Here is a 54,900-nt window from a genome sequence, read left to right as displayed (position 1 = left end):
AGGTTCTAGGTTCTAGGTTCTAGGTTCTAGGTTCTAGGTTCTAGGTTCTAGGTTCTAGGTTCTAGGTTCTAGGTTCTGCATACCAAACAACACCAAGCTGGCTCTTTATAATCTTTCGTTTTCCGCTGCCGTTGATTCTCTGTCTATTCAGCTTTTGTTTTACCATCTTGCCTTTGCGGCCTTTGCCGTCTCAGCTTGTATCGTCTCAGCTATTCTCGACTTATCACCTGCTCTTTCGGCTTTATCTTCTTTAGAATCTAGAGCACTCGTAAACTCGCTGCGAGGACGCTTCGCGGCTAGAGCGGGCTTCGCCCTGCTATACAATCAAAAGACGGCATTGTGTTTTTTATGTAGGTTGGGCTTTAGCCCATCAAAGGTGACGGCATAAATGCCGACCTACTTTAGAACAAGGACCTAGATCCTAGGACGCTTCGCTGCGAGGACGGGCTACGCCCTACTAGGAACAGCAAAGTCCCATCTTTGCCGTTTCTTAGCTTTTCCGTCTCTGCTCGCACCGTCTCAGCCTTTCCGGCCTTTCCCGTCTTCGCTTTTCCTAGGACCTAGAACCTTCTCAGCCTTTAACCTGCTTTTACCGTCTTTGACTTTCCTAGGACCTAGATCCTAGGACCTTCTTGCCTTAATCATCTCTAAACTGGTATCGAGCATACGGTTAGCAAAACCCCACTCGTTATCACACCAGAGTAATAGCTTCACCAAATGACCATCGCTGACTCGGGTCTGCGTGCCATCGACAATGCTTGAACGTGGGTCGTGGTTAAAGTCACACGATACTAACGGCTCATTGGTAAATCCGACCACGCCAGAATATGAACCTTCAGTTGCTTGTTTAAGCACTCGGTTCACGGTTTCGATATCGACGCGCTTATTGAGCGTAACGGAAAGGTCGATTGCGGTGACGTTAATGGTCGGCACGCGTACAGAGATAGCTTCAAACTTATATTTCATGTGCGGCAAAATACGCTCAATACCCCGAGCAAGTTTAGTATCGACAGGGATGATTGATTGACCAGCGGCGCGGGTTCTACGTAAATCGTCATGATAGGCATCGATCACTTGCTGATCATTCATTGCCGAATGGATAGTGGTAATCGCACCACTTTTAACTTCAAAATGCTTATCGAGCACGTCGATCACCGGTACGATACAGTTAGTCGTGCATGATGCATTCGACACTATGGTATGTTCGGCTTTGAGTAAATCTTGGTTAACACCATAAACAATGGTGGCGTCGACATCGCTAGATGACGGGTTACTGATTAGAACTTGCTTAGCACCCGCTTTTATATGCGCTTCACATTGCACTCTGTCATTAAGCACGCCCGTCGCTTCATAAACAATATCAATATCCAGTTCTTTCCAGGGCAGATTTTCAGGATTAGGTTCATGCAGCAATTTAATGGCGTCGTCACCAATAATCATATGCTGATTATCAAGTGACACTTGGGTGTGGAAGCGCCCGTGGGTGGTGTCGTACTGAGTTAAATGAAGCATCGCTTCAGGTTTGGCCAACTCATTAATCGCCACTATCTGAATGCGGTCACGTTTGGCAGATTCATACACTGCACGAAGAATTGAACGACCGATACGGCCATAACCATTGATAGCGACTCTGATCATGTAAGCTTTCTATTTCCTTTAACAGCTTAATTATTGATACGACAACGGCCTACCTCAATAGGTAAGCCGTTGTATCATAAATGCTTAAAGTAAAAAATACGTAAACAATTATTCTGTATCATAGAGCAAATTATTGATGCAATACACTGATTAATCTTTCGACTCGCGCCTAGGTTAACCGCCCATTGCATCATTAGCTCTGACACGTTAGCTGATTATAGTCCGTTAACGGTTGCTACAACGTTTTCAACAGTAAAGCCAAAGTACTTCAACAAGTCGCCACCAGGAGCAGACTCACCGAAGGTGCTCATGCCCACAACTGCGCCGCCAAAGCCAACATACTTGTGCCAGAAATCAACGTGAGCCGCTTCAATCGCAACACGCTTAGTCACAGAGGCTGGTAGTACAGACTCTTTATAAGCCGCATCTTGCTTATCGAACTCGTTAGTTGACGGCATAGACACAACGCGAACCTTTTGGCCTTGCTCAGTCAGTACTTTTGCAGAATCTAGTGCTAGCTGAACTTCAGAGCCAGTAGCAATAAGGATTAGGTCTGGCGTACCAGCGCAATCACTTAGTACATAACCACCTTTAACAACGTTTGCTAACTGCTCAGCGCTACGTGCTTGAGCTGGTAGGTTTTGACGGCTGAAGATTAGCGATGTTGGCGCGTTACGGCGCTCGATTGCATTCTTCCAAGAAACCGCAGTTTCAGCCGCATCACATGGACGCCATACCGTCATGTTTGGTGTCATACGTAGGTTTGCAAGCTGTTCAACTGGCTGGTGAGTTGGACCATCTTCACCTTGACCGATAGAGTCATGGGTATAAACGAAGATGTTCTGAATGCCCATCAATGCAGACATACGTACAGCGTTACGTGCGTATTCCATAAACATCATGAACGTTGCGCCGTAGTTGATGAAACCACCGTGTAGAGAAGCACCGTTCATGATACCGCTCATGCCGAATTCACGTACACCGTAATAGATGTAGTTACCGGCTGGATCGTCTTGAATACCTTTAGAGCCTGACCAAAGCGTTAGGTTAGAACCGGCTAGATCTGCAGAGCCACCTAGCATTTCAGGTAGGATAGCGCCAAATGCACCAATAGCATTTTGTGATGCTTTACGGCTAGCAATGCCTTCTGCTTTATCTTGACACTCTTGAACGAAAGCTTGTGCTTTTTCTTCAAAGTCAGCAGGTAGGTCGCCAGAAATAACACGACGCTTGTATTCAGCCGCCAATTCTGGGAATGCTGCTTCATATGCTGCGAACTTATCGTTCCAGTTAGCTTCGTTAGCTTGACCCGCTTCTTTAGCATCCCAACCCGCGTAAACGTTTTCTGGGATTTCAAATGCACCGTGGTTCCAGCCAAGGAATTCACGAGCCGCTGCGATTTCAGCATCACCTAGTGGTGCGCCGTGACAGTCGTGGCTGCCAGACTTGTTTGGTGAACCAAAACCGATAGTCGTTTTACAGCAGATCATGGTTGGCTTGTCTGTAACAGACTTAGCTTCTTCGATAGCTGCGCGGATTGCGTCGCTGTCGTGTCCGTCTACGTTTGCAATAACATGCCAGCCGTAAGACTCAAAACGCTTAGGCGTATCGTCAGTGAACCAGCCTTCTACGTGACCATCGATAGAGATACCGTTGTCATCCCAGAACGCGACTAGCTTGCCCAAACCTAATGTGCCGGCTAGTGAACATGCTTCATGAGAGATACCTTCCATCAAACAGCCATCACCTAGGAAGCAGTATGTGAAGTGATCAACGATGTCATGACCTGGCTGGTTGAACTGTGCAGCCAGTGTCTTTTCAGCAATCGCCATACCCACAGCGTTGCTGATACCAGCGCCTAGTGGGCCCGTTGTCGTTTCAACACCGGGTGTGTAACCGTATTCTGGGTGACCTGGTGTTTTAGAGTGAAGCTGACGGAAGTTTTTCAACTCTTCGATAGGTAATGCATAACCTGTAAGGTGCAGCAAAGAGTAAATAAGCATAGAGCCGTGGCCGTTAGAAAGGATAAAGCGGTCACGATCAACCCAGTCTGGGTTGTTTGGGTTGTGCTTTAGGAAATCGTTCCATAGCACTTCAGCAATATCAGCCATCCCCATTGGTGCACCTGGGTGACCAGAATTGGCTTTTTGAACAGCATCCATGGTCAATGCGCGGATTGCGTTTGCGAGTTCTTTACGAGATGACATGCTCTCTCCTGCTTCGTTTTGAGGTATTGAGGCTTAGATTGAGAAAAGGGCCACAAATTTGTATTTGCTTTTCCCTTCCCTACAGCAAATTTTGGAGCCATATTTTCGCCTACTCGCCAGTAGGACGCAAATTTAATTCACCCAGAATGAAAAATATTGGCACTTTTAAGTGAGATGAATGAAGCTTGAGCAAATTAATGCCATCAAATAATAGCTTTTTTCTATTTCAGCGGTGAGTTTTTGGCAAAAATGGGCAAATTATTGATCATTCCTAAATCAGAACGCTGCGCATAAAACAGTAAAAATCACCTTTACTTACATAGATCTAATGTAAATCAAAAACCCTATTAAATATCCATCTAGCAAATAAAATGCGCGCGTGACTGCACAAAATTTAGTGAAAGGGGTGTCATCAACTCTGTTTTACACTAGAATAGCCGTCTAGATGTAGATACTTCTACACATTCAAATTGTTTAAAGACGAGATTTTCCATCATGGCAAAGCACTTGTTTACCTCTGAGTCGGTCTCAGAAGGTCATCCAGATAAAATCGCCGATCAGATTTCTGATGCGGTACTAGACGCAATTTTGGCGCAAGATCCAAAAGCTCGTGTAGCATGCGAAACTTATGTCAAAACTGGCATGGTTATGGTTGGCGGCGAAGTTACCACTTCAGCTTGGGTTGATATCGAAGAGATCACCCGTAAGACTGTACGTGACATTGGCTACACTCACTCAGATATGGGTTTTGATGCCGACTCTTGCGCTATCCTAAACGTAATTGGTAAGCAGTCTCCAGACATCAACCAAGGTGTTGACCGTGCTGACCCTAAAGAGCAAGGTGCTGGTGACCAAGGTTTAATGTTTGGCTATGCCAACAACGAAACCGACGTACTCATGCCTGCGCCTATTACTTATTCGCACAAGCTAGTTAAGCGTCAGTCTGAAGTACGTAAAGACAAGACACTTCCATGGTTACGTCCTGATGCGAAAAGTCAGGTTACTTTTGCTTATAACTCAGATGGCAGCATTGCTGGTATCGATGCAGTTGTTCTATCTACGCAGCACAGCGAAGATGTGACTCAAGCAGACCTCATTGAAGGTGTAATGGAAACCATCATCAAGCCAGTATTACCGGCTAAGTGGTTATCTAAAGACACTAAATACTTCATCAACCCAACTGGCCGTTTCGTTATCGGTGGTCCAGTAGGTGATTGTGGTCTAACGGGTCGTAAGATCATCGTTGACACATACGGTGGTATGGCTCGTCACGGTGGTGGTGCTTTCTCTGGTAAAGACCCATCAAAAGTTGACCGTAGTGCAGCATACGCAGCACGTTACGTTGCTAAGAACATCGTTGCAGCAGGTCTTGCAGACCGTTGTGAGCTTCAAGTGTCTTACGCTATTGGTGTTGCAGAGCCAACGTCAATCAGCATCGAAACATTTGGCACTGCTAAAGTTGGCGAAGAGCTATTGATTGACCTAGTACGTCGTCACTTCGACCTACGCCCATACGGTCTAACAGAGATGTTAAACCTAGCTCGCCCAATCTACCAAGCGACGGCTGCATATGGTCACTTTGGTCGTAACGAGTTCCCATGGGAAGCTACTGACAAAGTTGACGCACTACGCGCTGACGCAGGTCTTTAATCGTTATCGATTAAATCGGCGTTGCTGGTTCAACGCCAATGAAAAACCGCCACTTGGCGGTTTTTTTATGTCTGGAACATTTATGCCGATTTACCATGGATGACTTTTTCAAAATAGTAAATCGTCGTTGTGTCTGGAACATTTATGACGATTTGCCAAGGATGATTTCTAGCTTGGTTAGATATATGGAACCAAGTAAATAACTTTATCTATTGTGGTTCCAACTGCCTGCGGCAAGCTTATGTGCAGATACTGCTTAGGCTCGCTACAAGCACGTCCCTGTGAGCTCAACGAAAACATCCCTGTTTTCGATGGCCTAATCCGCATCTACACTAGGTTTCAGACGCAACCATTTCGCTCCTTAGTACTGATTAAGAATAATTCGATTATTCCAGTCATCTACAACTAGCTGTAACTCCACTTTGGTGCGACAATTTAACTTTCAGAAATAGACTCAAAACCATTTTGTTTATGACAACGGCAATGAATACAAAGCTGCAATTAACTTGGTTAGCGCCTGATGAGCGTATCGAGGTGAAGAAGTTCTACCGCCAGCATATGCCTTACGCACGCTTGTTGCAGAAAGAGTCTATCTGCGTGTTAACGCAAACTAACTCTAGCCTTGATAATTATGGGGGAATCACTTCCTCCAAGATAGTCGCTAGTGCGCGTATTCGGCCTATTGGTCAGTTAGCAATTTTAACCGGCATGTTGGTGCACCCAGATTTTCGCGGCCAAGGTGTGGGTCATCAATTGATGGATGAACTTGCATCCGTTATCAATAACGACAAGACCTATATTTTTGCCTTAGCGCATTTAGAAGGGTTTTACGCGAAACATGGGTTTAGCGCTGTGTCATCAGCGCCGAATGATATTCAGCAGTTGTTTCTCAAATATCAGAGTTCTGATAAGGAACTTGTTTTAATGGGTATTGTTCCCACAGACTAGTGGGGATGAGGCCTTACGGCCTTTGACGCAATCAAGCTACGCTTGATAAACATCGTGGCGCTTCGCCCACACCAGATTTTTAAGGCATCAGGCTGCGCCTGACCAAAGTCGTGAGCTTCCAGCTCACACACGGCCAAGAAGGGATCTACAGCAATCCGCTCAAAAAAAATTTGACATTATTGCCCACCACCATGTTTAACACATTGTTATTATTCGAGTTGCAATCAATAATACCGTCACCCTTTTACCTCTACCATACGTAAAAGGTACTTAGCTATATTAAACTTTAAGCTCAAATGGTACATAGATGAACACTGTTGATAAAGGCGATAAGCTAGAAAAAACTATCTTCGATATCTTCTCCGATGATATTGAAAATGATCGATTTTGGGCGCGTAAAGAGTGCTGCAAAATATTCACTAAAAAAGGTTATTACTCTAAAGATCGAGAAAAAAACATTACCTTCGACGTGTCTATTGAAATCTACCAGCCTGGGCAGAAAGAATACTCCGTATTAGTGTTGATTGAATGCAAGAATTACAATCACCGAGTGCCTGTTGATGATGTAGAAGAGTTTTATGCCAAAGCCCAACAGATTTCAGGAGCAAATATTAAAGGCATCATAGCCTCAACTAACTCATACCAAGACGGAGCTTTCAAATTTGCGAGGTCTAAAGGTATAGGCTTGTTGCGGTACTTCAATCCAGATAAACGTGAATGGATATTAAATCGTTCACCATCTCTCATAAAGGGCAGAAGCGAAAGCGTTACAGAGCGATTAACTGTATCAGAAGGCTTACTTGAACAAGAATATAAAAGCAAAGGCTTCGATTTCTACTGCTACTCGAGCGGGACTTATACAACTTCAACTCATCAATTAATATCTAACCTCATTTTGCAAAATGAACCTAAAGAGCATCAAAATATTGATACTCGCATTAAAACCATTCCCCCAAAAAAACACTCACTCGTAAAATACCTTGAAGTTGAAGTCATAGAGGATCTGTGCGCAGATGTACTAAAAGGTATTAAGTATTTTTCCGGACCAGTATCCGTAGAAGATCTACAACGATATGCTTTCGAACAGCATACTGTGAAAGTTAAGTTGGGTGTAAGCTTAGAGCTTGGTGTCCTAGGATGTGTAAACTTTGAAGATGGTGTTATAAATATTGACAACAAGCAATGTGAAACTGAATCAAGGACTAGATTTACAGTCGCCCATGAACTAGGGCACCTATTCCTCAAACACTCTGAGTTTATGGTTGGTGAAAACTGCTTAGACTCCCACCTTGTCAGTGTGGATCGTACCGATATTATATTAAAGGATGTCATTCGGATGGAGTGGCAAGCTAACCAATTTGCAGCATGTCTTCTATTGCCAAGGCGAGCATTTATTAAAGCTTTTCTAGCAGAAACTGAAAAGCGAGGAATTGTAGATCGTGGGTTTGGTTTACTATTTGTTGACGGACAAAGTTGCAATGTATCTGCTATGAACTCTATTTCAGTGTCATTAATGAAACGATTTAACGTATCAAAAACTGTTGTCATTATTCGCATGAAGCAATTACGTATTTTGCGTGAATCTGCAGCATGATTTTCAAATAAAAGAAATATGAGTATTCTCTACTAGCTTCTACGCTGAATAGCCATTTCTTGAAGAAACCAAATGAATCTTCAAGCTCACAGAAAACGCCAATTCCCCATCGGAGTTGCCGAAGTGCGTTGGAATAAATCGCGTGATACCGACATGGATGTCGGCGTAGCTTTCGCGGGGCAGGATGCCCCATCGGAAGCGTTAGCGATTTATCCATAAGCATGAGGATCAACAACTTCGTAGGGGCGGCTCGGGTGATGCAAGAGGGGGAAGCTGTTGTCCCCCTTTTGCCCGAGTGTGAGCTGGAAGCTCACGACCTTTATCAAGCGAAGCTTGATTGCTCTACTCTGCTGCGGTCGAAGCGCCGCGACGTTAATTGTTAGATGAAGTCTAACTTAGAAGTCAGGCGCAGCCTGATAGATTTATCAAACTAAGTTTGATTGCTTCAAGCTATAAAGCGTAAAGTCAGCCGCAACCTGACACAACCATTATTGGTTTGCCAAAACCTCTTCCAGCTTAAGCCCTGTTAAATCTCGAATCGTGCGCCATAAATAATAAAAGGTGCCCATCATCATCAACATCGATGGCACGGCAATCATTGGGTAACTGTATAAGCTCAATTGCCCCAGCTGTTCATTGAACTCAGGGGTCCCAGTAGGGCTGGTGACTATCCATTTGGCCAATATGTAATTCATGGTGGCCGAGAACGCAAACGAGCCGGCAACAAAATAGGTGGCTGTCATGAGTCGCTTTTCAAACGCCGCCATACAATTGTTCTGTTGTAAGCGCTTCATGATCTTATCTACGTCCATCACCGCTGGATTAAAGACCAGGACTTTAATTAGTGGCTTAGAAGTAAAAGTCGAAATAAGCACTGCAATGCCGATAGCGGCTGGAATCGCGGCTTCTTTAATTGCCAACCATTTAAGGTCAAGCTCCAGTAAACCAATGCCGCCGGTTAACATCACATTGGCTAAGCCAAGCAGAGCAATAAAATTAAACTTTTTATACTTTATTCGCTCAAATATGCCCCACCCTAGCGGAAAGCTTAACGCCAACATTAATCCACCACTCGCCCCGAGCTGATCATCACCACTTAGCTTCATTAGAATAAAAGCGGGGATGACGATACTCACTAACAGGTCAACCATAGGCCGAGGTTTATGTGTCGATGTACTACTCATATGTTGTTTTCCAGCCGAAGCATGAAGCTTCGAAAAAATTTAAAGATAAACCAGCGCTGCTTCTATGATCTTAGACTAGCCACTTTATGATGCCAGCATTGATACTAAACCGCGTACAGGGGCGTAAAAATACCTTTTTCTACCTCAGGTGTCACTCTTGTTCAAACATAACTGAGACTCAGCATGTTAGCCGCTACAATGTCTGAAACTGTACAAAAGAAAGTTGGCGACTCTTCTATGCCGAATAACCATTCCGTTGAGCAAACTCCAATCGCCATAAAAAACAGCTGTTATCTATGGCGATTATCGACATGGATTGGAAACTATTTATAAAAAGAGCGTAAACAGAGGAAGCCGTTGCCCCGCTTTATAGAGTGTGAACAAGAGGCTGACACTCTCTATCAACAATGATCAAAATGTGCGTTTTCCATGCACATAAACTCAACTTGTTGCATCGACAAGACTGGCGGTTGTAGAACCTGTATCGACTCTGGATTAATGTCATCTAAACTCGCGACTTCATCAATCGCATTGCCGTAAGAGTTAGTTCGACCACAATAGATAAAATGCTTGTGCCAACGCACTAAGTACGCAGTTTGTGTTTTACCTTCAAAGGTTAATTCTGCTTCTAGCGCATGACACTCTTGGCCTTGGGCCGTTAATACCGCAACCACCAACTTAAGGTTATCAAACCCAGATAAGTTTAATGTTAGATACGGAGAGAAAATGGCTGCTACTGATTCAGATAACATAAAAATCCTTAAAAAAAGCTTTCGCTGGTTGGCAATACAAGCAAGTAATAATCACGGCCATCATAACTAATATAATCGACAACTTGCATACCGCCTTTACGAGTATGTGCGGCAAACGAGCCTGCGTTGTCTTCTGCGATAAAGGTCAACATATAAGGCAGTTCATTAGCGACCAGTTTTTTAATATAGCTCACAAGTGCTTCAAATATGCCCTGACCGCGATGACGACTATCAATCCATATTGGCCCATATTGACAGCAGTTCTTCTCGGTGAGTTTTGCGCGCTCATAATCAAGACGAGGTAAACGATTTAGCAAGTTACGATAGATAGGCCATTGCTTGAAGAAAGACCATCGCCCCGCAATAACATAACCGACTATAGCACCTTCAACTTCAGCCACAACCACCCAATGCTGATCCACCAATGTCGTTAAATCGGCCTGCGTGAACGATTGCCCCTCAAGTGAATTGTCGCGCTTATCGGCAACAAGCTCATCTTGTAAGTGTTCTTGCTCCAGTGCAACTAAGGTTGCGATATCGGCGGTTTTTGCACGTCTTATATTCATCTCTGTCTTCTACACTCAATCTTGGTTTTGTTGGAGTAAAAACACTAATTAACTAGCAATTATAACTGAATAATCGTGAGGGTCGTTAGGCTTCAAACTATCGTTATTTTTTAAGGAAGTGCATAAAACTGTAAATCCTTAACCAAAGTGACCAGGTGAGCATTACTTAGCCAGATACAGATCAGGTTTTTACATATTTAACATTCAAATAACCCAGCAAAGCCCGTATAGTTATTTGGCGATATAAGCTTGATAAAAGCCTGTCTAGGCCTCCATAACAATAAGCGAGCTCACTCATGTTAGCGCAAAAAATCAATCATAACATTTGGATTAGGGAACAGGATCATCCTGCTATTAGCTTGCCGAGATGGCAACAACAAGTAGACTTAATTAACGACCTTTATCAATCTGAAGCCACTGTTATTCTTCAGTCTAATGGTGATAGAGGCCAAATAACATGTAGCAGTCCCCAGCAGACAGGTAACGCCTTTGCCGCTGGCGATATGCTCCAAAGAGAAGGGCTTATTGATGCCATTTGCGAAACAGTCAGCTACGGGTTAGTGCCATTTGAACCCGCTAAGCTCGGTGGCAGCTTTGCTGTTTTTAACACATTACTCGCTATCAAGCTCACTTGGCCTGATGGCAGACTATTTGGTTGCCTTGTGATCTGTAACCCCGCCAGTGATAAAATCAGTGCGACCTCTGCAGCGGTCTGCGAAACGGTAAAAGCACTTATTCAAGGTGAATTGAAGCAGATGTATATGATGGAGCAGCTGCAGAGAATGTCGGTTCAGGACGAATTTACCTGTATGCTCAATCCTTACGGTTTTAATTTAATGGCTCCTAGGCAGTTAAGCTTGAGTCGCCGCTTTGGCTCTCATGCCGGGATTATTATTCTAGAAGATGTCCCCTCTTCCCAACATCAGAAATACACCGAGACACAACGTATTCGAATTATGGCTAGGGTTATTTCAGAAAGCATGCGTGAAGCTGATATATCGGCGCGAATTCAAAACCAGCAATTTATTATTCTCGCCTTTGTTGATAACGAGTCTAACTTAGACAGTTTAATCGCCCGTTTGCGCAAACGACTCAGCAAGGAAGCACCGGAAATTAATCTTGTCACAGGCAAATGCTTTTTTACCCCAGACACTCAATTAACGTTAATTCCGATGCAGGAGCAAGCGACTGCAGATCTTGAAAGAAATCGGGGTTAATAGAAGATCCTAGGTCCTAGGTCCTAGGTCCTAGAAAATGCTAAGACGGTAAAAGCTGAAAGGCAAAGACAAAAAAGAGCCGGAAAGACCACATAGACGCTTGTGTAGGTCGGCATTTATGCCGTCATCTGTGATGGGCTAAAGCCCAACCTACATAAAAAACACAATGCCCTCTTTTGATTGTATAGCAGGACGAAGTCCGCTCTAGCCGCGACTTTACGAGTGTTCTTGGCTCCTGGCTCTTTAAAGCATTTTTGTAGGTCGGCATTTATGCCGTCATCTGTGATGGGCTAAAGCCCAACCTACATAAAAAACACAATGCCCTCTTCTGATTGTATAGCAGGACGAAGTCCGCTCTAGCCGCGAAGCGTCCTCGCAGCGAGTTTCGAGCGCTCTAGGTTCTAGGTTCTAGGTTCTAGGTTCAAAGTTAAACCGCTATTGTTGATTTTGCTTTTGTGCCCACTCTAAAAATAGTGCGATAGGAAACGGCGACATCATCACCATTCCTAACCCTGACAAACTCGCAATAATAACCATGCCTTCAACTTGTTGTGACATATTGGACATAAAATAGATACCAAGTGCACACAACAGCATGCTTAACCCTATCCAATGGAATATTTTTAGGGTTTTAATTACACTTTTTTGCACTGCCAACCGCCTTTTATTATCGATTTTAGACTAATATATTCACAAGATATTGATATTAACCACTTTGGATCAAGAACATGATAAAACAATCCTTAATCGTAGCAAGTTTGCTATTGGGTTTAGCAGCTTGTCAATCAACGCCTCAAACTCAAGTAGAGGATTTAGCCATTGAAGGTACATGGCACATTGAGTCAGCACAAGGTCAGCCTGTCATCGATTATAGCCCTGCAGAACTGATTTTTGATGCCGAAGGTAATCTAACCGGTAACAACAGTTGTAATAACTTTTTCGGTGGTTATGTACTATCTGGTCAATCACTGCAATTACAACCCGCTGGTAGCACAATGAAAGCCTGTGTCGATGCTTTGATGGCGCAAGAGCAACGTGTAATGCAAGCGATGCCTAAAGTCACTCAAGCTGAAATGGCAAAAGGTAAGTTAGTGTTAAAAGATGCTGATGACAATACAGTTATGGTACTCAGTAAAAAGTAAGACTCATTTTAAATCATTGCTGGGCGAGCTTTTGTTCGCAAGACGTTTCATGGCATGTTTCATGGGAGCCAGTTTGTTAGCAGTGAGATAAGACATTTATGACATAAAGACGATTTTTTACCGTCCTTGGTAAATCGTCATAAGTGTTCCAGACACAAAAAAACCGCCTGTTGGCGGTTTTTTTATACGTTAAAACTCATCTTGGCAAAGGCTACTTAAGACTTTAGCTTTTCTGCCATTTCAGCGCTGTCTTCAGCATTGGCGTTGTAATGTTCAACATCAATTTCACCTTCTGATTTTGCAATCACGGTCGTTGCCACTAGATCGCCAGACACGTTCACTACGGTACGTGCCATATCCAAGATACGGTCGATACCGGCAATTAGGGCGACACCTTCAAGTGGTAAACCAACGGTGGTCAATACTAACGTTAGCATTACAAGGCCCGCACCTGGCACACCTGCGGTGCCGATTGAGGCTAACGTTGCCGTTAAAATAATAGTGAGATAATCAACCCAGGTTAAATCGATACCAAAAGCTTGTGCAACAAACAGTGCCGTTACGCCTTGATAAAGCGCTGTGCCGTCCATGTTAATCGTGGTGCCAAGTGGCAATACAAAGCTTGAGATTTTCTTGTTAACACCTAGGTATTCGCTAGCACACTTCATACTCGCAGGTAAGGTGCCCGCAGAGCTTGATGTTGTGAATGCCACCGCAAGTGCATTGCTAATACCTTTAAAAAATTGAATAGGATTGAGCTTAGCAAACACCACTAAAACAAAACTGTAGAAGCCCACAACATGCAAGAAGCAGCCAATGTAAACGGCAATAATTACCTTGATTAACGGCATCAACATATCAACGCCATATTCACCAGCTACCCAAGCCATCAAACCAAATACACCGTATGGTGCTAACTTCATCACCATATCAGTCAGCTTATACATAGCCTCGGCTAAGCTCTCAAACACCTTGATGGCAGGTTTGCCATGCTCACCAATCAACACCAAAGCAACGCCTAGCGCGACGGCAAACACAATCACTTGTAGAATTTGCCCATTTGCTAGCGCTGCAATCGGGTTAGTCGGTACGATATCAATCAAGGTTTGCATGATTGATGGTGCTTGCTTAACCACTTCCGTTGTTTCGTGAGCCACCATATCTAAGCCAACACCGGGCTGCATAAAGTGACCAACGGCTAAGCCTACTGTGATTGCAATAGAGGTTGTGCCTAAGTAGAAAGCGAACGACTTGAAACCAATGCGGCCCATCTTTGCAGTATCTTGCATTGAGGTCACGCCGACAATTAAAGAACAGAACACTAATGGCACAATCAACATCTTGATTGTATTTACAAATAGCGTTCCAATTGGTTTCAAGTAGGTCGCCTGCTCACCTAAGCCGATACCCGTTAAAATACCTAACAGCATACCTATCATTATCTGTAACCATAGCGGCACAGACATCCAGCTCGACCACACTTTTTTCACCAGTGAAGGTTGTTGACTTGACATATTTAAACCTTGAAACATTTAAAGGGAGGACTACCAGCACATGACTAGTTCAAAATAACGCGGCAGTTTAGCATAAGCTTTAGAAGTGAGAGATGATCTGTATCACGCCGATAAATTCCATGGATTAGCTACAACAATAACCGCTAACGCACTGAGGAATTCATAATTTTATGCATCAAATTTTGAGGTTTTCACATTTTTAGAGAAATGCATTTGATGAAGTGCTGCGGGAGGCTGATCTCGCTCAATAAGATAGCTCCAATAAGCATCATCGAAACCTGAAAATATCGCTTTACCTTCGGCACGTAAAATCAGCCACCACCAAACGATACCCCAAAGCCCTAGAGTGAGTAACGTCAGTACAAAATGCCACACATGTTTAATCTCTTGTTCCTTTTTCATCGCGACTCCACTTAGATGAGGGCCATAGAAAAAGTCTAGCAGAGTTCGACTTTAGTCGAATAACCATGGTTAGACTTTAGTCGAATAAGAATAGTTAAAAAAATATCTGAGAGGCTTAAACTTCATGTTAAAGTGAGCGAAAAAAGGAACCCGATAGATGATAATTCGTAAAGGTCAGATGGCAGATCTGCAAGCACTGGTTAACTTTAATCAAGCAATGGCAGAGGAAACAGAAAACTTAGTCTTAGATGCAACAACTCTGACAAAAGGGGTCAATACCCTGCTGACATCAGCCGAAAAAGGTTTCTACCTTGTTGCTGAAGTTGACGGTGAAATTGCAGGCTCACTCATGGTGACATTTGAATGGAGTGATTGGCGCGCTAAAGACTATTACTGGATCCAGAGTGTGTATATTCGCCCTGAAAATCGCCGCCAGGGGATCTATGGCAAACTCTATCAAGCCGTTAAAGATATCGCTGCAGAAAACGATGGCGCGGCCAGTTTTAGACTCTATGTTGAAAAAGAAAATACCAATGCTCAGCGCACCTATAGCGCCTTAGGTATGGAGCAAAGCTACTACTTGATGTACGAAGAGAAGTAAGCTTTTATCTAGAAAAATACATATGAAAAAGGCCATCATTTGATGGCCTTTTTGCTTTTTTGACAGCGATACTACATGTAAACGCCTAGCTCACTTCAAAAATTAACCGCAGATGCTGGTTACTTTGATTGCTAAACCGCCCTGGCTCGTTTCACGGTACTTAACGTGCATATCTTTGCCCGTCTCATACATAGTCGCGATAACTTTATCCAAGCTCACCTTTGGTGCGCAGTTACGGCGCATTGCCATACGTGATGAGTTAATGGCTTTAACAGCAGCAATCGCATTACGCTCAATACATGGTACTTGAACTTGGCCAGCAACTGGGTCACAAGTTAGACCTAAGTTATGCTCCATGCCAATTTCAGCAGCCATACAGACTTGCTCAGGGTTAGCCCCCATTATTTCAGCAAGACCCGCTGCAGCCATAGAACATGCCACGCCAACTTCACCCTGACAGCCAACTTCAGCGCCAGAGATTGAAGCGTTACGCTTATATAGCGAACCTACTGCTGCCGCAGCTAGGAAGAAGCGAGTGTACTCTTGCTTGCCAACAGGCTTAATGAACTTGTCATAGTAAGCAAGAACAGCTGGGATAATACCCGCTGCGCCGTTAGTTGGTGAAGTCACTACGCGGCCACCGGCAGCGTTTTCTTCACTCACTGCCATTGCAAATACGTTGATCCAATCAACGATTTCCATTGGGTCGCTAGATAGACGCTCACCCGTTTGTAACTGGCGGTAAAGTGCTGGAGCGCGACGAGCCACTCGTAGCGGACCGGCTAGTACGCCTTCAGTTTGACAGCCTTTTTCAATTGCTTGATGCATGGTTGCCCATACTGCACCAAAGCCATCGTAAATCGCTTCTTCACTGTTAAAACACAATTCATTCTTGAACATGATAGTGCTGATGCTTAGGCCAGTCTCTTTACAGGTCGCTAGTAGCTCATCGGCAAAGTTAAACGGGTATGGCACTTCAACTGGGTTTTCAACTTCTTTGCCAAATTGTGATTCTTCAACAATAAAGCCACCGCCAACTGAATAGTATGTCTTGCTTAATACTACGTCGTCGCCACTGTATGCGTGCAACATCATGCCGTTTTCATGCAATGGTAATGCGTGGCTATGGAAGATAACCGCATCGTGACCAAAGTCGACTAACTGCTTTTCGATGCCCATTGGCAGTTTGTGCGTTTTTTCGACGTCAGCAATAAAGCTTGGGATCCCGTCAATATCTACATCGTGCGGTGAGTTACCACCTAGACCCACAATAATTGCGATATCGGTATGGTGCCCTTTACCGGTTAACGACAAAGAACCAAAAATCTCTACGCTCAAACGTGTCACTTGTTCAAACTGACCCGTTTGACGAACATCATCGATAAACTCTTTGGCGGCCTTCATCGGCCCGACAGTATGAGAGCTCGATGGACCCACACCTATCTTAAAAATATCAAATGCGCTAAACATAAAAACACCTCGGGAAAAAGAGGAAAAACCGGGAGAACTCCTGGCTTAGTCAAACAAATGGAATCATAAAACTTAATGGATAACGCCTAAGCAAGTGCTTAAACATTAAAAAGCCAGGCTATCTCAAAATGCTATCGCATAAAGAAACAACCCAGCTTTTAGCGTTATCTTTTTACATCATACCAAACAGAATCGCAGTCATAGCAAGTAGACCTGCAACCACAACAAAGATGTTGCTGAAACGACCACGGTATGCAGCTAGAGCTGGCACTTTGTGAATCGCATACATTGGCATTAGGTAAAGAATCGCAGCGATGATTGGACCACCTAGCGCTTCAATCATACCCAAAATGCTTGGATTGATAATGGCCACGCCCCAGATAGTGAAGAACATGAAACCTAAAATAAACTTGTTCAGTTTAGAATCAGAAACTTCTTTTCCACTCGAACGTAGTTGCTTAGTGATTAACCCTTTCATGCCTTCAGTCGCACCCATGTAGTGACCGAAGAATGAAGAGATAATCGCAACGAAAGCAATGAATGGACCGAAGTAGCTTACAAAGCCACTTTCATGCACGTTTGCCAAGTAAGAAAGAATTGGCAAGTTCATCGATTTCGCTTCAGCAAGTTGCGCTGGCGATAGTGCTAATACGCATGAAATTACAAACATCATCACGAAACCAACCAACATAAATGTAGTGTTACGTAAGATCACGTCTGCTTTGCGTGCTGCATTTTTACCATGTTCACGCTTCAATGACACAGAGAACTGTGAGATCGCTGGCGAATGGTTAAAGGCAAAAATTAGTACTGGGATAGTCAACCAAACCGTACCTAAGAAGTCTACAGTGTCTGGCACAACTTGTAGCGCATCTGTTTTCCAATCAGGGATCAGATATACAGACATGAATGCTAAAATCGCAACTAATGGGTATACCAATAGCTGAGTCACTTTAAGCATCATTTTTTCACCCGCTACCATCACTGACATCATGCCAAGAATTAATACTCCTGATAAAATGAAGCGTGGTGGCGATGCCATGCCTAGCTGGTTTACAATAAAGCTATCAACAGTGTTGGTAATACCCACACCGTAGATTAAAACGATTGGGTAGATAGCAAAGAAGTAAAGCAAAGTAATTGCCTTGCCCGCACCCACACCAAAGTGCTCTTCCACTACGTGGGTGATGTCACTGCCTGGCTTGCTTGATGAGCAAACAAAACGCGACAAACCACGGTGAGCGAGGTAAGTCATTGGACCGATGATAGCAACCATCATCATTAGTGGCCAAAAACCGCCCATACCTGCGTTAATTGGTAGGAATAAAATTCCGGCACCGACAGCAGTACCGAACAAACTCAACATCCAAGTCGTATCTTGACGTGTCCAAGGCATTGACTTAGTCGTTGCCGTATCATTTTGTACCACTTCTTGTGTACAGATCGCGTCTTTTTGCATTCTTGTTACCTTAAAGGTGCTGACAGGCACCGTTTAATTTTGATCTCAGGAGTAATTTCGCGGTTAAGAGTATCCTAATGCATCCGCTAAATATTGATCTGGGTTCACATTCTGTAATTGATTTTCAAATCGTAATCAAATTGAGAGCTAGATCGCTTATTTGATGTAATAAGTTTTCATTTGTTCATCACAAACGCAACCGAATCGAACCTTAAACTAACATTAAGTTTACGTAAATCATGAAATACTCATGTACAGCCTCTAATCTTGAAAACTTCTGAACGGACATAGATCGCAAAAATACCAATTTACCGACACTGACCATCAACTCAATGTCGGTTTTTGAAGCGTGTCACAGCTTTAAAAGGCAAAATTCACCCTCTTATTAGGTAATCTAATGATAAATTTTGTTAATTTATATTGAACATTAGTTAACCAGCGTTAAATCCATACAATTAATCCTTTTTCAGGCCAATTATTTAATGGTGAAGATAAAGATAAATTACAATAAACTGGTGGGACAAAAGAGTTCCCTACTCGAGAAAAGATAACCAAAATGAAAGACACAATAACCATCATCGTGGGCTCAAAGAATCCCGTTAAAGTGGGTGCGGCTCAAAGCGCCTTAACCCGCCTTTTTCCCGATTGCCATATCGAGTGTCAAGGAGTGCATGCGCCGTCATTAGTGGCTGACCAACCGATGAGTGAAGCAGAAACAAAACTAGGCGCAATCAATCGAGCCAAATATTGCCAGGACAATTATCAAGCCGATTACTATATTGCGATGGAAGGCGGCGTTGACTTGTTTGATCATGGTCCTGCGACATTTGCCTATATCGCAATTGCACATAAAGCACAGGTGAGCGTGGGGCGCGGCGCACAACTACCCTTACCCATGCAGGTTTATCAAGCGTTAACCCAAGGCCAAGAGCTAGGCCATGTGATGGATGACATGTTCAATACGGTCAATATTAAACAGAAAGGTGGCGCGATAGCCTTGCTCACTGAAGGTCATGCAACGCGTCAGGGGAACTATACCCAGGCGATCATTCTTGCCATGGCGCCTATGCTACACCCGCATCTGTACATTAATTAGTCATCGCTTTATTATTTTTATCTTAAGATACTTGATTTTGAAAAGTAGCCCTCGTAAGTTAGGTGTTAATCGCAACTAAACAAGAACTGTTCGATGAATCAAGCTCAAGATAATAGCCCTTGTGTCGCTTCTCAATTACGCCGTCTCTCTAGGCAGCTTATCCGTCAACTAGGCATGTTAAATGCTGCCTGCGGTAATCAGCCTCTCTCCCCAGTTCAAGCTCATACGCTAATTGAGTTAGGCGAGAACACCTACTCTATTAAGCAATTGGCCGATATTCTCAATATCGACAAATCCAACGCGAGTCGAGCCGTCAGCCATCTGGTCGATAAAGGCTTTGCCAAGTCACAATCTAACCCAAGAGACAACCGCAGTTTAGTGGTGCAAATTAGCCCCAAAGGCAAAAAGCAGCTGGCCCTGCTAAATGAGCAGCAAAACTTACAGTTTAATGAAATTATGGCCCAGCTCCCCGCAGAACATATTGCCGAGCTAGAGCTATCACTTAGGCGTTATAACAAAGCTGTGATGCAATCTAAGTCGCAGCAAGGCTATTGCATTAGAAGCATTACAGCCCAGGACAATGAGCAGATCGCCCAGGTGATCCGCCAAGTCTCCGCCGAATATGGCCTAACAGCAGATAAAGGCTATGGCGTAGCTGATAAGACCCTAGATAGCTTGAGTGAGGTTTATCAGGCTCAAAACGCCCATTACTGGGTCATAGAGTTAGAGGGCAAGATCCTAGGCGGGGCAGGCATCGCCCCATTGGCAGGACACGCTGACACCTGTGAACTACAGAAGATGTATTTCTCCACCGAGCTGCGCGGCAAAGGGTTTGCTAAGCGCCTGGCCTTGCAGGCCATCCGTTTTGCTAGTGAGCAAGGTTATACCTCCTGTTATCTAGAAACCACTGCTAATCTTATTGAAGCGATTAAGCTCTATGAGTCGCTAGGCTTTAAGCATCTCGATAGGCCAATGGGTAATACTGGCCATGACGCCTGTGAGATAGCCATGCTGCGTTCGCTGTCAGTAGACGAATCGTTTTATATAAAAGAAACATTAAACTGACGATAAGCTCATGGTTTTTATCGCTAAAGCTTGCTAGCCTCAAGTTAAAGTAGCCTTCGGGTATAAGAGAGTTTTTATGGAATATAGACGTCTTTCGCATTCAAGTTTACATGTTAGTCAAATCTGTTTAGGTACCATGACTTGGGGTGCACAAAACACCCAGGCACAAGCATTCGAACAACTCGATTATGCTATTGGTAAAGGCATTAACTTTATCGACACCGCTGAAATGTACCCAGTACCGCCCGAGGCTGAAACTCAAGGTGAAACTGAGCGCATTTTAGGTCAATACCTTAAACAAAGAGGTAATCGAGAGAACTTAGTGATTGCGACTAAGGTGGCCGCACCGGGTGGTAAGAGTGATTATATTCGCCCAGATATGGCGCTAGATTGGCGTAATATTCATGCCGCCGTTGACGCCTCTCTAGAGCGTCTGCAAATCGATACCATTGATTTATACCAAATCCACTGGCCAGACAGAAACACGAACTTTTTCGGTGAGCTGAGCTATAACCAGCAAGATGAGCACGAGCAACTTACACCGATTATCGATACCTTAGAGGCACTATCGGATCTCATCAATGCAGGCAAAATTCGCTACATAGGGATCTCTAATGAAACGCCTTGGGGCTTTATGGAGTATCTGCGCTTAGCCGAGAAGCATGACTTACCTAAAATAGTCTCAGTGCAAAACCCCTATAATCTGCTCAATCGCAGCTATGAAGTGGGGATGGCTGAAATTAGCCACCGCGAAGAAGTACCGCTACTGGCTTATTCACCGCTGGCTTTTGGCGCACTATCGGGCAAGTACCTTGATAACCAATGGCCAGAGGGTGCGAGAATGACGCTATTTAAGCGTTTTGCACGTTACAACGGTACAGAGCTAGCACTTGAGGCCACTAAAGCCTATGTTGAACTGGCGCGTGAATTTAATATGAACCCAGCACAAATGGCGCTAGCCTTTGTTAATTCAAGAAAATTTGTTGCTTCAAATATTATTGGTGCTACCAATCTTGAGCAGTTAAAACAGAATATCGACAGTATAAACTGCACTATTTCACCAGAGTTGATGCAACGCTTAGATGAGCTGGCGTTGATTTATCGCCTACCTTGCCCATAAAAACAGGCTCTTTTAGCAGTCTAACCTTGCTTTAGGCGCTTAGATCTTACAAGATCTGAGCGCCTTTTTATTTTATCGATAACCTCGGATCGGATTAATGGATCTCTCAACGCTGCGGTCACAATTCCCAACTCTTGCTCAGTCTAATGATGGCTACCCACTGTGTTATTTAGACACGGCCGCCACCAGCCAGAAACCGCAGCAAGTGATTGATGCTATGAACCACTATTATCAGCATGATAATGCCAACGTGCACCGCGCAGCCCACCAACTGTCGGCCCGAGCCACCAGCCAATATGAAGCGGTGCGCGATAAGCTAAAGCAGTTTATTCATGCCAAGCAACGTGAAGAGATTATCTTTACTCACGGTGCCACTGAATCGATCAATATCGTCGCTAATGGCTTAACCAGCCAAATCAAAGCTGGCAGCGTGATTCTAATTGATAGCGCCGCCCATCACGCCAACATCGTGCCCTGGCAAGAGCTCGCCAAGCGCACTGGCGCGATTATCAAGCCGATTCCACTGACGGCAGATTGCCGGCTAGACATTGATGCTTTCGAGGCTTTGTTGACAGAAAAGCCTGCCATCGTGGCGCTGAGCCATGTATCTAATGCCTTAGGTACACGCAATCCGGTTAACGAGTTAGTTGCCAAAGCCAAACACGCGGGCGCCCTCACCCTGGTCGATGGCGCGCAGGCTATCGCCCATCTTCGGGTCGATGTACAAAGTATCGGTTGTGATTTTTATGTATTTTCGGGTCACAAGATGTATGGCCCTACCGGCATAGGTGTCTTATATGGTCGCTTTGATGCTTTAGATAGCTTAAGCCCATTAATGACAGGTGGTGAGATGATAAAAACCGTCAGCTTTGAGCTGACCGAGTTTAGTCAGTTACCTAATCGATTAGAGGCCGGCACGCCACCAATCGCTGAAGTGATAGGTTTAGGCGCCGCCATCGACTTTATTCAAGCACTACCAAAAGAGCAAGTACACGCCGCCGAGCAAGCACTGTTAAACTACCTGCAAGATGAGTTAACCGCGCTTGGTGATGTGGTACTTTATGGCGCTCACCGCGATAATATCGGCGCGGTAGCATTTAATCTTAGCGACGAGCACCATCAGGATGTGGGCATTTTACTCGACCAACAAGGCATAGCGGTGCGCTGCGGCCACCACTGCGCGATGCCCTTGATGCAAAGTTTAGGCTTAAAAGGCTGCTGCCGTGCCTCCATTGGCGTTTATACTAATAAGGCTGATATCGACAGTTTTATCAACGCCATGAAATCGGTAAAAGAGTTGTTGATTTAAAAAAAGGTTCTAGATCCTAGGAAAAGCAGGTTCTAGGAAAGGCCAAGACGGTAAAGATTTAAGCAACAGATGGAAAGACAAAAGCTGAACCGTCTGTTGACTGTATAGCAGGACGAAGCCCGCTCTAGCCGCGAAGCGTTCTCGCAGCGAGTATACGAGCGCTCTAGATTCTGCGAATAAGAAGGTTCTAGGTTCTAGGTTCTAGGTTCTAGGTTCTAGGTAAAATCTAAGACGGAAAGCAAAACCAAACACAGTTTTATTTATTGTTATATTAATCATTCAAATTAGGTCGAGTATGAGTCAGCAAGCAAAGCCCACCCAAGCAGAGTTTTTAGCATTAACACTTGAAAGTGATGCTCAAACGACACTAAAGCTATTTGAACAAGCCGGTAACTGGCAAGAGCGTTATCGTCAGATAATGCTGCTGGGAAAAAGTCTGCCTAAACTCGATGACAGTTTTCGTGTCGAAAGCGCTCAGGTTCGCGGCTGTGAGAGCAATGCTTGGCTATATCATAGTGACATTGATGGTAAACACTATTTTGTTGCAGACAGCGATGCTCGCATCGTCAAGGGCTTAATCGCACTGCTACTGATAGCCTGCAACGGTAAAACCAGCAGCGAAATCAGCGCGTTCGCCCCTGACAGCTACTTTACTCAACTTGGGCTACATGGCCAGCTAAGCCCCTCTCGTACCAATGGCCTACTGGCACTGGCTAAAGCGATAAAGTCTGCTTCGTAAACCAAAAGAGCTTAACGCCATTTCTTCTCAGAAAGATTCGACTTGCCTTTATTACATGCTGCGCAAAGGATCTGCAGATTCTCAATATCCAAAGCCAGTTCAGGATATTGAGAGCGAGGCTTAATGTGGTCTACGTGCATTATTGCGCCTTGGTCTGGCGTAATACCGCAACATGAGCAACGGCTACCGTACTTCATTAAAGCTTCATGCCTCAGCGTATGCCACTCACCTGAACTATAAAAATCTTGCTCAATTGGCTCACTAAAAGGTAGCTCATCACAATCATTAAAAATCTTCGGCTCAGACCCTGGAGCAAGAAATACAGCATGGCCATCGTTCACTTTAAGCCATTTCCATATCGCTTTTAATGCCCCTTTTTCAGTTTTATAAGACGCAGTTCGCCTCCTATCACTTCTAAAAGTAACCGACCACATGCAAAATCCTTTTGTATCAATTAATCTTGCGAACAGGCTAACATTTCACTTATACAAGGGCAAAGTAGCCCTGTACTCGAAAGCACAAATTGTTGGGGGGAGTCTTATCAAAAAGCAATCAATATCAGGAAGCTCATCTCAACATCGACAATGGCTCAAAGGCTAGCTGCTATTAAGCCGATGGAATGCCTTACCCGCCTGCGCTTTTACTACAAAACGCCGGAATTAAAGGCATTACACACACTAAACAGCTTGTCGAGACGCATGCCGACAAACTTACAGAGACAGATTAGCGATGGTCTTTTGAATCCCTACTACATCGGTGCCGCGTTTGAGCTCTTTCACTAGTGGGTCTTTCTGGCCTGAAATCCAAATCTTAAGCTCGGCATCCATATCAAAAGTGCCCGCGGTTTCCACTTCAAAATGGGTTATCGACTTATATGGCACCGAGTGGTAACTGACCTTTTTACCCGTCACGCCTTGCTTATCAATTAAAATAAGCCGTTTATTGGTAAACACGAACATGTCGCGAATAACCTTATAAGCCAAGGTTAACGACTCATCGTCGGCCATAATAGGGCTTAATTCTTGGGTTAACTCCTCAAGGTTAACCTCTGAAGCATTACCCATTAGCGAATCTAATAATCCCATTGCTATTTTCCTTAATAGTGTGTGAGTGTTCGATTCGCCAACTTGTCGACGAACCTAATTCGTTGAGCGAACTTGTCTATTTTCGCCCACCACCATCATTTCACATTTCGGGCAGTCAAACACTAGCTTGAGCACATCTTTACCGATTTCTAACACCATAGGGTCGGCTTTGATGCCTGGTACTTCTTTTGGACAAAGATTGAAGTTAAAGCGCAAACAGTGCTTAGTCACCATTAATGGCACGTCTTCACTAATGCCATTTTTCTCGTAGGTGTCTTGAATTTCAATCACGCCATGACGCTGGTAAAACGCTTTTGCTTGCTCGTTGGCCACATTGCCCAAATAGCTTAAGTGTTTAACCGGATAGACCGCATCTTGATTATATTTCCACGCCTTAGGACGCACATAATCATTCACTCGTGCCAGTTCCAATGCTGCAACAGTGTCACGACGCAGCCCGTTTAACTGTGAAGTTGGAATAAACCAGGTCTGTGCGGTGTCAATGCTGATGTTATGCGCTTTAAAGTCTGTGCTACCAAGCTTTGCTAGTTGCTTACGCAAACCTTGCTGCGTTTTTTCAATATCCGTCGCCGCCGTTTTTTCAACAACTAATGACTGCATTGCACTGTGACCATAAACGTCGGTCATGGTTAGCGACACGCCATCAGCCGTATCCGCTAATACCAGATCAACGCCGATAATACGTTTAGATGACTCTTTAGCCAGTACAGATTCAAAGGCTTGGTTGTGGTTACGATAAATCGTCATGCCAACTTTTAGCTCTTTTGGCATACGTGCCACAAACAGCGTTAGCCCTTCGGCGCGGTTAACCCGCAGGCCCTTTAGCTTGTCATCAGACTGTTTGGCTTCGGCGTAATCACTTGGAAAGAAACACAAGCCATCGCCGTTATTGAATGTCTCATTTGAGGTCACTTCAATATAGTCATTGCCAATACGCTTAACCGTCGCCACTTCTTCACCAATATATTTAGGCGAGCGGAAGTCACTTACGCCCTGGCTGCGCTCATTAACGAAATAATCGGTGCGGCCACGGTTAAAGGTTTTTTCAGGATCAGGCGTAAAAGAATGTTCACAACGTCCGTGAGATGATGCGACAAACTCACTGCGACGCGCCATGATCTTGTCTAACTCTTGACGATAATGTGCTGTAACGTTTTTAACGTAGCTTAAATCTTTTAAACGCCCTTCGATTTTAAATGAGCGCACGCCCGCATCAATCAGGGCTTCAAGGTTGTCAGTTTGGTTATTATCTTTAAGTGATAACAAGTGCTCGTTTTGCGCTAGCACTTCGCCTTGGCGGGTTTTAAGCTCGCCCGGCAAGCGACACATTTGCGAGCATTCACCGCGGTTGGCACTGCGGTTGCTGAACGAGTGGCTCAAGTTACAAAGGCCGCTGTAGGCCACACATAATGCACCATGAATAAAGAACTCAATTTGCATATTGGTGTTAGCAGCGACATCGCGAATTTGGCTTAAACCGAGTTCACGGGCAAGTACCACTTGAGAGAAGCCAACTTGCTCTAAAAAAGCCACTTTTTCTGGGCTACGGTTATCCATTTGCGTACTGGCATGCAGTGCAATAGGAGGCAAGTCGAGCTGTAAGATCCCCATGTCCTGCACGATAAGTGCATCGGCACCTGCTTCGTAGACTTCCCAAATGAGTTTTTGCGCCGCATCGAGTTCGTCGTCCATCAAAATAGTATTGATAGCGACAAACACTTGGGCGTGATATTGATGAGCAAAGGTACATAAGCGCGCAATGTCTTCGACACTATTGCCAGCAGTGGCACGTGCACCAAACGCTGGACCACCGATGTAAACCGCGTCCGCGCCATGGCGAATGGCTTCGATACCATAGTCGGCATTTTTAGCCGGAGCCAGCAGCTCTAGACGATTATTTTGCATCTCTAATGGAGAATGCGTCTCGCCAGTAGGCTTGTCACCAGACTTATCGCTAGGGTTGTAGATGCCAACATTGCTCATAAAAATCACTCAAAAAAGGGAAATACAAATATTTTGGGCGAAGATTATAGCAAAAATGCCGAGCTTTGGCGTTAGCTAATATAAAATCAATTTTTGAGCGATTCGCTATAGGTCGGAGTGGCGATTATCACAGTAGCTAATATCTAAGGGCGATAATCACAGTGACAATTAGCCAAATGCAATTATCACAGTAGCAATTAATAGTGAACCGCTAACCAAATAGTCTCAACCTCTTCACTCGTCCACGCCACACGATGTTTTACATGGGCCGGAATATTAAGATATTCCCCCACACTTAGCTCAACCACTGCACCATCAATAAATTCCAGCCTAGCCGCGCCCTGCATCACCATCACCCACTCGCTGCGGTGTTGATCATACCATTCACCTAAAGGGGTAATATGCGCCTTAGAAATGATGCGTTCAATGAGCACATCGCCTTGCTCCACCAGCGGCTCAAACGCCTCTTCAATTAAGTCTTGTGGTAGTTTATTAAAGATATTGTGCTTTTCCATCCGGCCTCACTTTTGTCATTAACCGCAGCGCTAAGCGACTAGGATAATAATAGGCTACTACGATTATAAAATGGTGCAGATCTCCTCTAGCGACTTTTTCTGCAATGCATGTTCTGGCACGGTCGCATCATCACTTGGATAACCGGCAATAATCAACATATAGGGGCGCTCATTGCTGCTGTCGCGGCCACAGACTTTAGTTAAAAATGACATAGGTTTAGGCGTGTGAGTTAACGTACCGAGCCCTGCGTTATGTAGCGCCTGAATTAAAAAGCCTGTGGCAATCCCCACCGACTCATGTACGTAATAGTTAGCCTTTTGTTCGCCCTCTTCCTCTGAGCGTTTTTGACTAAAAATGGCAATCAACCAGGGGGCATGTTCAAGGTAAGGTTTGTCGGCATTGGTGCCTAGAGGCTTAAGTGCATCGAGCCACTCTTCACCTGCACGACCAGCGTAAAAGGCTTGCTCTAACGCCTCGGCCTCGTGACGAATTTGCGCTTTAATTTCTGGGCTATTAATCGCCACAAAGTGCCAGGGCTGATGATTGGCCCCATTAGGTGCGGTGCCCGCCGCAAGAATGCACTTTTCAATGATCTCCTTAGGCACTGCGCGGTCTGAAAACTTACGGATAGAGTGGCGGCGCTGCACCTCTTTATAGTTTTGTGTCGCGCGCTCGAGCATCTCTGTTTGAGGGTATTCGATAAAATCATTAAGTGGATGATGCGTATCTGTCATATCGGTTCCTTCACTTGCCCTTCAATTGATCTACCTGTCAGGCCTAGTGTGCCTCAACAACCGTTTTTAGCTTAGTCAGTCCTAGGCTTAAGTCATTCTCAATCATGCCCTCGAAGTCCATAAACAGGAACATCAAATTCATCGGGTACGCTAACTGTCCGTCAAAGCCCCATATCACTCGCGTTTGATCTGCAGAAATAGCCTGAGTTTCGATATAGGCCAAATCCGTTGACTCAAAGGGTTTAAAAAATCTCAGCTCATAATCGATTCGCTTATCGTCATCAATACGCATAATCTCTTGTTCACCCACGCCAACGTCTTCTTTGTCACTCGCCCAACCAGCAACAAAGCCCACCATACCGTCTGTGCCGCGGTAGTTTTTTTGCATATCAGGATCCATCTGCGCCCAAACACTAAAGTTATCTTGGTTTTTAAGCAACTTAACGTAATCGAACACTTCTGCAACGGGCTTGTCTATGGTGATTTGCGATGTCACCGAATAATGGTTAGTGACAAACAAAGCCACAATAAATGGCGCAGCGATGACCACTAATATCAAAAGCAGGAATCTTTTCAGCATTATCATTTACTCTTTTTGATAAGAAGCATGACCTATTTATACTGCTGTCGTGCGAGATGAATTAAGAATATACATATTATTAACACAATGACAATTTTGGCTGATTAATTGGGTTAACCTCTCGCAAGCCTCAAGGTATTAAAATAGGCTGGGAGAGGGTAAAAATGGCATAAAAAAAGACAAGCTATACTTGTCTCTTTTCTATGTTCAACTTTCTATTTGTTCTTTCTATTTATGTAAGTTGTTTAAACAAATAGCCGTAATCATTAAAGCCCTAATCTCGCCATCAGCTTTTGGTTTTCAGCTTCGATGTGTTTATAAAAATCACAATCTGTAAGCTTTGATGCGGCGGCTTCATCGATGACTAACACCGCATCTTGGTGCAATTGCAACGCAGAAGCTGGGCAAGCTGCGGTTAATGCCCCTTCCACGGTCGCTAAAATCGCATCAGCTTTATTTTCGCCTGTAGCCAATAACACCACCTTCTTGGCATCTAATATGGTGCCAATTCCCATGGTGATCGACAGGTGTGGCTGATACTCACCCGCGTCAAAAAAGCGCGCGTTATCATCAATCGTGGCCTTAGTTAAGGTTTTTACTCGTGTGCGCGACATCAAACCAGATGATGGTTCATTAAAGCCAATATGACCGTTACGGCCAATGCCGAGTAACTGGATATCGATGCCACCAGCCGCCTTAATTTGCGCTTCATAACCATGGCAAGCTTCAATCGGGTTAGCTGCGTCACCTGGCGGCACAAAAGTGTGTGACTTATCAATATCGATATGGTCGAAAAGCTGCTCATTCATAAAATAGCGATAGCTTTGAGGGTGCGTTCCCTCAAGACCTAGATATTCATCTAGATTGAAAGTGGTGACATGTTTAAAGCTTATCTGCTCAGCCTTATTCGCCGCTATCAAGCCTTGATATAGCGAAACGGGTGTCGAGCCTGTTGCCAATCCCAATACCGAATCAGCCTTTTTCTGCAGCTGTTTAATAAAAATGTTGGCGCCGTATTCAGCAACCGAGGCACTGTCTTTTAATATTACGATTTGCATAAACTTGATCCAATATATGTGAGCAGCAGTTGACTATGTAACATAACTATAACCTCTAATGACAACGCTGTCATTAGCTATTATTTAGGCAAGTGACTCGCTCAACAGAACAGCTCGGAATCAAATGCTATCGATTCAGGTTATAATTGCGCGCTATTATTTGAGGAACATAATCATGACTGCAACGGGTTTACCGACAGAGCAAACACATTGCCACTATGTGATTTATAAGCCCTATCGATATTTAAGTCAGTTTGTACCAGAAAACCGTAAGAGCAAACCGCTACTTGGTGAGCTGTTCGACTTCCCTGAGAACACTATGGCGATTGGCCGACTGGATCACGACTCTGAAGGCCTATTACTGCTCACAACCGATGGGATGCAAAGTCACCTTATCCGCAGTAAAACCATTGAAAAAGAATACTATGTACAGGTAGATGGAGAGGTGACTCAGGCGCAAATTTTGCAGCTTAGCCAAGGAGTTGAAATTGGCATTAGCGGCGGAAAATACCAGACTTTACCTTGCAAGGTTAAACTGCTTGATCCTGAACCTGATTTGCCGACTAGAGGAAGAAAAATCCGCGATGCTCGCCATGGGCCTACTAGCTGGATTTCAATAACCATTGGCGAAGGAAAAAACCGTCAGGTAAGAAAGATGACGGCAGCGGTTGGGTTACCGACTTTAAGACTGGTTAGAGTTAGGATTGGGAATATTAAGCTTAATGCTATGCTTCCCGGTGATGTTATCCCTGTTGCCCAGTTCGTAACAGAACTGTCGTAACAAAACGGTTCACAGCAGCCAATTGACGTCGACTACCGTCTCTATTCATAGCCGCCTCTGTTAACGACCCTCTCCATTAATAATCGCTTCTCTTAATAGGGTATTAGAGGGGTTAAGCAGGATGTTAATACTTAAAAGAAATCAGTCAGATCTTCAGGCAGTTTTGGGCGACTATAAAGATAGCCCTGCGCTTCATCGCACTGGTTAGCTTTTAAGAAGTCTGCTTGCTCTTGCGTTTCAACCCCTTCGGCGACCACCTGCAAATTTAACGCATGTCCCATCGCGATAATGGCTTTTGCAATCGCGGTGTTGTGAGTATCAAGTGGCAAGCCCGCCACAAATGACTGGTCAATTTTGAGCTTATGGATAGGCAGTGTCTTAAGGTAGCTCAATGATGAATAGCCTGTACCAAAATCATCTACCGAGACTTCAATCCCCATATCCCCTAACTTAGCTAAGCCTTGGCTGACCAGTTCGGGATCTGACATCATGCAACTTTCTGTGACCTCAAGCTCTAAACTCGTCGCAGCTAACCCCGTATCTTTAAGGATCTCTGTAACTTCATCGACAAAACTACGACGCTGAAGCTGCTGACCAGCAACATTCACCGCTATCCGTCCAAAGCAAATACCTTGCTCATGCCATTTTAGCCCCTGTTCGCAAGCCTTGATTAATACCCAGCGACCGATATCTTGAATTAAGCCGATCTTTTCCGCTAAAGGAATAAAAATCGCCGGGGAGATATTACCCAGTACCGGATCATTCCAGCGAAGCAAGGCTTCAAAACCAACCGTTTTACCCGTCACAAAGCTAATTTTAGGTTGGAACACCAAATAGAAAGCATCAAGTTCAAGTGCATCATGCAGTGCACTTTGAAGCTTAAGTTTTGCCACTGACTCCTGGGTTAAGGATTCGGTGTAAAAAGCATAATTATTACGCCCGTCATGTTTAGCTCTGTGCATCGCCACTTCAGCCCTGACCATTAAACTACTTGAATCTTGGCCATCATCAGGATACATCGCGACCCCCATACTCGCTGTTAAACGCGCTTGACCATGTTCACCTAAGGTGAAGGGCTGATCGAACATTTGTCTAAGTTTATTGACGCTGAGTAACAACATGTCACTGCTATCAATATTAGATAAAATTACCGCAAACTCATCGCTACCAAGCCTTGCCGCAGTAGCGAGGTTATTTAACCCTGAGCGAAATCGTTGACTCAGCTCAAGCAGGACTTCATCGCCGACAAGGTGACCATAGCTTTCGTTTACCTGCTTAAAAAGATCGACATCGATATAGACTAGCCCCAGACGATTTTGGCTATGACGCGCCTGTTTAAGCTCTTGCTCTAATCTTGCTGTAAGCGCCATGCGATTAGGTAACTTTGTCAGCGGATCATGAAATGCGACTTTAGCCAACTCTGCTTCACTTTGCTTTTGAGCCGAAATATCATTAAATACTGCCACAAAAAAACGGATCTTATATTCATCATCGTAAACGGCACTGATATTAAGTATTTGCGGAAATATGGCACCGTTTTTACGCCGATTCCAAACCTCCCCGTGCCATTTACCTTTTTTCAGCAAGTCATCCCACAGCGTAGTAAAAAATGCTTTCTTATGCCGACCAGAGTTAAACACTCTTGGGTTTTGCCCTAAGAGCTCCTCTTTTTCATATCCGGTGATCTCCCTAAAAGCACCATGTGCATTGACTATAGTGCCGTCAATATCTGTGATGATCACGCCCTCGACCGAGTTTTCGAACACCCGTGAGGCTAACTCAAGCTGATCTTGCGCGGCTTTATGAGAAGATATATTACGTGAAATGCCGATAACGCCAGCCAGCTCCCCATTATCATTGATAACAGGAACCTTGGTGGTTTCCTGCCAGGACTCGGTATCACCAATATCTAAGCCTTCACATTCGCCAACCGAGACTTCTCTTCCTTTACGAATCGATTCAATATCGCTGGCAATAAAATGCTTGGCTAAACGGGATTCAAATAGTTCATCATCGGTATAATCAAGGATCTGCTCTCGTGGGCGATTCCAGGCAAGTTCTACACTTTGATTAACCAAAATATAGCGTCCAGATGTATCTTTCATCCACACATGCTCTTTCATACTGTCAATAAAGGCTTGTAAGCTAACCTCACTTGCTCTTTCACTTACCCTGCGAAGCTTATTCTGTTGCTGTTTAAATTGTCGATATACCTGACTTAGGCTTTGTTCGATACTGCTGCCGCATATTGCTAGTAGGCGTCGAATATCGGCTTGCTTTTCAGCGTGACAGGCCGCGCCTTGAGTTACATTTTGCTGACTATTGTCAGGTGATGTAATCAGGCAAATATAGCCAAACAAGGCTCCAGAAGGCCAGTTGATCGGAAATAAACACTGCAGTGAATCGTCTTCTGCCTTACTGATATCAAAGGACTTTTTAAACGGCGTGATGTCAGATTGGCCATACACTTGCTCATGGCTGGCTGGCAGCTGATTAAGCTGCTCTTCGGTCATATTGGCATAACTAATAGGAATAAGCTGGTCAGCTTGATCTATCTGTAATAACGCGGCCTTGCACTGGGCTATTCGTGCCAGCATATCGATAGATTGCTGCCACTCATCCCGTTGTGCTTGCGTTATATTGATATTAATCAAATCAATGCCCTATCAGTCTTTTAGAGGTAGTTCGAACACGCCTTATTCATGATTGATACATAAATGAGTCGTACGTTTGTTTTGCCCATCATCAAAAATTGAGCAATAAAACAGCCATAACACTAGTATTGTTAACGAAAAAAATAAAGATTAAGCCAATGACTAGCGCTAGGATATTCAATGCGCCTCAAAAGCCTTACCGAACTAATACTCTAATTGTCAGACACTTAAATCTATTTTTGATGACAGGACAAAATACAAGGGACCCAGTTAAATTTAGTTGACTTCAATCAACAAACTAGCGAGTTACCTCTCTAATGCCCTATATACCTATCACTTATAACAATTAGTGATACCTATCACTGATACCAACTTGCATAAGAAAGTGACCAACCATAGCGTTTTTTGGCAAACTAAGCCGAAAAATGATGCCATGGTTGCTCTCTTATGAAGTCATTAATGCAGAAGTCGCCAAGCTTCCATTGGCAAACAGGCATAAAAAAACCAGCCCTTGAGCTGGTTTTTAAATCGTTACTAATGCAAGTTGGCGCAACAAACGCGACTTTGCAGTAATATCCCGGTTATTTAGTTCGCTTGTGGGCGCATAGCTGGGAATAGGATAACGTCACGAATAGTATGCGTATTCGTAAATAGCATCACGAGACGGTCAATACCGATACCTTGACCAGCAGTTGGCGGTAAGCCGTGCTCTAGTGCAGTAATGTAGTCTGCATCGTAGAACATCGCTTCGTCATCACCCGCATCTTTTGCATCAACCTGCGCTTTAAAGCGACTGTCTTGATCTTCTGCATCGTTAAGCTCAGAGAAACCGTTAGCCACTTCGCGGCCGCCGATGAAGAACTCGAAACGGTCAGTGATGAAATGGTTGTCATCGTTACGACGTGCTAGTGGAGAAATATCCGCTGGGTAGCCAGTGATGAACGTAGGTTGCATCAACTGAGTTTCAGCTGTTTCACCAAAGATCTCTTCTAGTAGCTGACCACAAGTCCAGAACTTCTCAACTGTCATGCCTAGGCTCTTAGCCAAGTCACGCATAAACTCAACATCTTTAACTTCTTCGTAAGTCATAGACTGAATGGTTGCGTTGTCAGGATTGTACTTCTTGATCGCATCCAACATGCTCAAACGTGCATATGGGCCACCAAAGTCAACTGTGTGCTCACCGTATGGAAGCTGTGGAGAACCACAAAGCTCAGTCGCGATAGAGCTTAGCATCTCTTCAGTCAGATCCATTAGATCGTTAAAGTCTGCATACGCCATATAGAATTCCATCATAGTGAATTCTGGGTTATGACGTGGAGACAGACCTTCGTTACGGAAGTTACGGTTGATTTCGAATACGCGCTCAAAACCACCGACCACTAAACGCTTAAGGTATAGCTCAGGAGCAATACGCAGGTACATAGCGATATCAAGCGCATTGTGATGCGTCTCGAATGGACGAGCAGAAGCGCCACCTGGGATGCTGTGCATCATTGGTGTTTCAACTTCCATGAACTCTTTCTTTACCATGAAGTTACGAATAGCCGAAACGACTTTAGAACGCATGATAAAGGCTGCACGAGAATCTTCGTTAACGATCAAGTCAACATAACGCTGACGGTAACGCGTCTCTTGGTCTGTTAGGCCGTGGAACTTTTCAGGCAGTGGACGCAGTGCTTTAGTTAGCAACTGGTACTGTTCCATGTTCACGTATAGATCGCCCTTACCTGAAAGGTGTAGCTGACCGGTCACACCGATGATGTCACCGATATCTAGACCCAGGAACTTCTCTTTAAGATCTTTTTGAACATCTTTACCCGCATAAGCTTGGATACGACCGCTCACATCTTGGATAACCAAGAAAGGACCACGCTTAGCCATAACACGGCCAGCGATAGAGCGCTCAATGCCCATGCCTTCAAGCTCTTCTTTGGTGTTTTGACCAAATTCAGCTTGAATGTCTGCCGCTTTGTGTTTGCGATCGAAGTTGTTCGGGTGACCGTTTGCAGGGCAGTTGGTACGAATGTGCTCTAATTTTGCACGACGCTCTGCAATTAACTTGTTCTCGTCTAGTGTTTGTTCAGTCATCTTCTTCTCTCGTTAAAGGCCAGATTTCAGGCTAGCTTCAATAAACTTGTCCAGATCGCCATCTAAAACGCTCTGGGTATTTCGGTTTTCAACGCCGGTACGTAGATCTTTAATACGTGCATCATCGAGCACGTATGAACGGATCTGGCTGCCCCAGCCAATATCTGACTTGGCATCTTCGGCGGCTTGCTTATCAGCATTCTGCTTAAGCATTTCTAGCTCATACAGTTTTGCTTTTAGCTGTTTCATCGCTGCATCACGGTTTTTATGCTGCGAACGGTCGTTCTGACATTGCACCACAGTGTTGGTCGGCAGATGCGTAATACGGATCGCTGACTCAGTTTTGTTAACGTGCTGACCACCCGCGCCTGATGCACGGTAGGTGTCAATTCTTAAGTCCGATGGATTGATATCAATCTCAATCGAGTCATCAATCTCTGGGTAAACGAATACCGAACAGAAAGAGGTGTGACGCTTACCTGATGAGTCAAATGGCGACTTACGGACTAAACGGTGTACACCGGTTTCCGTACGCAGTGAGCCAAAGGCATATTCGCCAGTAAACTTGATGGTTGCGCCTTTAATGCCGGCAACATCACCACCGGTCACTTCAATCAATTCAGGTTTGTAATCATGGGCATCACCCCAACGTAAAAACATACGCAGTACCATGTTTGCCCAGTCTTGAGCCTCTGTACCGCCAGAACCTGATTGAATATCTAAATAACAATCTGATGCATCATGTGGACCTGAGAACATGCGACGGAACTCAAGTTCCTCTAAGCGCTTCTCAAGATCTTGTAATTCAGCAGCGGCATCATTGAAGGTTTCTTCATCATCTTCTTCAACGGCAAGTTCGAGTAAACCCTCGATATCTTCTAGGCCACTGTCCATATCATCGATAGTTTTCACTACCGCTTCAAGGGCTGCACGCTCTTTGCCTAAGGCTTGGGCGTTATCTGGATCGTTCCAAACTTCAGAGCTTTCAAGCTCTCGGCTCACTTCTTCTAGACGCTCACTTTTGGCATCGTAGTCAAAGATACCCCCGAAGAAGGTCGGTACGGTCAGCGAGCTCCTTGATTTTGAATTTAACTGGATTTACTTCAAACATGATTTAATCAACTTTTAAATGAGTTTTTGGCTAGGAAACAATGACGACACAACGCCATCGATTATCGGCTCAATTATTCACAGATAGAAAACCCGCTATTTTAACTCATGCTTTGCATGAAACATAGCGGCAAAAGCGCACAAAACAGCAATTTTATTCAACAAAGCTAACTCAAGTGCTAAAAACTAATATTTAACCAAATATTACTACTGCGCTAATCTCAATTGTTTTCATTTAACGCCATTTCGTGTCATTGCTCAACGGTATCTATTGCGCTTCCGTGACCTTTATCGCCCCGCCCTCCCGCTAACGTTATATCGGCAGTATTATCTAGCGCCACTGCGGCCTTCAACGCTTTCACTGAAGGTTTTTCGGCGCCTTGGGTGGGGTTTACATTGAACAAAATCGCTGACACGATAACCAAACCGCACTGTATTCACCGACAAACCACCGATAAACCAGGCCCAATGACCACAAAACGCCAACTGACGCAGCACTACCGTACACCAGTAAAACCAAGGTGCACATTTTAAGCTGCAAGTGTGAAATACCCCGCAGTTCCCACTGAAATCCAAGCTGCATTTTCTGCGTAAAAAAAGGCCACAGGTATACTCCAAGTTATAACTATTTCGCCAAGTCCGTTCTCTGTGAATGCTGATGTTGCGCCTAGGTTCTCAAAGCCTAATGAAGCGTATTCAATCAAGCTGCGACCCTATAAATAAAGGCCAATGCGATGAAACAAATAATAATTGATGGCAAGACCTTAGTTGCCAAACAACAAGACACTCTGTTAGATGTCGCGCTTAATGCCGATATTGCCATCCCCAATCTGTGTAAGAGCAATGCCCGTTATTTAGTAAAAAGCTCTTTAGTACACGATAGCAAGCAGCACTGTAATTTGTGCCATGTAGAGCTGCATACAGACGATAACAGCATTACCCATGTGCGCGCCTGCGAAACCCTTGTTAGCGATATTGCTGCGCAAAACATTCAAGTGATCACCCAATCAGCAGCGCTGAGTAAACAGCGAAAAGCGGCGCTGCAAGTGATCTTGTCTGATCACTTTGCCGACTGTGAGGCGCCTTGCCAAACGGCTTGCCCCGCGGGCGTTGACGTACAGTCTTACCTGTACCATATCGCTCAAGGCGATCACACTGAAGCCGTTAAAGTCATTAAGCAGACCTTACCTTTGCCACTCTCTATTGGCCGTGTCTGCCCCGCTTTTTGTGAATCTGAATGCCGCCGTGGCTTGGTCGATGAGCCTGTTGCTATCCGCCAATTAAAACGTCACGCCGCCGATTTAGATCTAGAAGGCGATGCGCCATATGTGCCGCCAAGACTTGCTGATACCAATAAAAAAGTTGCTATTATCGGTAGCGGCCCAGCGGGCATTTCAGCAGGATATTACCTGTCGAATAATGGTCACAATGTCACTATTTTCGAGTCAATGCCGCAAGCTGGCGGCTGGTTAAGATACGGCATTCCAGAGTATCGTCTGCCTAAGGCTATTCTCGATAAAGAAATTGACCTGCTGTGTAAAAATGGTCTCAAGATTAAAACCGATACACGCCTTGGTCGTGACATTCACCTTAACGGTTTAATTGATGATTTTGATGCGGTTTGTTTAGCCATCGGCGCGCAAAAAGCCGTGCCAATGAACTACCCCGGTATCGAGCTAGACGGCTGTTATTTAGGCGTAGATTATTTAAAAGATTACTGCACCGACAAACAATACATCACAGGTAAAAAAGTCGCAGTGATTGGTGGTGGAAATACCGCCATAGATTGTGCCCGCACAGCCAAACGTGATGGCGCCGATGTCACGCTGGTCTACCGCCGTACACGTGATGAAATGCCAGCAGAAGACTATGAGATCCATGAAGCTGAGCAAGAAGGGATCAAGTTCCACTTCTTAACCAATCCGATTGAAAACCACTGCGATGATAATGGCCGCGTGGCACAAGTGACCTTTGAAGTGATGGCGCTTGGAGAACCAGACAGCTCTGGTCGTCGCAGCCCAACCCCAACGGGGGAGACCTTTACTGAAGCGTTCGATACCGTGATCCCTGCGGTTTCGCAAACCCCTGATATGGCGTTTCTTGAAGATCCACAAAGCCAACTTGCCACTGGTGAAGTCGCTCTTACTCGCTGGAATACCTTCGAGGGTTGCGAGCACACCATGTCGGCAGGGCAATCTGCTGGGCTCGATAAACTGTTTGTGATTGGTGACTCTCGTACAGGTCCAGCCACCGCGGTTGCTGCTGTGGCTGATGGTCGAAAAGCTGCCGATGCCATTGAGAAACTCCTTAACCAGGGTTTGACTTGTGAGCTAGTAAAACAGCCATTTAACTCAACTAAGGCCGCTAAGACTCGCGCACTAAAATCCCTTAAGGCAGATGCGCTTTATCCTGCTGCAAGTGTGCAATCTCGCAGCCTAATGCCTGAGCTTGATAAGCTACAGCGCGCCCTGAATTTTAGTGAGGTTGAACTTGGCTTTGCCGCCGATGAAGCGATGAAGGAAGCCGCGCGCTGCTTAGAATGTGCCTGTCAGGCAAACACCGACTGTAAGCTACGAGATTATGCGACCGAGTATAAGGTTAAAGCCAGCGAGCTTGATCTTAGCCAGGCGCAACATTTTAGCATTGATACCAGCGCGCCATTTATTACCTTTGATGCTAACCGCTGCATTAGCTGTGGTGCCTGTGTTGAAACCTGTAAAGGTGCCAGCGGCCACAACGCGATATCTTTTGCCAAAGATCATTACCACGCCCTGCCAATCTCATGTGCCAGCTCAAGTGAAAGTGACGAGCGCAAAGCCCCGCGTGTGGGCTTTAGCGTTAGCATGAACGACAGCGACTGCGTGCAATGTGGCAACTGTGTACAGGTGTGCCCAACAGGTGCATTAGTTGATGCTCGTGATAAGACTCAGGGCCTAACTCAAGCGCAAAAAGCACCGCTTAAGTGCGTCTCTACCATCTGTACCTATTGCGGCATTGGTTGCCGAGTTAACCTGCATGTGGATGAACAGAAAAACCAAATCCGCCATATCAGTGGTGATACATCATCGCCTGTAAATGAAGGCATGCTATGCGTTAAAGGTCGCTTTGGTTTTGACTTTGTTGGCAGCGACAAACGCCTAACCACGCCGCTTATCCGCAAAAATGGTCAATTAGTGCCTGCGAGTTGGGAAGAAGCCATCTCGGTTGTGGCGCAGCGCTTTGGGGAGATCAAACAAACCTATGGTGATAAAGCGCTAGCGGGTTTGTCTTCAGCTAAAGCCACTAACGAAGATAACTACGTTTTCCAAAAGTTCTTCCGCAGCGTTATTGGTAATAACAATATCGACCACTGCGCTCGCTTATGTCACGCCTCAACGGTTACCGCACTGCGCGAAAGCTTAGGCAGCGGTGCGATGACAAACGACATTCCAAGCATTAAAGACAGCGACCTTATCTTTATTCTTGGCTCAGATACCGAAAGCGCTCACCCGATTATCGCCTCTCGCATCAAGCAAGCAGTAAGCGAACATGGTGCTCGTTTAATCGTTGCCGATCCTAAGCGCGTCTCTATCGCCGATAAAGCCCAGCTTTATGTGGCACACAGACCGGGCTCAGATGTCATGCTACTGAATGCCATTATGCAGCAGATCATCAAAAATGATTGGCATGATCTTGATTACATTCAAGCTAGAGTCGAAGGTTTTAGTCAGCTCTATGATGAAGTGATGAGCACCGATTACAGCCCTAAGAATGCAGAGTTAATTACCGGCGTGAGCGCTAAAGATATTATCGAAATGGCTCACCTTATCGGTACTGCAGAAAAAACAGCAGTCTACTATGCCATGGGGATCACTCAACATACTTCTGGTCACGATAACGTCACCGCGATATCTAACCTGCAGTTACTGTGTGGCAATATTGGCGTAAAAGGAGCGGGAATTAACCCTCTGCGCGGCCAGAGTAACGTGCAAGGCGCCTGCGATATGGGCGCCCTGCCAAATTACTTTAGCGGCTATCAGAAACTTGACGACCCACTGGTCCAAATGCGCTTTCGCGAAGCTTGGGGAAAAGAAGATCTCAGTGCAGAGGTAGGACTGTCAGCAACAGAGATGATGCACGCGTTATCTCACGGCGAGCTTAAAGGGCTATATGTCATGGGCGAAAACCCAGTGCTGAGCGATCCTGACCAAAAGCACGTATTGCAAGGCCTAGCTGCGGCAGAGTTTGTAGTGGTGCAAGATATCTTCTTAACAGAGACTGCCGAGCTAGCCGATGTGGTCTTGCCTGCGGCCGCGTTTGCCGAAAAGCTAGGGCATTTCACCAATACCGAGCGCCGAGTGCAGCAGTTACTCCCCGCTGTTACGCCACCGGGTCTTGCCAAGAATGATTGGCAAATAATCCAACTTATTGCCACCAAGATGGGTGAAGATTGGGGCTACCAAAATGAAAAGCAGATTTGGCATGAGATCACCGACGTCACGCCACAATATCGCGGCATTACCTGGAAAGTTATCGACAGCCTAACGAGCAATGGCCTCCAGGGTCTGCAGTGGCCCTGCCCAGCTGAAGGTCACCCTGGCACGCCTATTTTGCATACCAGAGAGTTTACTCATGGCAAAGGTAAGATGCGCGCTGTGCACTACCGTCTTCCCGCCGAAATGCCGTGTAAAGAGTATCCATTGGTCTTATCAACTGGACGCTTATTGGAGCAATTCCACACTGGCACCATGACTCGCAAAACTGAGGGACTCAATCAACTCGGTAGCGCTAGGGTGATGATTTCGGTATTTGATGCTGACAAGCTCGGCGTGAATAACGGTGATATGCTCAAACTCAGCACAAGGCGCGGAGAGATTGAAATTAAGGCATTTGTCACTAAACGTGCTCAGGCTGGGGTCTTGTTCCTGCCGTTCCACTTTGCAGAATCTGCCGCCAACAAGCTGACTAACAACGCCCTCGACCCAGTGGCTAAAATCCCAGAGTTCAAGGTGTGTGCGGTAAAAGCTGAAAAGGTAGCAGAAGAAGTAGCCGAAATGACAGCAGAACTAGCGTAACTAGCGTAACTAGCGTCAAAGTAGATCAAAAAAGGCCGTAAGCGCATGCGCTTACGGCCTTTTTGTTGGTTTTCGTTTAGCTAGCTGCTAACTCATAAACGCGCCCACTAGCGCCCCTGCAACACCAAAACCTGTCACTAGGATAAATATATTTGGCTTAAAGATTTTAAACAGACCAAAACCTAACACCACCAAGGCCATATCAAGCGGAGATAGCACAGCACTGATAAATATAGGATTATAAAGCGCCGCCAACAAGAAACCGACCACACAAGCATTCACTCCCGCAACCGCGCCTACCACTTGCGGCCGCGCGCTGAGAGCATGCCAGCTTTTAAGTGCCACCAGCATAAGTAAGAATCCCGGCAGGAAAATAGCGAGTGTCGCAACCAAGGCCCCCATTAACGGCTGTTGCACCCAGATCTCTGCACCTAAAAATGCGGCTAAGGCAAACATAGGCCCCGGCACAGCTTGAGCTAACGCATACCCCGTTAAGAACTGATCGTTACTCATCGCATCGCCAACACTCGATTGCAGTAAAGGCAGCACCACATGCCCACCGCCAAAAACCATGCTACCCACTTGATAGAACTGGCTAAACAACTCAGTTAAATTCGATATCCCAGCTTGCTTAGATAACCCTATGACCACCAAGGAAGCAATCAATAAGCCGCTGAAGATACTTAACCAAAAGAAGTTGAGTTTTATCGGTTGCTGCGCCGTTGCCTTAGGTTCATCATCCTCAGCAGATAAGTAATAGCGACCCACCATAGCGGCTACGATGAGCAAGCCAAACTGTACAAGCATCGAAGGCTGCAGCAAGATAATCACGCAACTTAAGACCATTAATAGCTTGGCTTGCTTACGCTGACAAAACTGCTTAAACATAATCCAAATGGCATCAGCAACCACGACCACAGCCAGTAGTTTAAGCCCGTGGATTATTCCTTGAGTAAATGAATAATCCAGCCACTGGCTACTGGTTACTGCGAGTAAAAATAATAGAATAAACGAAGGAAGGGTGAAGCCTAGAAAGGCGGAAATAGCCCCTAACAGCCCGCCGCGATGGTAACCAATCGCAAAACCCACCTGGCTCGAGCCCGGTCCAGGCATAAACTGGCTTAACGCCACCAAGCTGCCATAGTGTTTGTCATCGAGCCATTTCAGCTCCTGTACAAAAGTCTGCCTAAAGTAACCGATGTGCGCTGCTGGCCCGCCAAATGACACTAGGCCTAACGAAAAAAAACGAAGAAAAATTTGAAACATAACCATCCATCAATATGTGCGCCAAGACGCCTTTAAAATAAGTGCTTTAAATAAGCTGCTTAGAATAACAGATACAGAATATGACACTAACGTTACAAAATAATGAAACCTAAAAAAACGGCAGTAATCTGTCACAAGTTAAACCAAGCTTGCAGAGGCGATAAGCTAAAAACAATATAAATCTTTTAGTGCTTTGCTTTACCTGCTTAGCTAATCCAACATTAGTCGCTCAAAATCGGCTAATGGCTGGCGCTTACCGATAGAGTCTTCCACCCATTCGAGCACTTCTGTTGCCGTCGTCCTATAAGTTGTCAGCTTGCCTCCATAGAGGCTTAATAACTTAGGGTGGCTTAGCTGACTTTTTTGCAGGGTATCTCTTGGGCGATCAAATGAATTGCCAGCCTGTTTTGGTAGCACTCTAATTCCACAAAAGCTGTCAACCACCCGCGTTTTCAATGCCTCTACATCACCAAGCTGGGCAAAGTAGTGTTGATAAATACCCAGTAAATACGCCTCCTCTTCGGCGGTTATCTGGGGTTTGCCGTTTAACTTATCAAGCACGACTTCAGTGGTGCCAATCAAGGTATTACCATTCCAAGGCATCACAAAAATCACCCGTTTGTCAAAGCAAGACTCAAGGTAAAGAATGCCGTCATTAGCCGGAATATCGAGCAGCAAATGACTGCCCTGCACCCATTCTATGGGCTCTGCTGCAATGGGCGGGACCACATTATCTAACACATGGTTCACCCAGGGACCCGCCGCGTTCACCACCGCCAACGCTTCTACCTCTTGCTCAGCACCGTCGGCTTGGTAACGCACGATACAATGACTTAGCAAATGCTCGATATGAGTACATTTTGCATGCTCAATAACATGGGCACCTAAAGAACGGGCATTTTTTACGACCGCCTGGGTCAGAAGTTTGTCGTCTGTTTGCGCATCCCAATATTGATAAACAGCCTTAAGCCCGTTGAGTTTGAGCCCTTTGATTTTCGACCAATGCACTGAGGGTATCGATTTAAACTGCCCTAGCGCATCGAAATCGCTAAGCATGGCATACAAACTCAGTCCCGCCCTGATCGCCCATGAACTGCGACGACTGGTGTCATATACGGGAATATAAAATGGGATTGGATTCACTAAAGAGGGAGCAAGCTGTAGCAAAGCTTTACGCTCGGCCAGTGACTTTCTCACTAACGGCAGTTGTCCGGACTCAAGATATCGTAGGCCACCGTGAATAAGCTTGCTAGAGTTGGCTGATGTTTGCGCAGCAATAGTGTCTCGTTCAAGTAATAGCACACTATAACCGGCCGCAGCCGCGCACTGAGCAATACCAGCACCGTTAATGCCACCGCCAATAATGATAAGATCAACTGTCGCCATTTGTGCTCCTTAAAGTGCATCTGTTATTTTTGCTACTGCTTTAACGGCTTTTCAATCAGTGTTTCAGCCACTATTACGACAGATTTATAAAGACTGAGTAAAGTCCATAATTACCGCCACTAAATACGCATATACGGCATTGCACAATAACCTAGGCTAATAGAGGCTGTCATTACGCAGTGGAGCGAGAAACAGATCTGTTTGTTTGGGCTCAATGGTGTTTCAACGCTGTCTTTTGTCATAATCAGAGTCATCATAAGAGTAACCCTACTTTGTCCCCCGATTTAAGGCTCTAGTTCAGGCTCTAACTCGCGCTAGAGTCTAGGGCAATAAACAAAACACCTAGCATATAACATACTTATGTTATTGATAAAATTCTAACCTTAAATTGAGCCGTAAAAATGCCCCTCTCTTGATGCACGCTCAGTATTTTGTTAGCTGTAACCTAACTCACATCATCCTAGGCGACATTGCGGCATCAATTTTATGAGCCTGGTTAATAGCATATTAGGTCGTGAAACTAGGTTGTGGGTTTGGCTCTAATATCCGCCAAAGCATCATTAGAATAATTGATCTAAAGATGATTGCTTTTCAGATACTAATAGCATAAATTGCTCTCGAATTTGAACGATCCAGCTGTTTTTACGCTGTTAGTTTTTAAAAAGTTTTCATGTTATCAAGGATGTACAAAATGAAGTCTATAGCCGTAGTTGGTTTATTGTTCGCAGGAAGCGTGGCCGCACAATGTGATAACCAAACCCATATAGTCGATATTCCTTATGCAAAGAATAGCTCTTATTTTGCAGGATATTACGCATCGCAACTCGATAAGTTAAGTAAAAACACCCAAGCCAATAGCGGTTATTTGCTGCTCGAATTTAAAGTCAATCAAACTCAAACCACTGAAGAAGCGCGCAAGTATAATAAGTGGTTAGCACAAAGGCGTATTGAAAGAGTAAAAACCTACCTTGATAATGCGGCTTACCCCGCCCCCGTGATCACTCGAATATTAACCGCAAGTACCGACGAGAACCGCAATGTGTCAGTGGTATGGTGCGCTGCAGAAACCGAGCAACTGCAGATTCAAATTGCCAGTAAAGATGAATAACCGATAAAGACTATAAAAAACGCTCAAACATTAGTCAGCCCGCAGCGTCTTTATTAACAAAATGCCAACATTGATCATAGGTGCCCCAAAACAGCAATCTAGCTATGCACAACACCTATCAAACTGTTTATAAAGCTTTTAGCGATCAAACCTATGTATAACGAGTGGCTCGTTATGACTAGTTAAACAACGGCTTAATCAAGCCATTACAATTATTGCTAAAAGTTTAATTCTATTACCTAAAACTAGTCATAGTTCCCAAAAGTAATTTATTCGAGATTCCAGTAGCAAAAACCACACATTAATTTAGCAAATGCTAACTACTACCGTAAAGTATCGGTAACCTAAGTCTCAATTCATGCCTAATTTGCCTTTTGGAGTTCGCATGGTCAAATCAGCTCTATTATTCATCGCCATATTTCTCTCAAGCCTTTCTATGCCAAGCTTTGCAGCTGACAGCCCAGTTAATGGTAATTCCATTAATGACACTGCCATTAATGAAGCCAATATGTGGCATTACACTAATTCCCAAGGGGAGTTAAAGGTAAAACTGTATTTCTTCTGGTCTAAAACCTGCCCACACTGCGCCGAAGCGCATCCATTTATCGACAGTCTGCCAGAGCGTTACCCCTGGATCGAGGTGGAAGATCATATGATCACTGCTTCCGGTACCATGAAGATTTGGCAGCAAATAGCCAAACAAACAGGTACAGAAGCGCGTTCAGTGCCTTATTTTGCTAGCGGTGAAAAAGCGGTGGTAGGCTACAGTAGCCAAGCTGTTACTGGTGAGTTTTTAGTGCAACGCTTAAAGTCATATTATGTATCACTTGGTGGTCAGTTAGCCCCTGAAACCGAGGGCCAATACACTAGTGCTGCTCCCGTCTCTGCGGGCCTATTTGAAACCTGTAAAGAAAGCAGCAGTGACAGCGAAGGCACCTGTGATTTAGGTTTAGATAGTACCAGTGAAATAGCCTCTTCTGATGTGCAACCCGTTGAGTTGCCACTCGTTGGTGTTGTCCACCCTGAGCAGATGTCGCTACCGCTATTAACAGTGGTACTGGCTGGCGTCGATGCCTTTAATCCTTGCGCTTTCTTTGTATTGTTATTTCTACTTTCAATTATGGTTAACGCCAAGAGCCGCACTCGCATGTTAATTGTCGGTGGCATCTTCGTATTCTTCTCAGGCTTTATCTACTTCATCTTTATGAGCGCATGGCTGAATATCTTCCAACTACTTGGCGCTGGTAGCGACGGCGGCTGGATTATTCTCGGGGCGGGTATGTTGGCGCTCGTCGCAGGCGCGGTAAACATCAAAGACTACTTCTTTACTAAAGGCGAAGTCACTTTATCCATGTCTGCAGAGAACCGCACCGGGTTGATTAAACGTATGGGTAAACTCACCAGCGCCAGCAGCATGACCGCCATGATAGCCGGTACCGTGGTGTTATCGATTTTAGCCAACGCGTATGAGTTACTCTGCACAGCTGGCTTCCCGATGATCTACACCAGCGTATTGTCGATGCATGACCTAGACACATTTGAGCGTTACATGTACCTGGTGATGTACAACGTGGTGTATGTCATCCCACTCGCGGCGATTGTTATTGCCTTTAGTGTGTCACTTGGTAAACGCAAGCTCACCGAAAAAGAAGGCCAAACCCTTAAGCTCATGTCGGGCATTATGATGATGGGCCTAGGTGGTATGTTAGCTATCGACCCGACGGCGCTGCAAAATGTGGCCTTAGCGATTGGCCTTATCTTAAGCTCTATCGTGCTGACCTTTATCATTACCCTTATTCGCAAGGGGATTGAGAAATCACGGATTGCAAAATCATAGTTTTCTTAACTGAAGCGCTACAGTTATAAGTAGTAGCTTGTCGCTGGTGCAACTACGGATAATCAAACTTCGTTTGATAAAAGTCGTGAGCTTCCAGCTCACACACGGGCAAGAGGGGATCAACAGCAATCCCCTCTTGCATCTCCCCTGCCGCCCCGACGAAGTTGTAATCCTCAGTTATTTTCGAAAATCTCTATCGCCTCAGAATCGCCGTCCATGGTTCTACTAAGGCTACCTCGTCATCCTGACTCGCTCACGCGATTTCCTTTAATTCCTTCGGCAACTTCAATGGGGATTTGGTGCAATCAATTAACTTTAGAGGGAAACTCATCAGCTAATGACTATTCCTAGCCTACAGCTGAATCGGCTCGAATATCTCAATGCTTGCTCCGCCGACAAAACAGATAGAGGTAGACGGTATATCATTAAAAAATAAGCAATTTAAGCTTGAAGCCGCAAATCTAACTAAAGTTTTCAAAGTATTCGCAAATACGATGTCATATTTTTTAACTATTAACTTCAATTGCAAGACTCTGACTTATCTATAGAATACGCCATACATTAACTTGCTGGTGTCAAAATGCGTATTTTCTCCATCATGCTACTTCTTGGCTTATTGTCTGGCTGTGGAACAACCCCCATTGCTTATAAGCCTAACCCAGTAACACTGGAAGACGCTCCAATAATTATTGATAGAATGGTTATGACTCAACATCGAGCATGGAAGCCAGATTACTTTGTAATTACAGAGCATTATTTTGGCTGGGATTTTGGTACTTACTCCAACGGAACAATCCAGAATAGTATCGTTTATGCTAGCACTTCTAGCACAACACGAAGCGCTGCAGAGAGAGTATATTACGACGAAATTTCTGATGTTAAATTACTGGACTGGACACGGAAATTTAAACAGTGGTACGTAGTTACTTTATACCGAGAAGACGGCAGTTTAATAAAACATGTACTACGCACTCGAAAGCTTGGAGATGCTCAATTATTAGTGGATGCATTGAACACATTTATAGGTGAGCGTCTAAAAAAAGAACACTTATAATAAGAGGCTATGGCACCATCGCTTTTCAGTATCAGCTTTACCGCCTTAGACTTTCCTAATGACTCTTTACAAGCGCTTATCCCACCACGAAGCGCTGCGCTTTCACCAAGTTCACGAAGGAAAAAATACAACTCAAACGGCTTAGCCTGTTGCCTTTCTTCGTGTCCTTTGTGGTGAGTAGCCTTTATCGCCCTTGCTTGAACCATCTCAGCTTTTATCCTCTTTTATTTACAACCATGATTGATGGGCTAAAGCCCAACCTACAAAAGAGAATATGTTTTCTGGCTGCTCTTCTTTGCTTTTATCATCTTTACTCTTTCTTAGCTTTACCGCTTTTACCGTGAGCGCAGCGCTCCGTAAGTGACGCTGTCACGCTCCCTAGGCCGCTGGCCGTCCGGCTCTTCCCGTCTTAGCTTGAACCGTCTTTGCTTTTCCTAGGACCTAGGGCCTGCTTTTCCTCAAACCTAGCCCCTTCTTTTCCGTAGGTCGGTATTTATGCCGACAAATCTAGTATAAAACCAAGATTGATGGGCTAAAGCCCAACCTACAAAAGAGAATATGTTTTCTGGCTGCTCTTCTTTGCTTTTATCATCTTTACTCTTTCTTAGCTTTACCGCTTTTACCGTGAGCGCAGCGCTCCGTAAGTGACGCTGTCACGTTCCCTAGGCCGCTGGCCGTCCGGCTCTTCCCGTCTTAGCTTGTACCGTCTTTGCTTTTCCTAGGACCTAGAACCTGTTTTCCTAGAACCTTCTTTTCCGTCTTAGCTTTAAAACCGATACACTCTGTAACACGACTGACCTTAAGTCTTTAAAGTGCGCGCCGATAACCAAATAACATTCTTAATTAATCGAGCTACATATGGCAGTTACTATTTCTAGTGCGAATCTTCAACCTAACATGAGCCATGGCGATGTTGGCGTTAAAGTCGCGCAAATGGCTAAAGACCAACAAAAAATTGAAGGTGATATCGCATTAAGTTTGATCAATGCCGCGATACCCGATACCCCACAAGCACCTGTCGGTAACACTGGCCACAATATCAATACTACGGCCTAACTCGCTTCATTTAGTGATTCTCGGCTCTGGTTACCACTGTCGATGGATTCATATATACCCACCTTTAGATCAGTTGGGTATAAGTACCTATCTCGTCCCGCTGACTTTGCTTGATACAACAAGCGGTCAGCTACCTGTAACAATTCAGCGGCCTCCATAGATATTTGCCACTGCGCCACACCTTGAGAAACTGTGACATATTTTGAGGCTGTAGAACTCGGATGCACGAGTTTAGCTTCAGCTAATGCACGTTGGATCTTTGCAGCGACCTTTACCGCGCCAGTTAAATCCGTATCAGGTAGAGCCACCACAAATTCTTCACCGCCATAACGCGCCACGAGATCCCTCGGCCTTTCAAGCGCACAGTTCAATACCTTAGCAACGTTAATCAAATACTCATCGCCCACTTGATGACCAAGACTATCATTAAGCGGCTTAAAGAAATCCACATCGACCATGATAATGGATAACGGTTTGTCACTTCGAAGTGACGCTTTCATCTCTTGAGTTAACACCTCATCAAAGTGACGGCGATTACTGATATTGGTCAACCCATCAATCAAAGCTAAGTGCTTAAACTGCTGCATTAATTTCTTATTCTCGATATTACGGGTCACAGCTTTAAATAACCAACCAGAGATAATTTTCTGGCCTGATAAGATAATGCCAAAAAAACATAAAAACTTGGTGATGGGATAAACCAACACTTGCGAATATTGCAGTGAATGGTAGCTCGCACTAAAAATCAAAAATGGCAGAATAGTCAGTAGCATTGCATGGCGATGGGGAAATAAGGCTAACGCAAAAACCAGTACTAGAACGTCAGCTAATGACTCTATTCCCGGCATATTCTGTGCAGATAACAAGGCAAGATTGATGAGAACGTAACACCAGCCAATAGTTAAAAACGCTAGGTAGGTATATGTTTTATTTACGCTAATACGGCCAAGCCCTTTAAGCTTTACCGTAATAATCCCGATAAAAACAACTGCAAACAATGGCAGCGTTTTTAATTGGAGTAACTGAATGTCATCATAAAGGCTATCAAAATAATACGTATTGGCCAGCACCACAAATAACAGCGCACAACTGACGTAAGTCGCCCATAAAATACCGCGCTTTAAAATGGTAAACGTTTCTCTTTTTATCTGCGCGTGATATCGATGTGAATTCAGGGCCATTCTCCATTACTTATTACAGCTCTATGACTCATCCACTAAAAAAGCCAGCTTTTGCTGGCTTTATAGTAACGACTAATCGCTTTAGGCTGCAACATTATCGCTGCTAGAGTCATCAACTTTCTTATGTGTAGAGTCTTCAACTTTCTTATGTGTAGAGTCTTCAACTTTACCGGTATGAGAGTCATCAACATTATGACGAATTAGGTAATCAAATGCGCCTAGCGAAGCCGTTGCACCACTGCCCATGGCGATAATTATCTGTTTATAAGCGGAGTTAGTGACATCACCTGCGGCAAACACACCTGGCAACGACGTTTCACCTTTAGCATCGACAGTAATTTCACCGCGAGCTGTCATATCAATAGTGTCTTTTAACCATTCTGAGTTTGGCACTAAACCAATCTGAACAAATATGCCAGCAAGTTCAACATGATGCGACTCACCTGTTGCTCTATCGGTGTAGTTAAGGCCATTAACGCGCTTACCATCACCGGTCACTTCTGTGGTCATCGCCTGAGTAATAATCTCGATATTGCCCATCGATTTTGCTTTACGCTGCAATACATCATCGGCGCGTAAGCTTTTATCAAACTCAAGCACAGTAACGTGCTCAACGATATTAGCTAAATCAATCGCGGCTTCAATACCTGAGTTACCACCGCCAATCACAGCAACACGCTTACCTTTAAACAGTGGGCCATCGCAATGTGGACAGTATGCCACGCCACTACCACGATACTCTTGCTCACCCGGTACGTTCATTTCACGCCAACGAGCACCCGTTGCTAATAAAATTGTTTTACTGCGCAGCACCGCGCCACTTTCAAGGGTTAACTCAAATAGCTCACCCGACTTTAAGCTCAAAGCGCGTTGGTTATCCATGATATCCACGTCATATTCATGCACGTGAGCTTCAAGATTAGCGACCAACTTTGGTCCTTCAGTCGCCTTAACCGAGATAAAGTTTTCAATACCTACCGTTTCAGCCACTTGACCACCAAACTTGTCGGCGACAATACCGGTACGTAAACCTTTACGCGCCGCATAAATGGCAGCCGATGCGCCAGCTGGGCCGCCCCCCACCACTAATACCTCAAACGGTTCTTTTTCATTTAACTGCTCGGCTTTTCTACCGGCGGCATTCACATCAAGCTTATTTAAGATCTCTACAGTACTAATGGCTCCCATAGAGAACTGCTCGCCATTAAGGTAAACAGAAGGTACGGCCATGATGTTACGTTCATTCACTTCATCCTGGAACAATGAACCATCAATCATCACGTTAGTAATGTTAGGGTTAATCGCCGCCATCATATTCAGTGCTTGCACTACTTCCGGGCATGTTTGGCAGCTTAGCGACACATAAGTCTCAAACTGATACTCGCCCGGCAGTTGACGGATTTGCTCAATCACATCGGCATCCAATTTTATTGGATGGCCGCCGCTGTGCAGTAAGGAAAGCACTAGTGATGTGAACTCATGCCCCATAGGCAGACCAGCAAAGGTAATTTGGCTGCCAATCCCTTGACCTAGATCCGGGGTAATCACCGACATTGACGGCGTGCGCTTACCCACTTGCTCAGTCACTGAAATAAGTGAAGATAGGCTATCAATATCTGCAGCTAAAGATTTAAGCTCTTGCGCTTTTGGGCTGTCATCAATAGATACAACCAGCTCAACTGGGTGCTTGAGGTTTTGCAAATAAGTGTTCAGTTGATTCTTGACGTTTGCATCTAACATGATGACTCCTAAATATTAAAAGCTAATCTGGTATAGGTGAGCAGGCAGCATTAGCCATAATGCGGTTTAGTGTTAACCAAAACAAAGAGTGCTCACAAAAAATAAAAAAGTAAAAAAAGGCTGTAGAAATAAGAGTTTGTTCAGCTTAGCTTGCAGGGGGCACTAAGCTGAACAATGGAGAGAGCCTGGTGAAGATGGCTACCAAGCTAACCCGTTTGGGGACAAGCTAGCGAGGTAAACACCTTACTTTCAACTCAATCTAGATTTAGATCTTACCGACTAGGTCGATTGATGGTGCAAGTGTTGCTTCACCTGGCTGCCATGCTGCCGGACAAACTTCACCGTCGTGTGTTGCAACATATTGTGCAGCCTGGATTTTACGAACTAACTCTGCTGCGCTACGACCAATACCTAGGTCATGTACTTCAGCCACTTTAATCTCGCCTTCTGGGTTGATAACAAATGTGCCGCGTAGTGCTAGACCGTCTTCTTCAATCATCACACCAAAATTACGTGTGATAGTGCCTGTTGGGTCACCAATCATTGGATACTGGATCTTGTTGATGGTGTCTGAACTTGCATGCCATGCTTTGTGAGTGAAGTGAGTGTCAGTAGATACTGAGTAAACTTCAACGCCCATAGCCTGTAGCTTCTCGTAATGGTCAGCCATGTCGCCTAGTTCAGTTGGGCATACAAAGGTAAAGTCAGCTGGGTAGAAGAATACGACTGACCACTTACCTAGTAGGTCTTGCTCTGTCACTGGGTGGAAGTCACCTTTGTGAAAAGCAGTTGCTGTGAATGGCTTGATTGTAGAGTTGATAATTGACTGATGCATGTAATGCTCCGTTTTATAATTAAAGTTGAAAATACTATTTCTTAAAATTCAACAAACTGAATGAGTGATGATGAGTCTCTTAACGCCAGTTCGTTTTCGATGGAAGAATAATAGCGGAGCCAATGAATTAATGATAACGGGTAAAAGCTATCATGCTAATCTATTTTTCCGAACAAGATTAACAAGCCTGCGATATCAGGCTTTCGCCTGAAAAGTACGACGCATAAGTACGGTGCATAAGTACGATAAAAAATGGACTTAAAGGTTTTAAGTAAAAGAGGGCAAGCAAATTTGGATTTTGGCACAGAGAAGCTAAAAACTATAAGTAGAAAATAGACTCGCTAACACATCGATAAGTATTAGCGAGACTTTACTCTTACTCCCAGACTTTTACTTTACTCCCAAAGGTCGAAGCGGGTTAGCGATCTCGCCAACTGAAAATCAAGCTGCTGCGATAAGGACTGCGCCTTGGTCTTGAGTGCACTGGCGCTAATGTCGCGCTTGACCTTACCCGCAAACACCACCCAATTGCCACTGCCAGTTAGGCAAGCACGTACTTCTACAAAATGCATATTAAGGTAGGCAAGTAGCTCACGGTTTTGGCTATGCTCTTTCCAGCAATTGAGAACCAAGTAGCCATCGGCTTTAATTAAGGCCGCGCACTGGGCAATAAAGGCCTGTGACACCTGCGCGGCATCCACCCCTTCCGCGCTGTAGATATCAGCAAAAACAATATCCACTTTCTTATGATCGCTAGCCTCTAGAAATTGCTTGGCATCTTGATGAATGACTTTAAGCTTTTTACTCAGCGGCAACTGGAAATATCGCTTAGCCAGCGCTATCACGTCACCTCTTAACTCTACTGCCGTTAACTTAATACCCGCATCAAAGTGGCGCAGCGCATGAATAAGTCCACCACCACCGAGCCCAAGCACAATTGCACTTTTAGGTTGGCTATAGAGTAGAACCAGCAACATGGCTTGCACATAGGTGTGCTGCGGAATATGCGGAGTGGCCTTGAGCAATTTGCTTTGTTCGTCGTTATCGCCAAACGCGAGGATCCGTGTTTCCTTATCCTCTAATACAATAAGCGGACCATATTCGTCTTGGGTTTGGTGTAATACTTGATAATCTGACATGCGTTCTCCGATATTTGGAGCGCTATTATGCGTTAACTATTATGCGTTAAATAGTACTTTAATAAAATGGTGACGTTCTAGATGTAACAAGCGCTGATACCGCGCATGAGCAGCAACAATTAACCCACATTACCAGACAAAAAACAGCACAAAACCAAACTTAAAAACAAATACCACACCAAGCAAACAAGCACCACAAAGATCGAGACAAACACTACAATTTACCAACCTGGATTTGCTAGCGCTGTCACATTTCATTTTTGGCTTATACATACAATCAGCGCCATTCTCAATTCAGTAAAATTAAACCAATGAAAAAGACAATCTCTGCCGTCGCGCTAACGGCAATTCTAAGCACTCAACTTACCGGTTGTATGGGCCAAATGGGCCTAAGTGCTATGGTAACTAAAGCTAACCTTAGCGCGGTTGATAACCGTTATGGCCGTGCTGGTCTATTTATACTTATGAGCCCAATTTATGGCTTCGCTGCAACTGGCGATCTATTTATCCTTAACAGCATCGAGTTCTGGACAGGCACAAACCCTATCACTGGCCGTTCCCCAGCGGTAGTCGATATGCCAGTTGAAGCTATTTTCAAAGTGAACCAACACATTGATGGCGATCTAACTAGCGCCCCGCTAAAAAACATCAAGTTAACTAGCGCTTCAATGGTAGCGACTGATGACAATACTTTGGCCATGACATTGGTTTATGAAGATGGCAGCCAACAGGTAATGTCAGGTGTTAAGCAAGACGAGCATGTCGACTTCTACCTAGATAGCACTTTCATTGCTCGCGTGAGCACTGATGAGCTTGCTGCATACCAGCAAGGTTAATGATTAGTATTTACTCCGTGACATACAAAAGGGCCAGTAATACTGGTAATGCCGTTCACTTAAGGTGAACGGCATTTTTATTTTTGGCATACCGTTGAGGCCTTGGTTTTACTGTTCTGGGG

Annotated in this window: 45 protein-coding genes and 1 pseudogene; 18 read left to right on the top strand and 28 right to left on the bottom strand. The window is 44.7% G+C overall.

Annotation, left to right across the window (positions count from 1 at the left end; translation table 11 throughout):
• Positions 1-621 precede the first annotated feature (621 nt).
• Together epd and tkt are read right to left on the bottom strand one after the other, a co-directional pair.
• Positions 622-1,638 (bottom strand): erythrose-4-phosphate dehydrogenase, encoded by a 1,017-nt coding sequence (gene epd / locus ACVBJC_RS17290; RefSeq protein ID WP_447162156.1) that lies wholly within the window; start codon positions 1,636-1,638, stop codon positions 622-624.
• A 215-nt stretch (positions 1,639-1,853) separates the two neighbouring features.
• Positions 1,854-3,845: a transketolase gene (tkt, locus tag ACVBJC_RS17285; protein ID WP_447162157.1), complete on the bottom strand. Its 1,992-nt coding sequence runs from the start codon at positions 3,843-3,845 to the stop codon at positions 1,854-1,856.
• A 495-nt stretch (positions 3,846-4,340) separates the two neighbouring features.
• Between tkt and metK the strand changes: the two genes are divergently transcribed.
• From metK to ACVBJC_RS17270, 3 genes are all read left to right on the top strand, one after another.
• Positions 4,341-5,495 (top strand): methionine adenosyltransferase, encoded by a 1,155-nt coding sequence (gene metK, locus ACVBJC_RS17280; RefSeq protein ID WP_447162158.1) that lies wholly within the window; start codon positions 4,341-4,343, stop codon positions 5,493-5,495.
• A gap of 483 nt (positions 5,496-5,978) precedes the next feature.
• The gene (locus ACVBJC_RS17275; protein ID WP_447162159.1) at positions 5,979-6,443 is read left to right on the top strand and encodes a GNAT family N-acetyltransferase; all 465 of its coding nucleotides are present in this window, start codon (positions 5,979-5,981) and stop codon (positions 6,441-6,443) included.
• Positions 6,444-6,750: 307 nt separating this feature from the next.
• Entirely contained in the window at positions 6,751-8,037 is a 1,287-nt protein-coding gene (locus tag ACVBJC_RS17270; RefSeq protein ID WP_447162160.1) for an ImmA/IrrE family metallo-endopeptidase, read from the top strand.
• Between the two features lie 488 nt (positions 8,038-8,525).
• On the opposite strand, the gene ACVBJC_RS17265 is transcribed toward ACVBJC_RS17270, so the two are convergent.
• From ACVBJC_RS17265 to ACVBJC_RS17255, 3 genes are all read right to left on the bottom strand, one after another.
• Positions 8,526-9,221: a VC0807 family protein gene (locus ACVBJC_RS17265; protein ID WP_447162161.1), complete on the bottom strand. Its 696-nt coding sequence runs from the start codon at positions 9,219-9,221 to the stop codon at positions 8,526-8,528.
• A gap of 401 nt (positions 9,222-9,622) precedes the next feature.
• Positions 9,623-9,973, bottom strand: a complete 351-nt coding sequence (locus ACVBJC_RS17260) for a hypothetical protein (protein ID WP_447162162.1) — start codon at positions 9,971-9,973, stop codon at positions 9,623-9,625.
• Between the two features lie 8 nt (positions 9,974-9,981).
• Positions 9,982-10,539, bottom strand: coding sequence for an N-acetyltransferase family protein (locus tag ACVBJC_RS17255; RefSeq protein ID WP_447162163.1), 558 nt, complete (start codon positions 10,537-10,539; stop codon positions 9,982-9,984).
• Positions 10,540-10,835: 296 nt separating this feature from the next.
• Between ACVBJC_RS17255 and ACVBJC_RS17250 the strand changes: the two genes are divergently transcribed.
• Positions 10,836-11,756 carry a GGDEF domain-containing protein gene (locus ACVBJC_RS17250; protein WP_447162164.1) on the top strand — a complete coding sequence of 307 codons (921 nt, stop codon included), beginning with the start codon at positions 10,836-10,838 and terminating at the stop codon, positions 11,754-11,756.
• Positions 11,757-12,191: 435 nt separating this feature from the next.
• Here the strand turns inward: ACVBJC_RS17250 and ACVBJC_RS17245 are convergent, their stop codons facing one another.
• On the bottom strand, positions 12,192-12,407 hold the full coding sequence (locus ACVBJC_RS17245) for a hypothetical protein (RefSeq protein WP_447162165.1): 216 nt from the start codon (positions 12,405-12,407) through the stop codon (positions 12,192-12,194).
• Positions 12,408-12,484: 77 nt separating this feature from the next.
• Here ACVBJC_RS17245 and ACVBJC_RS17240 point away from each other — a divergent pair, with 77 nt between their 5' ends.
• Positions 12,485-12,898, top strand: a complete 414-nt coding sequence (locus ACVBJC_RS17240) for an META domain-containing protein (RefSeq protein ID WP_447162166.1) — start codon at positions 12,485-12,487, stop codon at positions 12,896-12,898.
• A 215-nt stretch (positions 12,899-13,113) separates the two neighbouring features.
• On the opposite strand, the gene ACVBJC_RS17235 is transcribed toward ACVBJC_RS17240, so the two are convergent.
• On the bottom strand, positions 13,114-14,412 hold the full coding sequence (locus ACVBJC_RS17235) for a dicarboxylate/amino acid:cation symporter (protein ID WP_447162167.1): 1,299 nt from the start codon (positions 14,410-14,412) through the stop codon (positions 13,114-13,116).
• Between the two features lie 168 nt (positions 14,413-14,580).
• A complete protein-coding gene (locus ACVBJC_RS17230; RefSeq protein WP_447162168.1) occupies positions 14,581-14,814 on the bottom strand; it encodes a hypothetical protein in 234 nt (77 codons plus the stop codon).
• Between the two features lie 157 nt (positions 14,815-14,971).
• On the opposite strand from ACVBJC_RS17230, the gene ACVBJC_RS17225 reads away from it, so the two are divergent.
• Positions 14,972-15,415, top strand: coding sequence for an N-acetyltransferase family protein (locus tag ACVBJC_RS17225; RefSeq protein ID WP_447162169.1), 444 nt, complete (start codon positions 14,972-14,974; stop codon positions 15,413-15,415).
• Between the two features lie 102 nt (positions 15,416-15,517).
• Here the strand turns inward: ACVBJC_RS17225 and ACVBJC_RS17220 are convergent, their stop codons facing one another.
• Together ACVBJC_RS17220 and ACVBJC_RS17215 are read right to left on the bottom strand one after the other, a co-directional pair.
• Positions 15,518-16,885, bottom strand: a complete 1,368-nt coding sequence (locus ACVBJC_RS17220) for an L-serine ammonia-lyase (RefSeq protein WP_447162170.1) — start codon at positions 16,883-16,885, stop codon at positions 15,518-15,520.
• Positions 16,886-17,057: 172 nt separating this feature from the next.
• The gene (locus tag ACVBJC_RS17215; RefSeq protein WP_447162171.1) at positions 17,058-18,344 is read right to left on the bottom strand and encodes an aromatic amino acid transport family protein; all 1,287 of its coding nucleotides are present in this window, start codon (positions 18,342-18,344) and stop codon (positions 17,058-17,060) included.
• A 556-nt stretch (positions 18,345-18,900) separates the two neighbouring features.
• On the opposite strand from ACVBJC_RS17215, the gene yjjX reads away from it, so the two are divergent.
• From yjjX to ACVBJC_RS17190, 5 genes are all read left to right on the top strand, one after another.
• The gene (gene yjjX / locus ACVBJC_RS17210; protein WP_447162172.1) at positions 18,901-19,440 is read left to right on the top strand and encodes an inosine/xanthosine triphosphatase; all 540 of its coding nucleotides are present in this window, start codon (positions 18,901-18,903) and stop codon (positions 19,438-19,440) included.
• A gap of 93 nt (positions 19,441-19,533) precedes the next feature.
• Complete coding sequence (locus tag ACVBJC_RS17205) at positions 19,534-20,505, top strand: bifunctional helix-turn-helix transcriptional regulator/GNAT family N-acetyltransferase (protein WP_447162173.1); 972 nt, start codon at positions 19,534-19,536, stop codon at positions 20,503-20,505.
• A gap of 76 nt (positions 20,506-20,581) precedes the next feature.
• The gene (locus ACVBJC_RS17200) at positions 20,582-21,625 is read left to right on the top strand and encodes an NADP(H)-dependent aldo-keto reductase (protein WP_447162174.1); all 1,044 of its coding nucleotides are present in this window, start codon (positions 20,582-20,584) and stop codon (positions 21,623-21,625) included.
• A gap of 97 nt (positions 21,626-21,722) precedes the next feature.
• Positions 21,723-22,934: an aminotransferase class V-fold PLP-dependent enzyme gene (locus tag ACVBJC_RS17195; protein WP_447162175.1), complete on the top strand. Its 1,212-nt coding sequence runs from the start codon at positions 21,723-21,725 to the stop codon at positions 22,932-22,934.
• A gap of 295 nt (positions 22,935-23,229) precedes the next feature.
• Positions 23,230-23,673, top strand: coding sequence for a SufE family protein (locus tag ACVBJC_RS17190; RefSeq protein ID WP_447162176.1), 444 nt, complete (start codon positions 23,230-23,232; stop codon positions 23,671-23,673).
• An 11-nt stretch (positions 23,674-23,684) separates the two neighbouring features.
• On the opposite strand, the gene ACVBJC_RS17185 is transcribed toward ACVBJC_RS17190, so the two are convergent.
• The 7 genes from ACVBJC_RS17185 to nagB all read right to left on the bottom strand — a co-directional run bounded on the left by ACVBJC_RS17185 (position 23,685) and on the right by nagB (position 29,650).
• Positions 23,685-24,107, bottom strand: coding sequence for an HNH endonuclease (locus ACVBJC_RS17185; RefSeq protein WP_447162177.1), 423 nt, complete (start codon positions 24,105-24,107; stop codon positions 23,685-23,687).
• A 276-nt stretch (positions 24,108-24,383) separates the two neighbouring features.
• On the bottom strand, positions 24,384-24,758 hold the full coding sequence (locus ACVBJC_RS17180; protein ID WP_220759134.1) for a PH domain-containing protein: 375 nt from the start codon (positions 24,756-24,758) through the stop codon (positions 24,384-24,386).
• A gap of 54 nt (positions 24,759-24,812) precedes the next feature.
• The gene (locus ACVBJC_RS17175; protein ID WP_447162198.1) at positions 24,813-26,684 is read right to left on the bottom strand and encodes a peptidase U32 family protein; all 1,872 of its coding nucleotides are present in this window, start codon (positions 26,682-26,684) and stop codon (positions 24,813-24,815) included.
• Between the two features lie 275 nt (positions 26,685-26,959).
• Complete coding sequence (locus tag ACVBJC_RS17170; protein WP_447162178.1) at positions 26,960-27,277, bottom strand: cupin domain-containing protein; 318 nt, start codon at positions 27,275-27,277, stop codon at positions 26,960-26,962.
• 63 nt (positions 27,278-27,340) lie between these two features.
• Positions 27,341-28,012: a nitroreductase family protein gene (locus tag ACVBJC_RS17165; protein ID WP_447162179.1), complete on the bottom strand. Its 672-nt coding sequence runs from the start codon at positions 28,010-28,012 to the stop codon at positions 27,341-27,343.
• A gap of 43 nt (positions 28,013-28,055) precedes the next feature.
• A complete protein-coding gene (locus ACVBJC_RS17160) occupies positions 28,056-28,592 on the bottom strand; it encodes an SRPBCC family protein (RefSeq protein WP_447162180.1) in 537 nt (178 codons plus the stop codon).
• A 266-nt stretch (positions 28,593-28,858) separates the two neighbouring features.
• Complete coding sequence (gene nagB, locus ACVBJC_RS17155) at positions 28,859-29,650, bottom strand: glucosamine-6-phosphate deaminase (protein ID WP_447162181.1); 792 nt, start codon at positions 29,648-29,650, stop codon at positions 28,859-28,861.
• Between the two features lie 175 nt (positions 29,651-29,825).
• Here nagB and ACVBJC_RS17150 point away from each other — a divergent pair, with 175 nt between their 5' ends.
• The gene (locus ACVBJC_RS17150; protein WP_447162182.1) at positions 29,826-30,431 is read left to right on the top strand and encodes a pseudouridine synthase; all 606 of its coding nucleotides are present in this window, start codon (positions 29,826-29,828) and stop codon (positions 30,429-30,431) included.
• 131 nt (positions 30,432-30,562) lie between these two features.
• On the opposite strand, the gene ACVBJC_RS17145 is transcribed toward ACVBJC_RS17150, so the two are convergent.
• From ACVBJC_RS17145 to ACVBJC_RS17130, 4 genes are all read right to left on the bottom strand, one after another.
• Positions 30,563-33,085 carry an EAL domain-containing protein gene (locus ACVBJC_RS17145; protein WP_447162183.1) on the bottom strand — a complete coding sequence of 841 codons (2,523 nt, stop codon included), beginning with the start codon at positions 33,083-33,085 and terminating at the stop codon, positions 30,563-30,565.
• 585 nt (positions 33,086-33,670) lie between these two features.
• Positions 33,671-35,176: a lysine--tRNA ligase gene (gene lysS / locus ACVBJC_RS17140; protein ID WP_447162184.1), complete on the bottom strand. Its 1,506-nt coding sequence runs from the start codon at positions 35,174-35,176 to the stop codon at positions 33,671-33,673.
• Between the two features lie 12 nt (positions 35,177-35,188).
• Positions 35,189-36,287 (bottom strand): peptide chain release factor 2 gene (prfB, locus tag ACVBJC_RS17135; RefSeq protein ID WP_447162185.1). Its coding sequence is split into 2 segments (ribosomal slippage): positions 35,189-36,211 and positions 36,213-36,287, totalling 1,098 coding nucleotides; the frame shifts between segments, so codons are not numbered across the junction.
• A gap of 250 nt (positions 36,288-36,537) precedes the next feature.
• The gene (locus tag ACVBJC_RS17130; protein WP_447162186.1) at positions 36,538-36,702 is read right to left on the bottom strand and encodes a hypothetical protein; all 165 of its coding nucleotides are present in this window, start codon (positions 36,700-36,702) and stop codon (positions 36,538-36,540) included.
• A 318-nt stretch (positions 36,703-37,020) separates the two neighbouring features.
• Here ACVBJC_RS17130 and fdhF point away from each other — a divergent pair, with 318 nt between their 5' ends.
• Positions 37,021-41,340, top strand: a complete 4,320-nt coding sequence (gene fdhF, locus ACVBJC_RS17125) for a formate dehydrogenase subunit alpha (RefSeq protein ID WP_447162187.1) — start codon at positions 37,021-37,023, stop codon at positions 41,338-41,340.
• An 87-nt stretch (positions 41,341-41,427) separates the two neighbouring features.
• Here the strand turns inward: fdhF and chrA are convergent, their stop codons facing one another.
• From chrA to ACVBJC_RS17110, 3 genes are all read right to left on the bottom strand, one after another.
• On the bottom strand, positions 41,428-42,606 hold the full coding sequence (gene chrA, locus ACVBJC_RS17120; RefSeq protein ID WP_447162188.1) for a chromate efflux transporter: 1,179 nt from the start codon (positions 42,604-42,606) through the stop codon (positions 41,428-41,430).
• Positions 42,607-42,816: 210 nt separating this feature from the next.
• The gene (locus ACVBJC_RS17115) at positions 42,817-43,992 is read right to left on the bottom strand and encodes a glycerol-3-phosphate dehydrogenase/oxidase (protein WP_447162189.1); all 1,176 of its coding nucleotides are present in this window, start codon (positions 43,990-43,992) and stop codon (positions 42,817-42,819) included.
• Positions 43,993-44,111: 119 nt separating this feature from the next.
• Positions 44,112-44,249, bottom strand: coding sequence for a hypothetical protein (locus ACVBJC_RS17110; RefSeq protein ID WP_447162190.1), 138 nt, complete (start codon positions 44,247-44,249; stop codon positions 44,112-44,114).
• A gap of 434 nt (positions 44,250-44,683) precedes the next feature.
• Between ACVBJC_RS17110 and ACVBJC_RS17105 the strand changes: the two genes are divergently transcribed.
• The 4 genes from ACVBJC_RS17105 (at position 44,684) to ACVBJC_RS17090 (ending at position 49,047) form a co-directional block, all read left to right on the top strand.
• Positions 44,684-45,100 carry a hypothetical protein gene (locus ACVBJC_RS17105; protein ID WP_447162191.1) on the top strand — a complete coding sequence of 139 codons (417 nt, stop codon included), beginning with the start codon at positions 44,684-44,686 and terminating at the stop codon, positions 45,098-45,100.
• Positions 45,101-45,485: 385 nt separating this feature from the next.
• A complete protein-coding gene (locus ACVBJC_RS17100) occupies positions 45,486-46,937 on the top strand; it encodes a cytochrome C biosynthesis protein (protein ID WP_447162192.1) in 1,452 nt (483 codons plus the stop codon).
• A gap of 580 nt (positions 46,938-47,517) precedes the next feature.
• A complete protein-coding gene (locus tag ACVBJC_RS17095) occupies positions 47,518-47,991 on the top strand; it encodes a hypothetical protein (RefSeq protein ID WP_447162193.1) in 474 nt (157 codons plus the stop codon).
• Positions 47,992-48,849: 858 nt separating this feature from the next.
• Positions 48,850-49,047 carry a hypothetical protein gene (locus ACVBJC_RS17090; protein WP_439267985.1) on the top strand — a complete coding sequence of 66 codons (198 nt, stop codon included), beginning with the start codon at positions 48,850-48,852 and terminating at the stop codon, positions 49,045-49,047.
• On the opposite strand, the gene ACVBJC_RS17085 is transcribed toward ACVBJC_RS17090, so the two are convergent.
• The 4 genes and pseudogenes from ACVBJC_RS17085 to ACVBJC_RS17070 all read right to left on the bottom strand — a co-directional run bounded on the left by ACVBJC_RS17085 (position 49,044) and on the right by ACVBJC_RS17070 (position 53,942).
• A complete protein-coding gene (locus ACVBJC_RS17085) occupies positions 49,044-50,228 on the bottom strand; it encodes a GGDEF domain-containing protein (RefSeq protein WP_447162194.1) in 1,185 nt (394 codons plus the stop codon). The genes ACVBJC_RS17090 and ACVBJC_RS17085 overlap by 4 nt on opposite strands.
• Before the next feature lie 165 nt (positions 50,229-50,393).
• Positions 50,394-51,968 (bottom strand): annotated as a pseudogene (gene ahpF, locus ACVBJC_RS17080) (alkyl hydroperoxide reductase subunit F); the annotation flags it as partial.
• Between the two features lie 265 nt (positions 51,969-52,233).
• Complete coding sequence (gene ahpC, locus ACVBJC_RS17075; protein WP_447162195.1) at positions 52,234-52,803, bottom strand: alkyl hydroperoxide reductase subunit C; 570 nt, start codon at positions 52,801-52,803, stop codon at positions 52,234-52,236.
• 395 nt (positions 52,804-53,198) lie between these two features.
• On the bottom strand, positions 53,199-53,942 hold the full coding sequence (locus tag ACVBJC_RS17070) for a spermidine synthase (protein WP_447162196.1): 744 nt from the start codon (positions 53,940-53,942) through the stop codon (positions 53,199-53,201).
• A gap of 311 nt (positions 53,943-54,253) precedes the next feature.
• Between ACVBJC_RS17070 and ACVBJC_RS17065 the strand changes: the two genes are divergently transcribed.
• The gene (locus ACVBJC_RS17065) at positions 54,254-54,778 is read left to right on the top strand and encodes a DUF3332 domain-containing protein (RefSeq protein ID WP_447162197.1); all 525 of its coding nucleotides are present in this window, start codon (positions 54,254-54,256) and stop codon (positions 54,776-54,778) included.
• Positions 54,779-54,900 lie beyond the last annotated feature (122 nt).

This window comes from Shewanella sp. 0m-6 (assembly GCF_052977325.1).
Note: the sequence above shows the minus strand (reverse complement) of the source record. Positions and strands in the feature narration are given on the sequence as shown.

What these genes read in the sequence shown, in the direction of transcription:
- epd (WP_447162156.1), bottom strand. Translation starts at nt 1,638, where the DNA reads ATGATCAGAGTCGCTATCAATGGTTATGGCCGTATCGGTCGTTCAATT.
- tkt (WP_447162157.1), bottom strand. Translation starts at nt 3,845, where the DNA reads ATGTCATCTCGTAAAGAACTCGCAAACGCAATCCGCGCATTGACCATG.
- metK (WP_447162158.1), top strand. Translation starts at nt 4,341, where the DNA reads ATGGCAAAGCACTTGTTTACCTCTGAGTCGGTCTCAGAAGGTCATCCA.
- ACVBJC_RS17275 (WP_447162159.1), top strand. Translation starts at nt 5,979, where the DNA reads ATGAATACAAAGCTGCAATTAACTTGGTTAGCGCCTGATGAGCGTATC.
- ACVBJC_RS17270 (WP_447162160.1), top strand. Translation starts at nt 6,751, where the DNA reads ATGAACACTGTTGATAAAGGCGATAAGCTAGAAAAAACTATCTTCGAT.
- ACVBJC_RS17265 (WP_447162161.1), bottom strand. Translation starts at nt 9,221, where the DNA reads ATGAGTAGTACATCGACACATAAACCTCGGCCTATGGTTGACCTGTTA.
- ACVBJC_RS17260 (WP_447162162.1), bottom strand. Translation starts at nt 9,973, where the DNA reads ATGTTATCTGAATCAGTAGCAGCCATTTTCTCTCCGTATCTAACATTA.
- ACVBJC_RS17255 (WP_447162163.1), bottom strand. Translation starts at nt 10,539, where the DNA reads ATGAATATAAGACGTGCAAAAACCGCCGATATCGCAACCTTAGTTGCA.
- ACVBJC_RS17250 (WP_447162164.1), top strand. Translation starts at nt 10,836, where the DNA reads ATGTTAGCGCAAAAAATCAATCATAACATTTGGATTAGGGAACAGGAT.
- ACVBJC_RS17240 (WP_447162166.1), top strand. Translation starts at nt 12,485, where the DNA reads ATGATAAAACAATCCTTAATCGTAGCAAGTTTGCTATTGGGTTTAGCA.
- ACVBJC_RS17235 (WP_447162167.1), bottom strand. Translation starts at nt 14,412, where the DNA reads ATGTCAAGTCAACAACCTTCACTGGTGAAAAAAGTGTGGTCGAGCTGG.
- ACVBJC_RS17230 (WP_447162168.1), bottom strand. Translation starts at nt 14,814, where the DNA reads ATGAAAAAGGAACAAGAGATTAAACATGTGTGGCATTTTGTACTGACG.
- ACVBJC_RS17225 (WP_447162169.1), top strand. Translation starts at nt 14,972, where the DNA reads ATGATAATTCGTAAAGGTCAGATGGCAGATCTGCAAGCACTGGTTAAC.
- ACVBJC_RS17220 (WP_447162170.1), bottom strand. Translation starts at nt 16,885, where the DNA reads ATGTTTAGCGCATTTGATATTTTTAAGATAGGTGTGGGTCCATCGAGC.
- ACVBJC_RS17215 (WP_447162171.1), bottom strand. Translation starts at nt 18,344, where the DNA reads ATGCAAAAAGACGCGATCTGTACACAAGAAGTGGTACAAAATGATACG.
- yjjX (WP_447162172.1), top strand. Translation starts at nt 18,901, where the DNA reads ATGAAAGACACAATAACCATCATCGTGGGCTCAAAGAATCCCGTTAAA.
- ACVBJC_RS17205 (WP_447162173.1), top strand. Translation starts at nt 19,534, where the DNA reads ATGAATCAAGCTCAAGATAATAGCCCTTGTGTCGCTTCTCAATTACGC.
- ACVBJC_RS17200 (WP_447162174.1), top strand. Translation starts at nt 20,582, where the DNA reads ATGGAATATAGACGTCTTTCGCATTCAAGTTTACATGTTAGTCAAATC.
- ACVBJC_RS17195 (WP_447162175.1), top strand. Translation starts at nt 21,723, where the DNA reads ATGGATCTCTCAACGCTGCGGTCACAATTCCCAACTCTTGCTCAGTCT.
- ACVBJC_RS17190 (WP_447162176.1), top strand. Translation starts at nt 23,230, where the DNA reads ATGAGTCAGCAAGCAAAGCCCACCCAAGCAGAGTTTTTAGCATTAACA.
- ACVBJC_RS17185 (WP_447162177.1), bottom strand. Translation starts at nt 24,107, where the DNA reads ATGTGGTCGGTTACTTTTAGAAGTGATAGGAGGCGAACTGCGTCTTAT.
- ACVBJC_RS17180 (WP_220759134.1), bottom strand. Translation starts at nt 24,758, where the DNA reads ATGGGATTATTAGATTCGCTAATGGGTAATGCTTCAGAGGTTAACCTT.
- ACVBJC_RS17175 (WP_447162198.1), bottom strand. Translation starts at nt 26,684, where the DNA reads ATGCAAAATAATCGTCTAGAGCTGCTGGCTCCGGCTAAAAATGCCGAC.
- ACVBJC_RS17170 (WP_447162178.1), bottom strand. Translation starts at nt 27,277, where the DNA reads ATGGAAAAGCACAATATCTTTAATAAACTACCACAAGACTTAATTGAA.
- ACVBJC_RS17165 (WP_447162179.1), bottom strand. Translation starts at nt 28,012, where the DNA reads ATGACAGATACGCATCATCCACTTAATGATTTTATCGAATACCCTCAA.
- ACVBJC_RS17160 (WP_447162180.1), bottom strand. Translation starts at nt 28,592, where the DNA reads ATGCTGAAAAGATTCCTGCTTTTGATATTAGTGGTCATCGCTGCGCCA.
- nagB (WP_447162181.1), bottom strand. Translation starts at nt 29,650, where the DNA reads ATGCAAATCGTAATATTAAAAGACAGTGCCTCGGTTGCTGAATACGGC.
- ACVBJC_RS17150 (WP_447162182.1), top strand. Translation starts at nt 29,826, where the DNA reads ATGACTGCAACGGGTTTACCGACAGAGCAAACACATTGCCACTATGTG.
- lysS (WP_447162184.1), bottom strand. Translation starts at nt 35,176, where the DNA reads ATGACTGAACAAACACTAGACGAGAACAAGTTAATTGCAGAGCGTCGT.
- fdhF (WP_447162187.1), top strand. Translation starts at nt 37,021, where the DNA reads ATGAAACAAATAATAATTGATGGCAAGACCTTAGTTGCCAAACAACAA.
- chrA (WP_447162188.1), bottom strand. Translation starts at nt 42,606, where the DNA reads ATGTTTCAAATTTTTCTTCGTTTTTTTTCGTTAGGCCTAGTGTCATTT.
- ACVBJC_RS17115 (WP_447162189.1), bottom strand. Translation starts at nt 43,992, where the DNA reads ATGGCGACAGTTGATCTTATCATTATTGGCGGTGGCATTAACGGTGCT.
- ACVBJC_RS17110 (WP_447162190.1), bottom strand. Translation starts at nt 44,249, where the DNA reads ATGATGACTCTGATTATGACAAAAGACAGCGTTGAAACACCATTGAGC.
- ACVBJC_RS17105 (WP_447162191.1), top strand. Translation starts at nt 44,684, where the DNA reads ATGAAGTCTATAGCCGTAGTTGGTTTATTGTTCGCAGGAAGCGTGGCC.
- ACVBJC_RS17100 (WP_447162192.1), top strand. Translation starts at nt 45,486, where the DNA reads ATGGTCAAATCAGCTCTATTATTCATCGCCATATTTCTCTCAAGCCTT.
- ACVBJC_RS17095 (WP_447162193.1), top strand. Translation starts at nt 47,518, where the DNA reads ATGCGTATTTTCTCCATCATGCTACTTCTTGGCTTATTGTCTGGCTGT.
- ACVBJC_RS17090 (WP_439267985.1), top strand. Translation starts at nt 48,850, where the DNA reads ATGGCAGTTACTATTTCTAGTGCGAATCTTCAACCTAACATGAGCCAT.
- ACVBJC_RS17085 (WP_447162194.1), bottom strand. Translation starts at nt 50,228, where the DNA reads ATGGCCCTGAATTCACATCGATATCACGCGCAGATAAAAAGAGAAACG.
- ahpC (WP_447162195.1), bottom strand. Translation starts at nt 52,803, where the DNA reads ATGCATCAGTCAATTATCAACTCTACAATCAAGCCATTCACAGCAACT.
- ACVBJC_RS17070 (WP_447162196.1), bottom strand. Translation starts at nt 53,942, where the DNA reads ATGTCAGATTATCAAGTATTACACCAAACCCAAGACGAATATGGTCCG.
- ACVBJC_RS17065 (WP_447162197.1), top strand. Translation starts at nt 54,254, where the DNA reads ATGAAAAAGACAATCTCTGCCGTCGCGCTAACGGCAATTCTAAGCACT.